The organism is Thalassospira sp. MCCC 1A01428, assembly GCF_002115825.1.
Taxonomy (GTDB): domain Bacteria; phylum Pseudomonadota; class Alphaproteobacteria; order Rhodospirillales; family Thalassospiraceae; genus Thalassospira.
In genome coordinates this window covers 1-55,178 of the sequence record NZ_JFJZ01000030.1, presented here as the reverse complement: position 1 = coordinate 55,178, position 55,178 = coordinate 1, and the positions used below count along the sequence as shown (strand labels likewise).

The 55,178-nt window shown below is 50.8% G+C and carries 53 protein-coding genes; 17 read left to right on the top strand and 36 right to left on the bottom strand.

Annotated elements, in window-relative coordinates; genetic code table 11:
* Positions 1 to 134 precede the first annotated feature (134 nt).
* The 3 genes from THS27_RS18985 (at position 135) to hemB (ending at position 3,219) form a co-directional block, all read left to right on the top strand.
* Positions 135 to 896 (top strand): DeoR/GlpR family DNA-binding transcription regulator, encoded by a 762-nt coding sequence (locus THS27_RS18985; RefSeq protein WP_085593635.1) that lies wholly within the window; start codon positions 135 to 137, stop codon positions 894 to 896.
* A 9-nt stretch (positions 897 to 905) separates the two neighbouring features.
* Complete coding sequence (locus tag THS27_RS18980; RefSeq protein ID WP_371455915.1) at positions 906 to 2,141, top strand: MFS transporter; 1,236 nt, start codon at positions 906 to 908, stop codon at positions 2,139 to 2,141.
* Between the two features lie 73 nt (positions 2,142 to 2,214).
* Positions 2,215 to 3,219, top strand: a complete 1,005-nt coding sequence (gene hemB, locus THS27_RS18975) for a porphobilinogen synthase (RefSeq protein ID WP_085593633.1) — start codon at positions 2,215 to 2,217, stop codon at positions 3,217 to 3,219.
* A 101-nt stretch (positions 3,220 to 3,320) separates the two neighbouring features.
* On the opposite strand, the gene THS27_RS18970 is transcribed toward hemB, so the two are convergent.
* Positions 3,321 to 4,262, bottom strand: coding sequence for an HAD-IIA family hydrolase (locus tag THS27_RS18970; RefSeq protein ID WP_085593632.1), 942 nt, complete (start codon positions 4,260 to 4,262; stop codon positions 3,321 to 3,323).
* A 574-nt stretch (positions 4,263 to 4,836) separates the two neighbouring features.
* Between THS27_RS18970 and THS27_RS18965 the strand changes: the two genes are divergently transcribed.
* A complete protein-coding gene (locus tag THS27_RS18965; RefSeq protein ID WP_085593631.1) occupies positions 4,837 to 4,995 on the top strand; it encodes a DUF1127 domain-containing protein in 159 nt (52 codons plus the stop codon).
* A 95-nt stretch (positions 4,996 to 5,090) separates the two neighbouring features.
* Here THS27_RS18965 and THS27_RS18960 read toward each other — a convergent pair whose 3' ends face one another.
* Positions 5,091 to 6,602, bottom strand: a complete 1,512-nt coding sequence (locus tag THS27_RS18960; protein ID WP_246833025.1) for a malonyl-CoA synthase — start codon at positions 6,600 to 6,602, stop codon at positions 5,091 to 5,093.
* Between the two features lie 151 nt (positions 6,603 to 6,753).
* Positions 6,754 to 7,920, bottom strand: coding sequence for a type III PLP-dependent enzyme (locus THS27_RS18955; protein ID WP_085593630.1), 1,167 nt, complete (start codon positions 7,918 to 7,920; stop codon positions 6,754 to 6,756).
* A 245-nt stretch (positions 7,921 to 8,165) separates the two neighbouring features.
* Between THS27_RS18955 and THS27_RS18950 the strand changes: the two genes are divergently transcribed.
* Entirely contained in the window at positions 8,166 to 9,641 is a 1,476-nt protein-coding gene (locus tag THS27_RS18950) for an aldehyde dehydrogenase family protein (RefSeq protein WP_371455919.1), read from the top strand.
* 360 nt (positions 9,642 to 10,001) lie between these two features.
* Positions 10,002 to 11,222: a threonine ammonia-lyase gene (locus THS27_RS18940; RefSeq protein ID WP_085593627.1), complete on the top strand. Its 1,221-nt coding sequence runs from the start codon at positions 10,002 to 10,004 to the stop codon at positions 11,220 to 11,222.
* Positions 11,223 to 11,309: 87 nt separating this feature from the next.
* Here THS27_RS18940 and THS27_RS18935 read toward each other — a convergent pair whose 3' ends face one another.
* Complete coding sequence (locus tag THS27_RS18935) at positions 11,310 to 11,795, bottom strand: flavin reductase family protein (RefSeq protein ID WP_085593640.1); 486 nt, start codon at positions 11,793 to 11,795, stop codon at positions 11,310 to 11,312.
* A 249-nt stretch (positions 11,796 to 12,044) separates the two neighbouring features.
* Between THS27_RS18935 and motA the strand changes: the two genes are divergently transcribed.
* The 4 genes from motA to THS27_RS18915 all read left to right on the top strand — a co-directional run bounded on the left by motA (position 12,045) and on the right by THS27_RS18915 (position 16,232).
* On the top strand, positions 12,045 to 12,899 hold the full coding sequence (gene motA / locus THS27_RS18930; RefSeq protein WP_085593626.1) for a flagellar motor stator protein MotA: 855 nt from the start codon (positions 12,045 to 12,047) through the stop codon (positions 12,897 to 12,899).
* A gap of 69 nt (positions 12,900 to 12,968) precedes the next feature.
* A complete protein-coding gene (locus THS27_RS18925) occupies positions 12,969 to 13,997 on the top strand; it encodes a flagellar motor protein MotB (RefSeq protein WP_085593625.1) in 1,029 nt (342 codons plus the stop codon).
* 175 nt (positions 13,998 to 14,172) lie between these two features.
* Positions 14,173 to 14,901: an arginyltransferase gene (locus tag THS27_RS18920; protein WP_085593624.1), complete on the top strand. Its 729-nt coding sequence runs from the start codon at positions 14,173 to 14,175 to the stop codon at positions 14,899 to 14,901.
* A gap of 236 nt (positions 14,902 to 15,137) precedes the next feature.
* The gene (locus THS27_RS18915; RefSeq protein ID WP_085593623.1) at positions 15,138 to 16,232 is read left to right on the top strand and encodes a TRAP transporter substrate-binding protein; all 1,095 of its coding nucleotides are present in this window, start codon (positions 15,138 to 15,140) and stop codon (positions 16,230 to 16,232) included.
* Positions 16,233 to 16,382: 150 nt separating this feature from the next.
* On the opposite strand, the gene THS27_RS18910 is transcribed toward THS27_RS18915, so the two are convergent.
* The 14 genes from THS27_RS18910 to folK all read right to left on the bottom strand — a co-directional run bounded on the left by THS27_RS18910 (position 16,383) and on the right by folK (position 29,924).
* Positions 16,383 to 17,759, bottom strand: a complete 1,377-nt coding sequence (locus THS27_RS18910) for a TRAP transporter large permease subunit (RefSeq protein ID WP_085593622.1) — start codon at positions 17,757 to 17,759, stop codon at positions 16,383 to 16,385.
* Positions 17,759 to 18,304 carry a TRAP transporter small permease subunit gene (locus THS27_RS18905; protein WP_085593621.1) on the bottom strand — a complete coding sequence of 182 codons (546 nt, stop codon included), beginning with the start codon at positions 18,302 to 18,304 and terminating at the stop codon, positions 17,759 to 17,761. The genes THS27_RS18910 and THS27_RS18905 overlap by 1 nt, the downstream gene beginning before the upstream one ends.
* Before the next feature lie 339 nt (positions 18,305 to 18,643).
* Positions 18,644 to 20,887: a DNA topoisomerase IV subunit A gene (gene parC / locus THS27_RS18900; RefSeq protein WP_085593620.1), complete on the bottom strand. Its 2,244-nt coding sequence runs from the start codon at positions 20,885 to 20,887 to the stop codon at positions 18,644 to 18,646.
* A gap of 195 nt (positions 20,888 to 21,082) precedes the next feature.
* Positions 21,083 to 21,832 carry a DNA repair protein RecO gene (gene recO, locus THS27_RS18895; protein WP_085593619.1) on the bottom strand — a complete coding sequence of 250 codons (750 nt, stop codon included), beginning with the start codon at positions 21,830 to 21,832 and terminating at the stop codon, positions 21,083 to 21,085.
* 187 nt (positions 21,833 to 22,019) lie between these two features.
* The gene (locus THS27_RS18890) at positions 22,020 to 22,250 is read right to left on the bottom strand and encodes a hypothetical protein (RefSeq protein WP_085593618.1); all 231 of its coding nucleotides are present in this window, start codon (positions 22,248 to 22,250) and stop codon (positions 22,020 to 22,022) included.
* A 30-nt stretch (positions 22,251 to 22,280) separates the two neighbouring features.
* Positions 22,281 to 23,216, bottom strand: a complete 936-nt coding sequence (gene era / locus THS27_RS18885) for a GTPase Era (protein WP_210402944.1) — start codon at positions 23,214 to 23,216, stop codon at positions 22,281 to 22,283.
* Positions 23,209 to 23,892, bottom strand: a complete 684-nt coding sequence (gene rnc, locus THS27_RS18880; protein ID WP_085593617.1) for a ribonuclease III — start codon at positions 23,890 to 23,892, stop codon at positions 23,209 to 23,211. Before rnc ends, era begins: the two co-directional genes overlap by 8 nt.
* Complete coding sequence (lepB, locus tag THS27_RS18875) at positions 23,892 to 24,638, bottom strand: signal peptidase I (protein ID WP_085593616.1); 747 nt, start codon at positions 24,636 to 24,638, stop codon at positions 23,892 to 23,894. Before lepB ends, rnc begins: the two co-directional genes overlap by 1 nt.
* Before the next feature lie 30 nt (positions 24,639 to 24,668).
* Positions 24,669 to 25,064, bottom strand: a complete 396-nt coding sequence (acpS, locus tag THS27_RS18870; RefSeq protein WP_085593615.1) for a holo-ACP synthase — start codon at positions 25,062 to 25,064, stop codon at positions 24,669 to 24,671.
* Complete coding sequence (locus THS27_RS18865; protein WP_085593614.1) at positions 25,061 to 25,810, bottom strand: pyridoxine 5'-phosphate synthase; 750 nt, start codon at positions 25,808 to 25,810, stop codon at positions 25,061 to 25,063. The genes acpS and THS27_RS18865 overlap by 4 nt, the downstream gene beginning before the upstream one ends.
* The gene (locus THS27_RS18860) at positions 25,807 to 26,508 is read right to left on the bottom strand and encodes a DUF2062 domain-containing protein (protein ID WP_085593613.1); all 702 of its coding nucleotides are present in this window, start codon (positions 26,506 to 26,508) and stop codon (positions 25,807 to 25,809) included. Before THS27_RS18860 ends, THS27_RS18865 begins: the two co-directional genes overlap by 4 nt.
* A 115-nt stretch (positions 26,509 to 26,623) precedes the next feature.
* Positions 26,624 to 28,765, bottom strand: coding sequence for a bifunctional (p)ppGpp synthetase/guanosine-3',5'-bis(diphosphate) 3'-pyrophosphohydrolase (locus tag THS27_RS18855; RefSeq protein ID WP_085593612.1), 2,142 nt, complete (start codon positions 28,763 to 28,765; stop codon positions 26,624 to 26,626).
* Between the two features lie 142 nt (positions 28,766 to 28,907).
* Complete coding sequence (gene rpoZ, locus THS27_RS18850) at positions 28,908 to 29,249, bottom strand: DNA-directed RNA polymerase subunit omega (protein ID WP_085593638.1); 342 nt, start codon at positions 29,247 to 29,249, stop codon at positions 28,908 to 28,910.
* Between the two features lie 126 nt (positions 29,250 to 29,375).
* Positions 29,376 to 29,924 (bottom strand): 2-amino-4-hydroxy-6-hydroxymethyldihydropteridine diphosphokinase, encoded by a 549-nt coding sequence (gene folK / locus THS27_RS18845; RefSeq protein WP_139835652.1) that lies wholly within the window; start codon positions 29,922 to 29,924, stop codon positions 29,376 to 29,378.
* A gap of 173 nt (positions 29,925 to 30,097) precedes the next feature.
* Here folK and THS27_RS18840 point away from each other — a divergent pair, with 173 nt between their 5' ends.
* The 3 genes from THS27_RS18840 to recQ all read left to right on the top strand — a co-directional run bounded on the left by THS27_RS18840 (position 30,098) and on the right by recQ (position 33,266).
* The gene (locus THS27_RS18840; protein ID WP_085593611.1) at positions 30,098 to 30,715 is read left to right on the top strand and encodes an NYN domain-containing protein; all 618 of its coding nucleotides are present in this window, start codon (positions 30,098 to 30,100) and stop codon (positions 30,713 to 30,715) included.
* 41 nt (positions 30,716 to 30,756) lie between these two features.
* The gene (locus tag THS27_RS18835) at positions 30,757 to 31,398 is read left to right on the top strand and encodes a uracil-DNA glycosylase (RefSeq protein WP_085593610.1); all 642 of its coding nucleotides are present in this window, start codon (positions 30,757 to 30,759) and stop codon (positions 31,396 to 31,398) included.
* Positions 31,399 to 31,460: 62 nt separating this feature from the next.
* Positions 31,461 to 33,266, top strand: a complete 1,806-nt coding sequence (recQ, locus tag THS27_RS18830) for a DNA helicase RecQ (RefSeq protein ID WP_139835654.1) — start codon at positions 31,461 to 31,463, stop codon at positions 33,264 to 33,266.
* 29 nt (positions 33,267 to 33,295) lie between these two features.
* On the opposite strand, the gene THS27_RS18825 is transcribed toward recQ, so the two are convergent.
* The 4 genes from THS27_RS18825 to dapA all read right to left on the bottom strand — a co-directional run bounded on the left by THS27_RS18825 (position 33,296) and on the right by dapA (position 36,089).
* The gene (locus THS27_RS18825) at positions 33,296 to 33,778 is read right to left on the bottom strand and encodes a glutathione peroxidase (protein WP_246833024.1); all 483 of its coding nucleotides are present in this window, start codon (positions 33,776 to 33,778) and stop codon (positions 33,296 to 33,298) included.
* 108 nt (positions 33,779 to 33,886) lie between these two features.
* Positions 33,887 to 34,546, bottom strand: a complete 660-nt coding sequence (locus tag THS27_RS18820; RefSeq protein WP_085593607.1) for a sulfite oxidase-like oxidoreductase — start codon at positions 34,544 to 34,546, stop codon at positions 33,887 to 33,889.
* Positions 34,547 to 34,705: 159 nt separating this feature from the next.
* On the bottom strand, positions 34,706 to 35,179 hold the full coding sequence (gene smpB / locus THS27_RS18815; RefSeq protein WP_085593606.1) for an SsrA-binding protein SmpB: 474 nt from the start codon (positions 35,177 to 35,179) through the stop codon (positions 34,706 to 34,708).
* Between the two features lie 31 nt (positions 35,180 to 35,210).
* A complete protein-coding gene (dapA, locus tag THS27_RS18810) occupies positions 35,211 to 36,089 on the bottom strand; it encodes a 4-hydroxy-tetrahydrodipicolinate synthase (protein WP_085593605.1) in 879 nt (292 codons plus the stop codon).
* A 177-nt stretch (positions 36,090 to 36,266) separates the two neighbouring features.
* On the opposite strand from dapA, the gene THS27_RS18805 reads away from it, so the two are divergent.
* Entirely contained in the window at positions 36,267 to 38,333 is a 2,067-nt protein-coding gene (locus THS27_RS18805; protein ID WP_085593604.1) for a lytic transglycosylase domain-containing protein, read from the top strand.
* A gap of 85 nt (positions 38,334 to 38,418) precedes the next feature.
* Positions 38,419 to 39,117: a haloacid dehalogenase type II gene (locus THS27_RS18800; RefSeq protein ID WP_085593603.1), complete on the top strand. Its 699-nt coding sequence runs from the start codon at positions 38,419 to 38,421 to the stop codon at positions 39,115 to 39,117.
* A 135-nt stretch (positions 39,118 to 39,252) separates the two neighbouring features.
* Here the strand turns inward: THS27_RS18800 and THS27_RS18795 are convergent, their stop codons facing one another.
* Positions 39,253 to 39,705: a polymer-forming cytoskeletal protein gene (locus THS27_RS18795; protein ID WP_085593602.1), complete on the bottom strand. Its 453-nt coding sequence runs from the start codon at positions 39,703 to 39,705 to the stop codon at positions 39,253 to 39,255.
* Complete coding sequence (locus THS27_RS18790) at positions 39,665 to 41,005, bottom strand: M23 family metallopeptidase (protein ID WP_085593601.1); 1,341 nt, start codon at positions 41,003 to 41,005, stop codon at positions 39,665 to 39,667. The genes THS27_RS18795 and THS27_RS18790 overlap by 41 nt, the downstream gene beginning before the upstream one ends.
* A 229-nt stretch (positions 41,006 to 41,234) precedes the next feature.
* Between THS27_RS18790 and THS27_RS18785 the strand changes: the two genes are divergently transcribed.
* Together THS27_RS18785 and THS27_RS18780 are read left to right on the top strand one after the other, a co-directional pair.
* On the top strand, positions 41,235 to 41,726 hold the full coding sequence (locus tag THS27_RS18785; RefSeq protein ID WP_085593600.1) for a phosphatidylglycerophosphatase A: 492 nt from the start codon (positions 41,235 to 41,237) through the stop codon (positions 41,724 to 41,726).
* A complete protein-coding gene (locus tag THS27_RS18780) occupies positions 41,723 to 42,226 on the top strand; it encodes a CinA family protein (protein WP_085593599.1) in 504 nt (167 codons plus the stop codon). The genes THS27_RS18785 and THS27_RS18780 overlap by 4 nt, the downstream gene beginning before the upstream one ends.
* A gap of 97 nt (positions 42,227 to 42,323) precedes the next feature.
* Here THS27_RS18780 and THS27_RS18775 read toward each other — a convergent pair whose 3' ends face one another.
* From THS27_RS18775 to THS27_RS27470, 12 genes are all read right to left on the bottom strand, one after another.
* On the bottom strand, positions 42,324 to 42,782 hold the full coding sequence (locus THS27_RS18775; RefSeq protein WP_085593598.1) for a type II toxin-antitoxin system RatA family toxin: 459 nt from the start codon (positions 42,780 to 42,782) through the stop codon (positions 42,324 to 42,326).
* Positions 42,783 to 42,831: 49 nt separating this feature from the next.
* Positions 42,832 to 43,806 carry a lipoyl synthase gene (gene lipA, locus THS27_RS18770; RefSeq protein WP_085593597.1) on the bottom strand — a complete coding sequence of 325 codons (975 nt, stop codon included), beginning with the start codon at positions 43,804 to 43,806 and terminating at the stop codon, positions 42,832 to 42,834.
* Between the two features lie 125 nt (positions 43,807 to 43,931).
* Entirely contained in the window at positions 43,932 to 45,329 is a 1,398-nt protein-coding gene (gene lpdA / locus THS27_RS18765) for a dihydrolipoyl dehydrogenase (protein ID WP_085593596.1), read from the bottom strand.
* A 91-nt stretch (positions 45,330 to 45,420) separates the two neighbouring features.
* On the bottom strand, positions 45,421 to 46,737 hold the full coding sequence (locus THS27_RS18760) for a pyruvate dehydrogenase complex dihydrolipoamide acetyltransferase (RefSeq protein WP_085593595.1): 1,317 nt from the start codon (positions 46,735 to 46,737) through the stop codon (positions 45,421 to 45,423).
* A gap of 65 nt (positions 46,738 to 46,802) precedes the next feature.
* On the bottom strand, positions 46,803 to 48,242 hold the full coding sequence (locus tag THS27_RS18755; RefSeq protein WP_085593594.1) for a pyruvate dehydrogenase complex E1 component subunit beta: 1,440 nt from the start codon (positions 48,240 to 48,242) through the stop codon (positions 46,803 to 46,805).
* A 57-nt stretch (positions 48,243 to 48,299) separates the two neighbouring features.
* Positions 48,300 to 49,310, bottom strand: a complete 1,011-nt coding sequence (pdhA, locus tag THS27_RS18750) for a pyruvate dehydrogenase (acetyl-transferring) E1 component subunit alpha (RefSeq protein WP_085593593.1) — start codon at positions 49,308 to 49,310, stop codon at positions 48,300 to 48,302.
* A gap of 390 nt (positions 49,311 to 49,700) precedes the next feature.
* Positions 49,701 to 49,961 (bottom strand): septum formation initiator family protein, encoded by a 261-nt coding sequence (locus THS27_RS18745; protein ID WP_085593592.1) that lies wholly within the window; start codon positions 49,959 to 49,961, stop codon positions 49,701 to 49,703.
* A gap of 357 nt (positions 49,962 to 50,318) precedes the next feature.
* Positions 50,319 to 51,593, bottom strand: a complete 1,275-nt coding sequence (gene eno, locus THS27_RS18740) for a phosphopyruvate hydratase (protein ID WP_085593591.1) — start codon at positions 51,591 to 51,593, stop codon at positions 50,319 to 50,321.
* A gap of 105 nt (positions 51,594 to 51,698) precedes the next feature.
* Positions 51,699 to 52,556 carry a 3-deoxy-8-phosphooctulonate synthase gene (gene kdsA, locus THS27_RS18735; protein WP_085593636.1) on the bottom strand — a complete coding sequence of 286 codons (858 nt, stop codon included), beginning with the start codon at positions 52,554 to 52,556 and terminating at the stop codon, positions 51,699 to 51,701.
* A 29-nt stretch (positions 52,557 to 52,585) separates the two neighbouring features.
* Positions 52,586 to 54,214, bottom strand: coding sequence for a CTP synthase (locus THS27_RS18730; protein ID WP_085593590.1), 1,629 nt, complete (start codon positions 54,212 to 54,214; stop codon positions 52,586 to 52,588).
* Between the two features lie 115 nt (positions 54,215 to 54,329).
* Positions 54,330 to 54,674 (bottom strand): preprotein translocase subunit SecG, encoded by a 345-nt coding sequence (gene secG, locus THS27_RS18725; RefSeq protein ID WP_085583255.1) that lies wholly within the window; start codon positions 54,672 to 54,674, stop codon positions 54,330 to 54,332.
* A 425-nt stretch (positions 54,675 to 55,099) separates the two neighbouring features.
* Positions 55,100 to 55,178 (bottom strand): triose-phosphate isomerase (locus tag THS27_RS27470; protein WP_139835653.1); only part of this gene is annotated, 79 nt, incomplete at its 5' end.

Here is a 55,178-nt window from a genome sequence, read left to right as displayed (position 1 = left end):
CCAATTGGGTTCAGACCCTAGCATTAAACACCGGCCACGCTTTGACGTGGCCGGTTTTTATTGACGCCCGTTTTCTAGCCGCTTAAAAATAAATCCGGCAAAATCGGCAAAATGTGCAAAACAGGCAAACACTCATGTCCAGCGTCAACGCCCGTCAATATGAAATAAGCAGGTTGCTAAAACGGTTTGGCACTGTTCATATCCATGACCTGACCGAAAGGCTGCATACCTCGGCAGATACCATCCGCCGCGATTTACGCCAGTTAGAAAAGCAGGGTAATTTGCGCCGCATTCACGGAGGCGCAATTTTACCGTCATCCGATGACGGAACTTATCAGGAACGTAGCGAAGAAGTTCGCCCTGAACGCACGGCTATCGCCCGCCATGTTGCCCAACACATGATTCCTGACGAGGCCGTTGTATTTTTTGACAGCGGCACAACGGTTCTGGAAGTCGTTAGGCAATTAAAGCAGAGCTTCCATGGAACAGCCATTGTCGTTAATCCGGCTGCAGCAGTGATTTTGGCAAACCATGCCAATGCCGATGTCATAATGCTTGGCGGAAAAATCTTAAAGGCTGACATGGTAGTGTCAGGCCCATCAACTGTTGAAGAAATTAACCGTTTTCATGCAGACATTTGTGTGTTGGGCACCTGCGCCATTCACCCCGATCTTGGAGTAAGCACGCGCCGGATCGAAGAACGTGCCAGCAAAGCCGCCATGATCGCCCGCTCAAGCGATGTAATTGCCATTGCGACTGCCGACAAGCTGGAAACCCGGATGCCCTTCAAGGTTTGCGATGCCGAAGCCATCAGCACACTTGTAACCGGACGCAAACTTTCAAAAAGCTATCTTGCCAATTACCAAACACATGGAATTGATGTTGTCCTGGTTTAACTCCGCCAAATGCACAAATCTCAACAGGTACGGTCGATGATTTCCCAACATGCCATTGCCCACAATCGGTGTAGGGGTATATTTTTTCTGCATGGTGCAGGTTTCGCCAGTTGGGTGCCCCACATCCCGCTGGTGCAGGAAAAACTTGGGTTAAATCATGAAAACCTGGGGCTGGCATTATTGGCTGCGGCCATCGGCGTTATTGCAGCCATGCCGTTTTCCGCGCGTTTTTCAGATCGCTTCGGGTCCAACATCGTTGTCAAATTTTCGGGACTCCTGTTTTTCCCTTCGCTTGTTGCTCCATTATTTATGACAACATTGCCAACATTGGCAGCCACCCTTTTTGTCATGGGTTTTTGCGCGGCACTTATGGATATCGCCATGAATGCAAATGGCGTTAGCCTTGAACGTATTCGAGGCAAAAGCATTTTATCCGGTCTGCACGGTTTCTGGAGCCTGGGCGGATTCTGTGGTGCCGGGTTTGCAACATTGTGGTTTGCCCTGCCCCTGTCAAAAACTGTGCACCTCCCTGTAAGTGTTATCATGCTGCTTGCAACCCACTGGTATTTGCAACGCGGTTTATTGTCAGATCGGGTTCATCCTGCCACATCAGGCCCCAATGTCTCCCAACCTGCCAGCCCGCCTTGCAAGCAGCCAAAAACTGGCACCGAACGCCCGATTTTCTGGCTTTTATTGCCCTTTGGCATCTGCGCATTCATCGGACAATTTGGCGAGGGTGTTATTACCGACTGGGTTACCGTTTTAATGATAAGGGCTCTCGATACCCCTGTCAGTGTTGCTGCTGCCGGTTTTGCCTTTTACTCGGCCGCAATGGCAATCACGCGCCTTTCCGGAGACTGGCTGGTAATGCAGTTGGGCCGTGCGCCGGTCCTGATCGCCAGTTGCGGCCTTGCAACAACGGGCTATCTGATCATTGCTCTTTCACCGCATTACCTGATTTCGTGGCTGGGGTGTTTTATTGCCGGAACCGGGCTTGCTGTCATATTGCCGCTTTTGATCTCCAGTGCTGCGGCCAGCACCGGAAAAAGTGGCGGTACAGTTGTGGCAACCATTGCGGCTATCGGTTACACCGCCCTAATGGCCGGACCGCCAGTAATTGGCGCAGTTGGCGAGCGCTATGGTTTGATAAACGCCTTTTTATTGGTGGCAGGCTTTTTAAGCCTGATCATTCCGGTATATCTGACCAGCATGCGTAAACGGTTAAAAACCGTCCGCAATAGTTGATCACGGCTTAAATCTGCCGCATAAAACTAATTCATACGCCACCACCGTCTAATTCGCGTGAAAGAGATTGATCATGGCCCATCCTGTCAGTTATGGCACGTTCCCCCGCACCCGCCTGCGTCGCCCCCGCATGACCGACTGGTCCAGGCGGATGGTGGCTGAAACACGCCTAAGTGTTGATGACCTTATTTTGCCTGTTTTCGTCATTTCCGGTCGCAATCAGCGTGTCGCCATTCCCTCAATGCCGGGCGTTGAACGCCAAAGCATTGACGTTTTGGTTGAAACTGCGCGCCACGCCGAAAAACTTGGCATCCCCGCACTGGCCCTGTTTCCGTATATTGACCCGGCCCTGAAAACCGAAGATGCACGCGAAGCCTACAATCCCAACAATGTTGTGTGCGAAGCAACCAAAGCCATCAAGGATGCCTGTCCCAACCTCGGCATCATTTCCGACGTTGCCCTGGATCCGTTTAATTCCAATGGGCAGGACGGCGTTGTTGTTAACGGCGAAATCTTGAATGACGAAACCACCGAAGCCCTGGTGCGTCAGGCATTGGTTCAGGCCCAGGCCGGGTGCGACGTTGTTGCCCCGTCTGACATGATGGATGGACGTATTGCTGCCATTCGCGATGTGTTGGAAACGGAAAACCTGAAAAAGGTTCAAATCATGGCCTATGCAGCCAAATATGCATCGGCCTTCTATGGTCCGTTCCGGGATGCTATCGGCTCGGCTGCGGCATTGGGCAAGGCGGATAAAAAAACCTATCAGCTTGATCCGTCCAACAGTGACGAATCCCTGCGTGAAGTGGCATATGACCTTGAAGAAGGCGCAGATTCCGTCATCGTTAAACCCGGCCTGCCTTACCTCGATATTGTTCGTCGGGTGCGTGAAAGTTTTGGTGTGCCGGTATTTGCCTATCAGGTATCGGGCGAATACGCGATGTTGCGCGCTGCGGCCGACAATGGCTGGCTGGATTACGCGGCTTGTGCTGTGGAAACACTAGCCTGTTTTAAACGCGCTGGCGCGTCCGGCATCCTGACCTATAGCGCAATCGACGTTGCCGAATATCTTGGATAATCAGTCAGGACTGACTATAGGGCACGCATTCTGCCAATAAACACAAAGGGTGTCAGAATGAATTTTCCGACACCCTTTGTTTTGCAATCCGAAGGCGACTTTTATTCCAGTCCGTTCCCGATTGCAGGGGCAATAAAATGCGGGTGAATACCTGACCGGTGATACAGCCCCGTCAGATCATTATAGCCATCAAGGAAACCACCCCGGGTTACCAGCAACGTTTGAATTCCAACAGCGAGGCCCCCAAGAACATCCGTATGCAAGGTGTCCCCCACCATCAGGATGCGACTGCGGTCAACGGTTGGGTGACGTTGTAAAATATCCTCAAATACTTCACTGTACGGTTTGCCAACACATTGGGGAATCACCCCACAGACATCGGCAGCACGATGCGCAAAATACCCGGCCTCAACCGACAAAAAATCGCCCATCGGGGCACAAATGTCGGGGTTACCCACCAATATTGGCCGCGGTTTTCTGGCAAGGCTGGTTTCCAGTAAATGCTGGCGTTTATCATTCCATTCATCTGAATCAATCAGAATAAACCCGTCAACTGTGTCATAAAAATTCTGATCATCGCCCAAAAAGCCCGCCTCGCCCGGCAAACTGGCAATCGGCCAATGCTGGGGCGCCATAACGCCCCAGCGTGTCACATGGGAATGGCGGCTCATCATTGGAACTATATATTTGGCACTGCTGACCAGTGAGTCGACGGTAAAATCAAACCCACGATTGCGATGACGGGCAATAATCGCTTCTGGTGAATTCGACGCATCATTGGTGACAACAGCCAATGCAATATCACGCTCTCGCAATGCCTTTACCGCCGATAAAGCACCAGCGATCGCATGCACGCCAGAATTAAGCACCCCAAATGCATCAAAAATAATGACATCAAACTGATCGGCGATTTCCAGGATATTATGAGCAACCTGCGTCTGCCCGGGCAAATCCTCTTTTGCAAGCTGTGGCATCCGGTCTGCATATTTTAAATAAGCCGCAATGGCGCTTTCCCGGTCAAGGGCAGGTCTGGCACCTGTCATTATATATATGCCTTTCGCGATTAAAAATTGGCGTCATTATTTTGTAGATCAGTGCGATTCTGTTGCGATTCGTAAAACCGGTATCGCAAAACATACCCCATCACACCCCGTCAGACACCATCAGTGCCTGTAAAAAGACATAAAATCAATACAGCGAAAAAAGAACAATTCTTCAGGATTCACACGTATGGGTGGGAACAACCAATACACTAAAAATTTGGGTAATTTTATTAGCCATGCACTGAGTGCATGGACAAAAAGAGATCAGTATTTCTTCTACATTGCATCAATTGGCTATATTTTGGGCATTTGATTAAATTCTGCGCTTTATCCGGCCCTGCTCTGCAAAAAATGCAATGGTTAAATCGTGCGGTCAAGCCTATCTTCTGCCTCAAGAGATAACGCGATCACGACTGACAAGTTACACACAAAGATAACTTTGTCGCCCTGGTTGCACATAGCAGACCGACACGTCGAGCCATTCAGCATGCCATCCGGGCATGACACGGATCACTTGCCGGTTCCCTGAATGTAGTTACCGGCGCTGTCCGGACGGTTTGAAATAGGTGATAAAATGATCCTTACCAAAATTTTTGCTTACTTGCGTGCCCTGCGGATCCAGTACCAGACCCAGAATGCACTGGCCCGCCTTGACCATCGCGAACTGGCTGATATCGGCCTGAACCGTGACCAGATCGACGATGTTGCACATCGCGTTGCCTTTGGTCACTAAGACCAGACGACCGATAGTTTCGACCAAATCAAAAAGCCCCGGGCGATGAAAATTCGCCGGGGCTTTTTTGTTATATGCATTAACAAATGCCCCGTTTAATTGCGGGCACCATACTCGTCCCGCAAAATGTTTTTTTGCACTTTTCCCATGGTATTTCGGGGAAGTTCGTCAACAAAAAACACTTTCTTTGGCACCTTAAAATTCGCCATTAACGATTTGATATGGTTCATAACATCGTCGGGTAAAAGCGTTTGGGTGCCGTCTGGTACCACAATTGCGACAACCGCCTCGCCAAAATCAGGATGCGGCACACCAATAACGGCACTTTCCAAGACGCCAGCCATTTTATCGATCTCGGTTTCAATTTCCTTGGGATAAATATTAAACCCACCGGAAATCACCAAATCCTTGGCCCGCCCAACAATATGTACATAGCCCTTCTTATCAATAAGGGCGATATCACCCGTAATGAAAAAACCATCATCGCGAAATTCTTCGCGGGTCTTTTCCGGCATTTTCCAGTAACCGGCAAAAACATTTGGTCCGCGCGCTTCAAGAACTCCCACCTCGCCCGCTGGCAAAACCTGTCCCTGATCGTCACATACCCGCACTTCAACATCGGGCAATGCCGGGCCAACCGTATGAATAATCCGTTCCCCCGTTAACGGATTTGATGTCGCCATGCCCATTTCCGTCATGCCATAGCGTTCCAGCAAATAGTGCCCGGTGCGGGCATGAAAAGCAGCAAAAGTTTCGGGCAATAACGGGGCCGACCCCGATATGAACAAACGCATGTTTGACACCAGATCTGCGTTAAAATCATCACTGGCCAACAAGCGAACATAAAAGGTTGGCACCCCCATCATAACGGTGGCACGCGGTAGCGCGGCAATCACTTGTTCGCGATCAAATTTGGGCAGAAAAATCATACCTGCCCCCGATATCATGGCGCAATGACACGCAATAAACAGGCCATGGGTGTGAAAAATCGGCAACGCATGCAGCAAGGTGTCGCTTGCCGTAAATCCCCATAGATCGACCAATGTGCGTCCGTTTGACCACAGGTTCATCTGGGTCATCATGGCGCCCTTGGGTTTGCCTGTTGTCCCGGATGTATACAGAATTGCCGCCAAATCGTCGTCAGCACAGGGGACCGGAGCAAAATCCACGGGTTGCTCCAGTGCTGCTTGCGTTATCGTTCCCTGACCGTCTTCATCCAGGGTAAAGACACCCGAAACTGATTTTTCCTTAACAATGCCCTCCATGTCGGCCTTTCCTTGTGGCTGACATACGATCACAACTGGTGCGGCATCTTCGACAAAATAGGAAAGCTCTTGCGTCTGATAGGCCGTATTTAAGGGCAAATAAACCAAACCGGCCCTGATACACCCCAGATACAAAAATAGGGCGGCTGGCGATTTATCTGTCTGAACAGCAACGCGGTCTCCCTTGCGGGCACCTAAACCATGCAATGCCGCCGCATAGCGCGACGACCATTCGTCTGCATCGCGATAGGTAAATCGCGATCCATCTGTGGTTTCAAGCAATGTTTTGTTTAAGTCCGCGGGAAAACAATCCCGAATGCGCATGAAAAGGCTGGTCGTCACGTTGGTTCCCCCGGCATAACAGTGTTGCGGACCGCACCAACAGTGCAGCCCGCTTTTACTGACCCTAATACAGGGGAAATTTATTTGCAATTCGGTACGGCTTTACCGCGTTTAATGTTTCACCTGAAAACCAGCCAAATGCATGACATGATCATCCAACCTGCGGAAACTCACCATCAATAAACGGAAATGTCTCGCCCACCGTCACCAGCAGTTCCGGGTAAAATCCGTTAAAATGGGTCGCCAGGGCGTTACTATACGCACCGATATGCCCAAACTCGATCCAGTCCCCTTCGCGAATGTCAGCGGGTAAATTTACTGTTGCTGGCAACACATCCATATTATCGCAGGTCGGGCCGTAAATGGTGAATTCCAGGGTTTCTTCCGGGTCGAAATCCCCATCAATACGCATGGGACGCACCGGAAAACGTAAATTTCCCGTCACCGCTTCGGACAAACTGCCATAAATACCGTCATTGATGAAAAGCTGGTCTTCCTTACGCAATTGAATTTGCGTAACCAACGAAACGCCGCTTGAAACCAGCGCGCGGCCAGGTTCACACATAAAGGTAATGTCGGGCATATCAAGCCAGCGAATGCAGTCCCTGATTTCATCCATAAAGACATCAAGGTTCGGTCCGCGCTGGTTCATATACTGGCCGGGAAAACCGCCCCCGACATCAATGGAATGAACTTTGACGCCTGAAAAATCAATCACCTGCCGAATAAGCTCTATAGCGATACGATACCCGTTGGGACTGGTGCATTGCGAACCCACATGGAAGCATAAACCCGCCTTGTAACCATAGCTGTCCACCTTTTTTATCAGTTCGGCTGCGGTCATTGGCCGGGCACCAAACTTGGCCGACAAATTATATGCCGCACCAGCCGGTGGCGTTGCCAGACGCACATGGATCACCAGGTCCGGGTCTTCATCTGTTTCAGCACGAATTTTATGCAGTTCGTCTTCGGTATCGATGACAAAATGACGAATACCAAACACCCGATGCGCACTGCGAATGGCATCGCGGCTTTTAACCGGATGCATAAAATAGGCATCCATCCCCGGGAACTGCCGCCGGACCAGCGCAATTTCTTCGGGGGATGCCGTATCAAAATGGCGCACACCACCTTCATGCAAGTAGCGCATAATTTCAGGGTGCGGATTACATTTGACCGCATAAAGGACTTTACCGGGAAAACTATCGACAAACCGCCGCGCGGCATCGCGCAAAATGTCAGGGCGCAAACAATAAACCGGATAAGACGGTTTAAGTTCCTTTACGACATCATAGGTCGTATCAAAATGGCGTGGCATTGCTGGCTCCGAACATTTCAGAAAGTGAATAACAAATAAACGCCCGTGCAGGCGACCTGTTCCGGCACGGGCCACCCTAACAAGCATGGTTCTAAAAGTCATGAACGATCATACGCAAATGGCTTGCATTAGAACGGGCGGCTCGCTAATTTGGTAAAACAATACCGAATAACCACTTAACCCGCCGCGCAGCAATAGGCGCGCACAAGACGGGTAAAATCAGGGAGGCTTCTGTGCCTGTTGAAATGGAACTTGATCCGTTCGTTCTGGCCAAATCATTGTCTGGCGTGCATTTGATCGATGGCGAATTTGTGGCCCCGATCAATGGTAAAACTTTTGACGTTTTAAACCCTGCTACCAACAAATCCATCGGTCACGCGGCCGAAGGCGATGCAGATGATGTTGAACGTGCTGTTGCCGTTGCCAAAGCAGCACAAAAAAACTGGGCCGAGCGCCCGGCCCGTGAACGCGGTAAACTGGTTGCTGAATGCGGACGCATCCTGAATCAGCATGTCGATGAACTGGGCAAACTTATTGCTCTGGAATCAGGCAAGGCGCTACGCACTGAAAGCCGGGTTGAAGCATCTGTTCTGGCAGACATGTTTGTGTTTTTCGGTGGCCTTGCCTCCGAACTAAAAGGCGAAACCGTTCCGTTTAATCCCAATATGATGACCATGACCACACGCGAACCTGTTGGTGTGGTTGGTGCTATCATTCCTTGGAACGTCCCGTTATTGCTCATGGCGATCAAGGTTGCACCGGCACTTGTTGCCGGGAATAGTGTTGTCGTCAAATCTGCCGAAGATACGCCGTTTACCGTTCTGCGTGTTTGCCAGATCATGCAACAAATTTTGCCCAAAGGTGTTTTAAACATTCTTTCGGGCTTTGGCCCCGGTTGCGGCGGGCCGCTGGTCGCGCATAATGATGTTAAAAAAGTATCCTTTACCGGGTCTGTTGAAACCGGCCGCATCGTTTATCGTGCCGCAGCTGAAAAACTGATCCCGGTCACACTGGAACTGGGCGGAAAATCCCCGATGATCGTGATGAACGATGCCGACATTAAAAAGGCTGTTGCCGGTGCCATTGGCGGTATGCGCTTTACCCGTCAGGGGCAGAGTTGTACTGCGTCGTCGCGAATTCTGGTTCACGAAGACCTGCATGATGATTTCGTTGCCCGCCTGAAAGACAAGGTCAATAGCCTTAAAATGGGCAACCCGCTGGACGAGGCGACCGACATTGGCACCATCATTAACGCCAAACAACGTAGCAAAGTATGCAATTACATTGAAATTGGCAGCAACGAAGGGGCGCAGAAACACGAATTAAGCGCCCTGCCCGATGACCCGGAACTGGCTGACGGACAGTTTGTGCGCCCGGTGATTTTTACCGATGTAAAACCCGACGCCCGGATCGCCCGCGAAGAAATTTTTGGCCCGGTCGCCTGTGTATTCAAGTTTAAAACATTCGACGAAGCCATTGAACTTGCAAACGATAGCGACTTTGGACTGGCTGCAACTGTCTGGACAACAGATCTAAAAACAGCCCTTGTTGCAACCAAACGCCTTGAAGCCGGGTTTGTACAGGTAAACCAGAACCTGGTGGTGCAACCCAACCTGTCCTATGGCGGAGTTAAACTTTCAGGGTTGGGGCGTGAAGCATCGCTTGAAAGCATGCTTGAACACTTCACCCACAAGAAAACCATCATCCTCAACATGGAATAAGGGAAAAACCGCCAGTTATTTTCCCACCGGGTTGCATTGCAAGATATGCAACCCGGCTTTTTCCCATGTTTGCTTGACCTCAACGGTTCGATCCGTAAAAGTGCCTGTATTATTGCTTAAAGTTTCTGAAAGTATCTGGCGCATGTCTGACGATGCCGACACCCTTTTGCCGCCCTGTCCCCAACCCTGTTTTGCAGGTGCGGCTGCCATGATGCTTATGATTATATGCCCCATTTCTGTGCGGCGAATGTGAACCCTGTCATCTGCGGATGACAGGTCTGGTTTATCCCCGATTATTTCCCCACATTCACATAAACGGTTCCTGCCTTGTTCAAAGGCAGAACGCACAGGAGTCTGGAAATGGCTATTTCCTATCACGATATCGTTCGCGCATCACGCCTGCTTGAAGGTATCGTCAACAAAACCCCGTTAGTAAAATCACAAACCTTATCAAAGATTTGCCAGGCTGATGTTTATCTAAAACTTGAAAACCTGCAATATACAGCATCGTTCAAGGAACGTGGCGCCTATGTTAAACTGGCCAGCTTAACGCCCGAAGAACGTGCTTGCGGTGTTATTGCGGTATCGGCAGGCAATCACGCACAAGGGGTCGCCTATAACGCCAAACGCCTTGGTATTCCCGCAACCATCGTTATGCCGGAAAACACCCCTTATACCAAAGTCCGACATACGCGGTCGCACGGTGCAGAGGTCGTTTTAAAAGGCACTGTCCTGGCTGAATCAATGCAGGCCGCCCAGGATTTGCAAAAAGAACGCGGACTGACTTTTGTTCACCCTTTTGACGATGATCACATAATTGCCGGCCAAGGGACGGTCGGGCTCGAAATATTAAATGAAGGGGCCGATTTTGACACAGTGATTGTGCCGATTGGCGGGGGTGGCCTGGCATCCGGTATTGCCACAGCGATCAAATCACGCCAGCCCGACATCGATGTCATTGGTGTTGAAACCAAACTGTACCCGTCAATGTATGAAGGTATCCACCAAAAGGAATTTTCCGGTGGTGGCGTTACAATTGCCGAAGGTATTGCTGTTAAACAGCCTGGCGGAAAGACCCTGGAAATCTGCAAGGAATTGCTTGACGATGTGGTGCTGGTCGAGGAATCGGCGATTGAACGCGCCATTCAGATGCTAATCGAAATCGAAAAGACCGTCGTCGAAGGTGCCGGTGCCGCACCGCTGGCAGCGCTGCTTGATCATCCGGACAAATTCATCGGCAAAAAGGTTTGCCTGATCATAAGTGGCGGCAACATCGACAGCCGTTTGCTGGCGCAGGTTTTAATGCGCGGTATGGCACGCGAAGGACGGCTGGTACGTATTCGTATCGAAATTCCAGATGTGCCAGGCGCTCTTGCACGAATCAGCACTCTGATCGGCAATGCTGAAGCCAATATTATCGAAGTCTACCATCAGCGCTATTTTTATGACATCCCGGCCAAGCAAACCGATGTTGATATGGTGCTCGAGGTTCGCGATACAGCACATGCACAGCAAGTCACCGAATATCTGAAAGAAAACGGTTACGGCGGGCGGTTGCTGGGCAATACGTCGCTGGATTAATGCCGCAAAAGCGATAGAGGCTGTCTGCAATAGTTCGCAACTATTGCAGACAGCCATCTGACCAGCTTAGCAATAAAATGCCAGAACCTAAACGCGGACCAACTGCGCATATGCACCGCCGTAATACAGCAACGGATCGCCCGTTTCACCCATATCAACATCACTGACCTGGCCAACAATGATACTGTGATCGCCGCCATCATGAACCGCGTGCCGCACACAGGAAAATGTCGAAATATTACCAATCAGCACCGGCATGCCATGACCGTTATCCTTAAACCCGGTCTCTTCCCACCGGTCTTCGATCGGCGATGCAAACCGTTCGGCAAGGTCTCGTTGCGAATTGCGCAGGACATTAATACAAAAATGCTCTACAGCGCCGGTAAACACATCATGGGTTGCGGCATTGCGGGCAACAGAAAAAAGAACCAGCGGTGGTTCAAGCGACACTGACGAAAATGAATTTATTGTAATCCCGACCTTCCGCCCGTCCGTATTACGAGAGGTAACAACGGCAACACCAGTCGCAAACTGGCCTAGGCAATCCCGGAAATGACGTGACGAGAAGGACATGTTCAAATTACAGCTTTCATTGTTCAGAATGATCGGCGAAACCCACTTAAAGCCACAGGAACATGGCGATAAATTCAAATACTGTCAAATCCTGACATAAAATGATTTGTAAACATGATGTTAATAACAATTTGAACTAATTGTATCATAGGGCGTGGGACTTTTGTAAAAAGGCACCACATGACACATGGGTGACAAGCACACCCATATTGACACGTTGGCGTATTTTGCCGGCACAAGGGGTAATAGATGTTTCTGATCATTGGGTATGTGGTTGTGATCGGTGCGGTCCTGGGGGGATACTTGCCGCATGGCAAATTTAGCGTCCTGATCCAGCCCTTTGAAATTGTCATCATTTTTGGTGCAGCTTTTGGTACGTTCCTGATTGCAAACCCGATCAGTGTCCTGAAACGCAGCATTTCATATACAATTCGCGCCATGAAAGGTGCGAAGAAAAAAGCCGCCTATCTGGAACTGCTGGTGTGCCTTTATGCTGTTTTCCGGCTTGCCAAGTCCAAAGGCGACCTTGCGCTTGAAAGCCATGTTGAAAACCCGGAAAGCTCCGCCCTGTTTAACAATTTCCCCGGTGTGACTGCCGACCATCATGCGCTGGAATTTTTATGCGACTATCTGCGCCTGCTTACCCTGGGCACAACCAACGCATATGAACTGGAAGCCGTGATTGACCAGGAACTTGATGCCCACCACGAAGAAGAGAATGCCGTTGCAGATGCCATTCAAACCGTTGGCGATGCCCTGCCCGGTCTTGGTATTGTCGCTGCCGTTCTTGGCATTATCAACACCATGGGATCGGTTACCGAACCACCGGAAATTCTTGGTGAAATGATCGGTGCTGCTCTTGTTGGTACGTTTTTGGGTATTCTGGCCTCATATGGGTTTGTCGGCCCGACCTCGGCCATTATTAAAAAGACCCTTGAACAGGATGCCAAATTCTATGTTTGCATGAAGGCGGCCCTGATTGGCCATATGCAAGGTTACGCACCGCAAGTTTCTGTCGAATTTGCCCGCAAAATCCTGCCTCCGGAATTACGTCCAAGCTTCAAGGAACTTGACGACGCCATCCAGAACGCCCCAACGGTTTAAAGAACAACAGTCTGGAACAGCCAGCTTCGTTTATGCGGCACGTCTTTTGCCAGGATATGACAGTCTGAAATGCCCGATATCATCATCAAAAAAGTAAAAAAAGGCGGACATGGCGGTCATCACGGCGGCTCGTGGAAAGTGGCCTATGCCGACTTTGTAACGGCCATGATGGCGTTTTTTCTGCTGTTATGGTTGCTAAGCAGCTCAACCGACGAGCAACTTCACGGCATTTCAAACTATTTCGCCCCGGAATCAATATCGCAAAGCGAATCCGGTGCAGGCGGCTTGCTGGCCGGAACAAAACTTGCCGATTCCGGTGCCATGCGTTCGGAAAACGGTGCCCCTGTCATTCAAATGGATATTCCGCCAACACCGGATGCGACGACTGTTGAAACGCAAAAAAGTGGCCCGACAGACGCCGAAAAAGCAGAACAGGCCGCCAAAGCCCAGGAAAAGAAAGAATTCGACGAAGCCGCAAAAGACCTGAAAGAAGCAATGGAAAAATCACCGGAGCTTCAGGAGCTGTCAAAGAACCTGCTCGTCGAACAAACTGACGAAGGTTTACGCATACAAATCATCGATAAAGACGGAACATCGATGTTCCCCAGCGGCAGTGCCGATTTACGTGACCACACTAAATTGCTGCTTAAACAGGTTGCCGAAGCCATCAAGGACATGCCGCAGGATATATCTATTGAGGGGCATACTGACGCCGTGCCTTATTCCCATTCCAACGGCACCTACACCAACTGGGAACTTTCGGCCGACCGCGCCCTCGCGACGCGCCGGGAATTACAACTTGATGCCCTGCCCGCCAACCGGTTCGGGAAGGTTTCAGGGGTTGCAGATACGGCCCCCTTTATCAAGGATAACCCCAAAGACGAACGTAATCGCCGCATCAGCATTACATTGCTGCGTGGTACCGGAAAACAGGCACCACCGTCACAAACCACCGATGAACCCGGGTATAATACAGCCCCTGAAACCAACCTGTACGCCCCGCAAAATCGTAATGACACCGCTCCTGGTACCAATCAGGCACCTGATCCTGATGCACCGATTGAACGTCCGACATTTTCGGTACCATCGCGTAACTAGGTCCGGTCTGCTGATACCTTATTACCCTGATCCCGGGTTTGAATTCACCGGGAATCCGAAATCTTGATGTGGCACCGAAACACAGGGAATAAGCGGCGGCCACTTTAAAGTTTGCGTCTTGCTACCTACACTAGTTAAATAGGGTAAATTATTCAGGCACGGATAACCACAGAACATGACGGTCAATCAACGTCGCCAGACACAGCATTATTTTCTGACTGCACCAATGCCCTGCCCCTATTTACCGGGCAGGTTCGAACGCAAACTGGTGACCGAATTACGTGGCCCTGAAGCCAATAATATCCACGACCTGCTATCGCGGGCAGGTTTTCGCCGCAGTCATTCAATTGCTTATCTACCGGCTTGCGGTGAATGTGATGCTTGTATCCCGGTTCGGGTCTGCACCCACGATTTTCAGGACAATCGATCATTTCGGCGAAATCGCGCAACCAATTCTGACCTGAAACGCCAGATTTTTGCTGCTTCAGCAACTCAGGAACAATTTCGCCTGTTTTCCGATTATCAGGATGCCCGGCACGGCGATGGCGACATGGCCCGTATGGATACACGTGACTATCGTGCCATGATGGAAGACACCACCGTTGAAACATCCATTTTTGAATACCGGACGGCAGAAGGCAAATTAATTGCCGTTGCTCTTGTCGATGCCCTGTCAGATGGGTTGTCTGCCGTTTACAGTTTTTTTGATCCGAAAGAAGACCGCCGTAGCCTTGGCACCTATATCATTCTTGACCTGGTTGCAGAGGCCGCCCGATTAAAGTTGCCCTTTGTCTATCTTGGCTACTGGGTGCGTGACTGTCGCAAAATGTCTTACAAAACACGCTTCAAACCAATCGAAGCTTTTCAGAATGGCAAATGGTCCCGTCATGATGGTGAAGACTGATATTGCTATCTGCTGATCGATCCATTCTGGTTCTGGCCTTGCCCATATCGCCAAATGGTCCGTATTTTTACCTGCGCAAAAATACTCACTCCCCCAAAAATTAGCCAAAAGTTTAACCCTGAGTGTTGATCGGCAGTTGCCTCCTATCCTCAACGACTATAATCTTTGATCACGAAGCCGAAACAAGGCTTTGTTGAAAAACAAATTATCGATTGTTTGCTGGGAGGCTACAAACAATGAAACGTCGTCAATTCCTGAGCGGCGCCGCCTTGGCTGGTGCCACGGCTGCTGTTGCATCCACATTTCCCAAACCTGCACTTGCCCAGGACGTGCGCGAATGGCGCATGGTTACAACCTGGCCCAAGAACTTTCCTGGTCTTGGCACCGGTGCGAACTTGCTGGCTGAATACATCAACAAGGCATCCGATGGCCGCATGAAGGTGTCGGTTTATGGTGCGGGTGAAATTGTTCCTGCATTTGAAGCCATCGACGCTGTAGGCAACGGTACGGTCGAAATGGGCCATGGGGCGCCCTATTACTGGAAAGGCAAGGTTGCCGCGACCCAGTATCTGGCTGCAATGCCGTTTGGGCTGACCGCACAGGAACAGAACGCGTGGTTCCAGTATGGCGGTGGCCAGGAAATTGCCGACAAGATTTATGCGAAACTGAATTGCAAGTTTTTCCCGTCGGGCAACACTGGCACCCAGATGGGCGGTTGGTTCAACAAGGAAATGAACACCATTGACGACTTTAAAGGTCTGAAAATGCGTATTCCCGGCCTTGGTGGCGAAGTCATTCAGGCGGCTGGCGGCAACGTTGTTAACTTGCCTGGTGGTGAAATTCCGCCTGCCCTTCAGTCTGGTGCTATTGACGCAACCGAATGGGTTGGCCCGTATAATGATTTGGCATTCGGCCTCTATAAATCGGCAAAATATTACTACTATCCAGGTTGGCATGAACCGGCAACCACACTGGAAAACTTTATCAACCTCGATGCATGGAATAATCTTCCCGACGATTTGAAGGCCATTGTCGAACAGGCAAACCGTGCCACCAACCAAATGGTTCTGTCGGAATTTGTTGCTCGGAACAATCAGGCGCTGAAAACCCTGCGTGAAAAGCACAATGTTGATGTGCGTCCGTTCTCCGATGAGATTTTGACCAACCTTGGTAGCCTTGCTGGCAAGGTTCTGCGTGATCTTGTTGCGGCAGATCCGCTGTCACAAGAAGTCTTTGACAGCCTGGTCGCCTTCCGTGAGCAGTCCATCACCTGGGCAAAATATTCGGAAAGTGCTTTCATGCAAGCCCGCGTCCTGCCTTTCAAATACTGATCGGCATTAACGGGTTACTGAAATAGATCCCTTACAAGGGCTGGCATGTGTGCCAGCCCTTTTTCATGACTTCAAGCCCGCGCAACCAGCACAAAAAAAGGGCCGGCAAAACCGACCCTTTTCTATCGATATCCTGAACAATGCAGATTGTTAATTCAGCAAAACCGATGGCAACCAGGTTACCAATTCCGGAAATGCCGCTAGCAAAATCAACGCCAGAACCTGAATTAAAACAAACGGGACGATACCACGATAAATATCCCATGTTTTCATCGAGGGCGGAGCCACCCCGCGCAGATAAAACAGCGCAAAGCCAAAGGGCGGTGTCAGAAAACTCGTTTGCAGGTTGATTGCAATCATGATGCCCAGCCACACCGGGCTGATATCCATTTTCAGCAGGATCGGCCCGACAATAGGCACGACGACAAAGACAATCTCGATAAAATCAAGAAAGAAGCCCATGACGAACATCAATGCCATAACCACAAACATGGCGCCAAACAAGCCGCCAGGCATGTTATGCAGCAATTCCTCGACCAAGTGATCGCCGCCAAGGCCACGGAACACCAGCGAGAAAATGGATGCACCAAGCAAAATGATAAACACCATCGAGCTGATCTGCACCGTTTGACCTGTAACGTGGCGCAAAACCGCCAGATCAAGCCGACGATAACAAGCCGCCAGAATGGTGGCCCCCACGCTGCCAAATGCTGCCGATTCCGTCGGCGTGGCGATACCGGTTAGAATAGACCCCAAAACAGCAACAATCAGCAATGCAGGTGGAACAAGTGCACGCAACACTTCCCCAAACAGACCTTCAGGACGCTTGTCTTCCACCAGCGCCGGGGCTGATTTTGGATCAATGAAGGATTGAATGATCACCCAGCCGATATAAAGGGCAACCAGCATCATACCGGGAATAAATGCCCCGACAAACAGGTCGATAACCGATACGGGTTCCGGTGCCCAGTTACCCAGCGAACGCTGTGCTTCGGCATAGGCCCCCTGAAGGATGTCGCCCAACAACACCAGTACAATTGACGGCGGAATAATTTGCCCCAACGTCCCCGAGGCACAAATAACCCCGGCTGAAAGCCGTGGGCTATAGCCTGCTTTTTGCATTGCCGGCAAACTAAGCAAGCCCATGGTAACCACTGTGGCGCCAACAATGCCCGTCGACGCCGCCAGCAACATACCAACGATCACCACGGAAATGCCCAAACCGGCACGGCGTTTGCCAAACAGCATGCCCATGGTCAGCAGCAGTTTTTCAGCAATGCGTGCGCGCTCCAGCATCACGCCCATAAAAACGAATAATGGAATGGCAACGTAAAGTTCGTTGCTCATCACACCAAAATAGCGCGACGGTAACGAACCCAGCAAAGGCATGTCGAACACACCCATTGCATGCCCCAAAAGGGCAAAGGCCAACCCTGTGCCACCCAGTGAAAAGGCAACCGGAAACCCAAAAAGCAGCACCACACAGGCCACTGCAAACATGAGTAGACTTAATACTTCCCCCGACATCAGACGCCCTCGTGCTCTTCTTCGTTGATTTCGAATTCACGATGGCCTGTCAGTACCAGAATACTGCGTGCCGCCAGCGCAAGCCCCTGTAACCCCATCAGAATACAGAACACCAGGATCACAGATTTAAACAGGAAAAGCCCCGGCAACCCACCGGTTTCCTGCGACCCTTCAAGGCGCTTCCAGCTGGTCATGACATAGGGATAGCTGTAAATAAAAACCAGCGTCAGAACAGGCAGCAACAAAAACAGTGTGCCGATCAGGTCAACCCATGCCTTGTAGCGTGCCGACGCCGGACGATAAAAAACGTCAACCCGGACATGGCCACCGTGAAGCAGCGTATAGCCAGCCCCAACCATGAAGATAATGCCGTAAAGCCACATATAGCTTTCCTGCATTGATACCCAGCCGACCGAAAACCCGTATCGCAATGTTGCCACCAAAAAAGTGATCAACACCAACGGAATGGTCAGCCACGCCACGCCACGGCCAATTGCGTCATTAAGACTGTCAATCAGCCGCACAAAACGTGCCAAAAAAAGCATTTTTCCTCCCACACTCGGAATCTCTTTTAGCCAGCTTCCGGTCTCCTCCGGTTGCCAGCGGAGCAAAGTTACAAATATATGATCCAAAACACCATGTTTTTCGCGCTTTTGCAGACCGCTATCTTTTTAACGGCAGCCAAAAATATCCCTTAAAAAACCAAAACGGCCACATCTGCACCAAAGCATGGTAAATTCCGCCAACTTCCATTTAACAATTTCGCTTCAATTAATTAAGCAAGACATTGTTATTAATTTAAAAAATTAAGGACACCCAATAAAAAACCTGAAGCACCGTAAATTGGCGCTTCAGGCTTCAAATTTGGAATAATAGTGGTCACATCATTCAAAACGGTTGGAACGCGGGAAGCCATTAGGCGGCAACCGCCCTGATCCAGCGCGCTTGCCAATCCATTCATCAAGTTCCGTGACAGTACGCTTGCGACCTTCGCTTCCGCCCATGGTCCAGGTCAGGCCATCTTCAATATTAAACAAAGTTAAGTCGGCAAGCCCGCCCTGTTTATATTTTTGCAAGATAACGCCGCGCCCACGCGTCATTTCCGGCACTTCCTCAACCGGATAAATCAGCAACTTCCGGTTATCTCCTAAAACAGCAACGTGATTTTTATCAACCTGTTCAAAAATCAACGCGGTTTCACCGGTTCCCAAATTCAGAATTTGCTTGCCGTTTTTGGTCTGGGCCACCACATCGTTTTCGGCAACCTGGAACCCGCGCCCGGCCGACGATGCCACCAGCAACCGCCCGTTTGGACGATGAATGGTCATTGAAACGATATCGTGTTCCTGGGGCAAATCAATAGACAGGCGAATAGGTTCGCCGTGGCCGCGGCCACCGGGTAACCTGTCGCAACCCATTGTATAACACCGGCCAGCTGAGCTCATGATCAGTAATTTATCGGTGGTAAAGGCCTTGATCGCAAAGCGGCTTTCATCACCATCCTTAAATTTCAGGTCGGCGATTTCGGTGGTATGGCCCTTAAGCGCCCGGATCCACCCCATGCGCGAACAAATGACCATGATCGGCTCCCGCTCGATCAATGCTTCAAGCGGAACTTCAATTTCCTGTGGCGCATCACCAATTTCGGTGCGCCGCTTGCCAAGTTCAGTTTTTTTGCCAAACTTCTCGCGCGTTTGCTCAACTTCTTCACGAATACGGGTCCAACGCATATCTTCGCTGGCCAGCAAGGCCTCCAGCCCTGCTTTTTCTTCGCTAAGTTTTGAATGCTCGTTCTTGATTTCCATTTCTTCAAGTTTGCGTAAAGACCGCAAACGCATATTCAAAATGGCATCGGCCTGAACTTCGGTCAGATCAAAAACACGCATCATCTCTTTGCGCGGTTCATCTTCAAACCGGATGATGCGGATGACTTCATCAAGGTTCAGATAGGCTATCAGATAGCCTTCCAGCACTTCCAGCCGATGGTTGATTTTTTCCAGCCGGTGCTGTGACCGACGAACCAGAACATCCTGTCGATGTGCCAGAAATGCCCGCAGAACTTCGCGCAAATTCATGACACGCGGGGTATTGTCGCCATCCAGAACGTTCATGTTCAAACCAAACCGGGTTTCCAGCTCGGTATTCTTGAACAACATTTCCATCAGATGTTCAGGTTCAACCGCACGCGAACGTGGCTCGAACACCAAACGAATTTCGTCAGTTGATTCATCTCGAACATCAGCAAGAAGCGGTAACTTCTTGGCAAACATCAAATCTGCAATACGTTCAACCAGTTTTGCTTTCTGCACCTGATAGGGAATTTCGGTGATCACGATCTGATACAGACCGTGGGTCATCTTTTCGACTTCCCATTTTGCCCGCAGACGGAACGACCCGCGACCGGTCGCATAGGATTCCAGAATATTCTCGCGCGGTTCGACCAATACCCCACCGGTCGGAAAATCCGGCCCCGGTACGCACCGCACCAGTTCGGCTATCGATGTTTCAGGATTATCGATCAGCTTGATCAGGCCTGTGCAAAGTTCATCGGCGTTATGCGGCGGAATATTCGTTGCCATGCCCACGGCAATACCGGCGGCACCATTTGCCAGCAAATTGGGAAAAGCGGCCGGCATCACGATTGGTTCGTGATCCTCACCGTCATAGGTCGGACGAAAATCAATCGCGTCTTCGTCCAGTCCTTCCATCAGCGAAGCGCCAACGGCAGTCATGCGGGCTTCGGTATACCGCATGGCAGCAGCATTATCGCCGTCGATATTGCCAAAGTTCCCCTGCCCGTCGACAAGCGGATATCGCACCGCAAAATCCTGCGCCAGTCGTACCAGCGCATCATAAACCGACTGGTCACCATGCGGGTGATATTTACCAATCACGTCACCGACAACACGGGCGCACTTTTTAAAACCCTGTTCAGGATTTAGTTTCAATTGCCGCATCGCATAAAGCAACCGGCGATGAACCGGTTTAAGGCCGTCACGAACATCTGGTAACGACCGCGACATAATGGTCGACATCGCATAGGCCAGATAACGTTCGCTCAGCGCGTCAGCAAGGCGGGTTTCCCTGATCTGCCCGGCAGTACCCGGGTCGGAGGATTTCGTGCTCATGAACTGTTTTTCTTAATCCGGAACAGGTTGAATTAATAATGTCGACGATCGCCAGTTCCCTGACATCACGCCGTGGCGCACCATACTACTTTCAGGGCGGGTGTGGTCAACAGATGACAACAGCAAAAATGTGCATTTAATTTTTAAATTATCCCTGCGCCGCCAAATCGCCCCGTCTGTCATGCCCAAATTGCCTCAATCCGTACGGCCATCCTGCCATATCATGGACGCAAGCCTGTCACGTGCAGCAACCGGGCGAATACCCTTGGCAACGAAAAGATCACGATGAATAAAAAAGCCCGCCAGCTTAACAGCCTGATTATACTGGTCGTTAATCGGAGTTTCACGTGCCGCCTCCGATGCGGCTGCACCGCTTAAAAAAGCGGGCAATGGCAACAAACGATCACGATAGGGAGAACCTTCCGCCAAAGAAACAGCGCGGCCACTTTTGGGCGAAACAAAATGCAAATCTTGCGATTTACCGGTTACAGCACAGCAAGATAAATCAAGACCATAACCCAGCTCTTCCAGCAAACCGATTTCCCACCGCAAATAGGCGGGTTTCCAGAATTCGCCTTTCAAGGCATCTATCAGGCCAAGCGTGCCGGTATAAAGCGTTTTTTGCGGCACTCGTTCCGGCAGGGAGACTTCAAGTAGCGAACAGGCCGAACTTAATGCCAGTAACGGCCCCGGCAGCAATAACAGATCAACCACATGCGAGCGCAACAATTCGCATTTAAACTGACCCAAATGTTCGGATAGGCGTGCCGACCAGCTTGCCCTAACCAAATTGCCGCATTCAAGCGTCCCGCGCAGGGCTTTGCCTGATGCCCCACGAACCATGCCCGCATAACGACCATAATCACGCGTTAAAACCGTCAACCGGGCTGAACTTTCACCCAGTTTGCGCGAGGACAGCACAATCGCATCATCACGCCAATCCATGCATGCCCCTGATTGTCAGTAGCCAGAAGCCGAAAGAAGACGGATAACATGAACCGCCAGACCAAAAACCATTGATCCCAAAACAATAATTGCTACCGTTAATAGCAAATATCGCCGCCATCCTGTCAGGTCAGAAAGACTTTTTAGCGGTTCATCCTTGTTGGTATCGTGGTTGTATTGCGTCATATCAGAAAGGCCGTGTTGCCGGGTTGCGCCATAACAACCCGAGGATAAAAATCACAACGGCAATCACCAGCATCAACATGTTAAGCGGTTTACCCAAAAACCGATCTTCACGTTTCAAATCACTGCCATCATGGCGATAACGAAATGGTCGGCGGGAAATCATGGCGACGATCAACGCTGTAGCCGCGCCAACGACGATCAGGACCATCCCCCAGAATTGTCTGGTTTCCATTTCGCGTTCCTATCAGGCCGAATTCACAAGTCAGGCGTTATGGTCCAATCCCCAGATAGCCAGGCGATTTGGGTCATCGCCCCAGTTTTCGCGCACCTTCACGAACAGATACAAATGCACGCGGCGTTCAAAAATGGCTTCAAGGTCTTTTCTGGCATCCGTCCCCAAGGTTTTGATCCGCTTGCCACTTTTGCCAAGAATAATTGCTTTCTGCCCTTCACGCTCGACAAAAATCGTTTGTTCCAGCTTAACCGAACCGTCTTTGCGCTCTTCCCACAATTCGGTTTCGACCGTCGCAGAATAAGGCAATTCCTGTTGAAGCTGATAATACAGTTTTTCGCGCGTAATTTCGGCGGCAAGCAAACGCAACGGCATGTCCGAAACATCATCTTCCGGAAACATCCACGGGCCATTGGGCATTTTGGCCGCCAGGAAATTGATAAAATCCTGGGTACCAGCGCCTTTTCGGGCCGAAATCATAAAGACATCGGTAAAAATGTCCTCGCCAAACAATTCGCCGGAAAGATGCAGCAACTTTTCCTTATCACGCACTTTGTCGATCTTGTTTAATAACAGGATCGCCTTGCGTTGCTGTTTCTTCAGGTTCGCAACAATCATGCGAACATCATCTGTAATACCCTGTACCGCGTCAATCACCAGCACAATCAAATCGGCATCATCGGCACCACCCCAGGCCGCCTTGACCATGGCCCGGTCCAAACGCCTTTTGGGCTGAAAGATGCCCGGGGTGTCAATAAAGACGATCTGCGCGTCCTCGGCCATGACAATGCCGCGAACACGCGCCCGCGTTGTTTGCACCTTCGGCGAGACGATCGACACCTTGGTTCCGACCAACTGGTTAAGCAGCGTCGATTTCCCGGCATTAGGGGCACCGACAAGGGCGACAAAGCCACAGCGTTGCGGATCGTCGTTCTTTTCGGGCATTGCGGCAGGAACCTCATTCATGGTTCAACTCATCCAACATTCGTTTTGCGGCTATTTGTTCTGCTTCGCGTTTGGATTTGCCTTCCGCGCGCACACAATGACCGTCGCTGGTTGTCAGCTCAATTGTAAAAACAGGTGCATGGGCGGGGCCTTCACGGCCAACCATCTCATAGACAGGTAATGGTTTACCCTGCCCTTGCAAGGCTTCCTGCAACTGTGTTTTTGCATCCTGTGGCGGCTTGGGCGCTTCATCAAGCAAGGGCCGCCACAATCTTTCGATAAAAATACGTGCCGGTTCCAACCCGCCATCCAGATAGAGTGCGGCAATCACCGCCTCCATGCAATCGGATAAAATGGCGGGGTTTGTATCTGCACCAGCCGCCCGTTCGCCCTTGGCCATCGCAATATGATTACCGAGATCGATATCAACGGCAATTCGGGCGAGAGTTTCGCGGCGGACCAGGGCAACAAATCGTTTGGCCATCGCGCCTTCGCGTTCGCGGCCAAAACGGGTATAGAGCATTTCTGCGATGACCAGCCCCAAAACCCGGTCACCCAGAAATTCCAGCCGTTCATTGCCGCCGCTCAATGCATCCTTGCCTTTGGCGGCACTACGGTGCGTCAAAGCAACCCGCAACAAATCCGGCTTGGAAAATTCATGATCGATATGTCGCAACAATGGCGCCATGTCGGTCATTAGTTCACTCCCTTAAACAGTCTGTCAAAACGAATGCTGCCCAAATCATAGATCGGCTGGCTGCTGTCTTTTGAATAGAACAGGAATTCAGCCCGACCAACCAGGTTTTCAAACGGAACGAACCGGAAACGCGCAGGGAAAGCCCGACTATCAGCCGAATTATCACGGTTATCGCCCATCATGAAATAGTGGCCTTCAGGCACCGTAAATGGATCGGTATTATCGGCCGGTCCCTGATCACCAAAGATTTCCAGAATGCGGTGAACCTTTCCGCCCGGCAATGTTTCCAGGTATTGCGGCACTGCAATCGCCTGGCCTGTGCCATCTGTCAGGATATAATCCTCGATCCGTTCGCGTTCGACCATCTGGTTATTAATATAAAGACGGCCCTGTTTAACCTGAACGGTATCGCCAGGCAAACCGATGACGCGTTTGATGTAATCCTGCGTGGTATCGGCTGGTAACTTGAAAACAATAACGTCACCACGTTTTGGTTCACTCGACAGAATACGTCCCGGGATTAAAGGCAGGCTAAACGGCAGGCTATGCTTGGAATAACCATAGGAATATTTCGATACAAACAGGTAATCACCAACCAGCAAGGTCGGAATCATGGACCCGGACGGAATATTAAAAGGCTCATACGCAAAGGTTCGCACCAAAAGGGCGATAACAATCGCCCAGAAAACGGTTTTAAGGGTATCAAAAAGGCCACCCGGTTTCTTTTTTTGCACTAACTTTTCCATCCAGGGATCAACCCTTTTTCAAATCAAAATTTAATCGGCAGAAATAACGACAACAGCATTTGCCATTGGATATTCATCTGTCAGGGTAACATGCACCGATGCATTTTTCCCTGCAGGTGTCAGTTCATCAAGGCGGCGTTTTGCCCCCTCTATCAAGATCATATCCGGCTTACCACTTGGCTGATGGGCAACCGCCATCGTCCGATGATGCACGCCACGCCTGAACCCCGTCCCCAATGCCTTGGAACAGGCTTCCTTCGCGGCGAAAGCCATTGCCAGTGATGATGCCATCCTTTCTGGCCGCCGAACCGCCCGCGCAATTTCCACATCGCTAAAAACGCGACGCAAAAAACGCTCCCCGAAACGGTCCAGGGTTTTCTCAATACGCCGGATATCGCACAAATCGGTTCCGATGCCAATAATCATTGGCTGGCCCCTGTCATTCCTCGTGCCAAATTCATCAGTCGCCGCATTTCACGAATACTGGCTTCCAGGCCGATAAAAATGGCTTCGCCAATTAAAAAATGGCCAATATTAAGTTCGCGAATTTCAGGTAATTGTGCAATCGGTGTCACAGTATCAAACGCCAACCCGTGACCGGCATGAACTTCAAGCCCAAGGTCCGCACCGTATTTCACGGCTTCGGCAATGCGGGCAAGCTCGTTTGCACGCTGATCACCCGTGGCGTCACAATAGGCACCGGTGTGAATTTCAACAACCGGTGCGCCCAGCGATGCGGCTGCATCAAGCTGGGTTTTTGACGCCTCGATAAACAGGGAAACACGAACGCCGGCATTGCCCAGCTCGGAAACAAACCGTTTTAAATGGTTATGTCCCCCTGCGGCATCCAGCCCCCCTTCGGTTGTTCTCTCTTCGCGCTTTTCCGGGACAATGCAGGCAGCATGGGGTTTGGCATTAATTGCGATAGCCAGCATCTCGTCGGTCGCTGCCATTTCAAAATTCAGCGGCAGATCAATCTCGGCGCGTAATCGGGCGATATCCCGATCCGAAATATGGCGGCGGTCTTCACGCAGGTGGGCAGTAATGCCATCAGCCCCGGCCGCCGCGGCAATCCGGGCAGCACGCAACGGGTCAGGATGCGCCCCGCCCCGCGCGTTACGGATCGTGGCAACATGGTCAATATTCACACCCAAACGCAAATCAACGCTCATTTCAAATTATCCTGCTGCTGTACATTATCGCGGTGCAAAGTACGTTTTGCCGTTTCCAAAACCGGCTTTAACGCCCGTTTTTCATGAACTTTCATACGACGTAGAATACGTTTATGACGATACATAACAACCGCACGATAGACAGGAAAGTAAAACAGCAGCCAAATTGTAATGATGGTTGGAACGCATCCCACGATCATGGGCCAGATAATATCAACAATACTGGCCCACAGCCGCGACAGATCAGCTTGTTCAGCCCCGTTCCAAATCCCGAAAATTAAACCGCGGCCAATATAGCTGACACCTTCAACGGTAAAATCCCACAGCACAGCCATATTAAAATGGACACCTTGAACCGAGGGGTCATTGCCCAAAATCCAGAGGCCACTGTGATAAAGCCACAGCCAAATAAACGGAAATGTCCAGGGATTGCCAACAATTGTGCCCAATAGCGATGCCACCAGATTGGCCCGCATAATAAAACTTAACAAGGCAGAAAGGACAAAATGAAAGCCGATAAACGGCGTGAACGATACAGCAGCCCCGATCGCAAAACCCGACGCGATGCTATAGGGCGTACCAGGCAGCCGGGCGACTCGATGGGCAAAATAGCGCGATGAACGACGCCATCCGGCCCGCGGCCACAGAAAGCTGCGAAGACGTTCGAAAGAACTTGGTTTTATGCGACGCTGGAACATACGGTGTCAGACAAACGACATGATAGGAGGGAACGGGAGAAATCCCGCGCCGCTATGGGTAAGTGCTGAAAGCGACCTTGGCAAGAAAATAGCGCATCCCTCCCTGCTTTTCCCATTATCCACGTGCCCGTTCGACCGTATTGACCACGGGTGTGGCCCGCAAGGCAGCAATGATATTGGTCAGGTGTTTAACATCGACAACATCAATATCGATCAGCATTTCAAAGAAATCCTGAGTCCGGCTAACAAACCGAAGATTGGTAATATTGCCATGATTTTTAGCAATAACACTGGTTATGGCCGACAACGCACCCGATTCATGGGCCACAGTTAAACCCAGACGGCCAATAAAATGTTCCGGTTCGCCGTCATTGTCCCAGCCCACATCGAGCCAGCGTTCCGGCTGGTCAGCAAAGGTTTCAAGGGTGTCACAGTCAATGGTATGAATGGTCACACCCTTACCGGTTGTAACAATGCCCACAATACGATCCCCCGGCAACGGGTGACAGCACCCGGCATAATGCACGGCCATCCCCGGAATAAGCCCCTTAAGCGGAATGGCATGGTCGCGTTTGCGATTATTTTTACCTTCTGTCGGTACAAATTTGCGGGTGGTTTGGTCGTCCTTGGTGCCAGGGAAAACGGCATTGATCACTTCGCGCCCGGTAATGTGCCCGGCGCCGACCGCCGTTACCAAACCAACAACCGATGGCTGCTTGAAGATTTTTAAAACACCTTCCAGGCCTTTTTCCGAATATTCGTATCCGGCCTGGCGGAAAGCCTTTTGCACGATCGCCTTGCCAAGATCGCGATACTGGTCTTCCTGCTGCTGACGGATAAAACGGCGAATGCGCGCACGTGCCTTTCCGGTAACAACAAACCTTTCCCATGTCGGGTTTGGCGTTTGCGCCTTCGAGGTAACAATCTCAACCTGATCGCCATTGTTAAGCTGGGTACGCAACGGCACCATTGCCCCGTTGACCTTGGCGCCAACACAGGTGTCACCAATATGCGTATGAATCATATAGGCAAAATCAACCGGCGTCCCGCCCGCGGGCAAAGCGATAACATCGCCTTTGGGTGAAAAACAAAACACCTGATCCTGGAACATGGCCAGTTTGGTATGTTCCAGAAATTCCTCGGGCTCGGTCGCATGTTCCATAATGTCCAGAAGGTCACGCAGCCAGCGATACTGCGTTCCTTCTTTTTCACGCCCGCCGCCGCCCTGTTTATAGGCCCAGTGTGCAGCAACGCCGTTTTCATTGACCTCGTGCATTTCGTGAGTTCGTATTTGCACTTCAATACGGTGATTTTCAGGGCCAATAATAGTGGTATGGATCGAACGATATCCGTTGGGTTTCGGCGTCGAAATGTAGTCCTTGAACCGGCCCGGCACCACTTTGTAGGCCGCATGCAGATAACCCAGCACCTCGTAACATTGCGGCATGGTATCAACCATTGCACGAAATGCCATGATATCTGACAGCTCGCCAAAGGTGATATTTTTACGCTGCATCTTCTGCCAGATCGAATAAGGCCGCTTTTCGCGACCATATATCTGAACGGCAGGACCTTCGGTGCTAATAACGGTTTCAAGTTCCTTCACAATACGTTCGACAACATTATCATCTTTTTTGCGCAGGAACTCGAGCCGGGCTGTGATGGAATTACGCGCATCCGCATTCAAATGCTGAAATGCAAGATCCTGCAATTCTTCCTTGATGTCATGCATACCGATACGTTCGGCCAAAGGTGCATATATTTCAAGGGTTTCCGCCGCGATCCTTACGCGTTTTTCCGGTTTTGAAATGTAATGCAAGGTGCGCATATTGTGAAGGCGGTCGGCCAGCTTAACCAGCAAAACACGAATATCTTCCGACATTGCCAACAGCAATTTCCGGAAATTTTCAGCTTGTTTTGAATCTGCCGATTTAAGCTCGATCTGGGTCAGTTTGGTAACGCCGTCAACCAGCTTTAAAATCTTGGGGCCAAACAGCTTGTTGATTTCTTCGGGAGTAGCATCAGTATCTTCGATCGTATCATGCAGCAATGCGGTAATGATCGTATCGCAATCGAGCTTGTAGTTCGTAAGAATACCGGCAACTTCAATTGGATGCGAAAAATACGGGTCACCATTGGCCCGTTTTTGTGAACCATGTTTCTGGGTCGCATACACATAGGCCTTGTTGAGCAACGCCTCGCGGGCATCTGCATCATAAGCCTTAACCCGTTCCACAAGTTCATATTGACGCATCATTCAGGAGCGGCTCCCATTCCTGTTCGCAAATGTAAAAAAGCACATACATAGAAGATAGTACAAATGGCACAAAAAAAAGCCACGGAATAAAAATCCGCAGCTCTTTTTTATTAATTCATTTTTTTCAATGCACTAGCGAAGATTATTCATCATCTTCCGCAGGCGCACTGGCCGCTGCAATCGGCGCAAACTCTTCGATTGCTTCCGCCATCAGCTTCGGACCAAATTCGTCTTCGATGTCCTCGGGTTCTTCAATTTCAACATGGCGTTGAAGCCCCTGAATCATGCCATTACGAAGGTCATCAAAATTAACGCTTACTTCGGCAATTTCACGCAAGGCAACGACGGGATTTTTGTCATTGTCACGATCAATGGTCAGTTCTGCCCCTGCCGAAATGTTGCGTGCACGCTGAGCTGCCAGCATCACGAGCTCGAAGCGATTTGGAATCTTGTCAACGCAATCTTCGACGGTAACGCGCGCCATAAATTTCTCCAGCAAAAGAAGTAAGTATCCAGACCGCTCTTTATAAAGCTGCAAACGAAGCGTTGCAACACCTAACAGCATAGAAACATACCTGCCCACAACGAATTGCAAGGCACGTCTCGGCGCTCAGGGCTGCATCTGGCGAATTTCCTGATCATCTGGCAAGGCATCAACCAGTTGTGCCACGGTTTTCAACAAAACCGGATGCATCCAGTTTGCCGCAACATCCTGTAAAGGCAACAAGACAAATGCCCGTTCATGCAGCCGGGGATGGGGCACGATCAGACCACCATCATCCTGAATTTTGTGCCGCCCGTATGCAACCAGATCAAGATCAAGAACCCGTGCCTCGTTCCGTGCCAGCCTGACCCGGCCAAAATCGGCTTCGATCTTGTGCAAATGCTTCATCAGGTCGACGGGCGAAAGCACTGTCTCAACCCGAATAATCGCATTCACGTACCAGGGCTGGTCAGAAACCGGGACAGGTGCCGTTTCATAGAACCGTGACACTTCCTGGAGTGTAATGCCGTCAGACGCCGCGAGAACATCAATCGCAGCACGCACGGCATCTGCAGGCGCGCCGAACCGTTCGGTTGGTAAATTCGCGCCAAGGGCGATCAGAACCGCAGCATCTGATGCAGCGCCATCATTTTTCGACGGGGACTGGAAAGTCACAGGAGGCAACCCTTATATGCAAAACGCAAAAGTAACGGGCGCAATATTTAGGGAAGGACGTTCAACCTGTCCATGACAATTTGGTTCTTTCTTTGCCGGGGCTTGCGATGTAAAACAACGAACATCATTTTGCAAAATACCAATTTTTAAACGCTATTTAAGGACATTTAAGGATGATTTTTTACCCGCAAGAACGGATCGGGTTGTTTATTGATGGTTCAAATCTGTACGCTGCGGCACGCGCCCTTGGCTTTGATATAGATTACAAACGGTTACTGGATCTTTTTGCACAAAAAGGTCAATTGATCAGGGCTTTCTACTATACCGCTCTGATTGAAGATCAGGAATACTCTCCCATACGCCCGCTTGTCGATTGGCTTGACTATAACGGCTATACCATGGTCACCAAACCGACCAAGGAATTTACCGATGCCGCAGGCCGCCGCAAGATCAAAGGCAACATGGATATCGAACTTGCAATCGATGTCATGGAAATGGCCCAGCACCTTGATCATGTCGTAATTTTCTCGGGCGATGGCGATTTTCGTCGTCTGGTCGATGCCGTTCAACGCAAGGGGGTGCGCGTTACTGTTGTATCGACAGTCAAATCAAACCCGCCAATGGTTGCCGATGAATTGCGCCGTCAGGCCGACAATTTCATTGAACTGACCGATCTTGAAGGCACCATAGCCCGCCGTGTTGCACAACGCCGCGATGATGATCACCCCGATTTAGGCGATATTGACGATCATCCGGTTCACCCCAATCTCGACGACATCGATTTCGATTAAGCCCCGTTTCGGCCCAATCTTGATCCAACGTCAGGCCTGTTATGACTGAACTGATTGAACCGGCAACAGATTGCCCGCTATGCCCCCGCCTTGTGGAATTTCGCCATGCAAACCAGGCGAAGTTCCCTGAATTTTACAATGGCCCCGTACGTCCTTTTGGCCCGCTGTCAGCGCAACTTCTTATTGTCGGGCTGGCACCGGGACTTAAGGGTGCGAATGCCACCGGCCGCCCTTTTACAGGCGATTATGCCGGTGATTTGCTTTATGCAACGCTGAAAAAATTTGGCTTTGCAACCGGCACATATGACAAACGCCCCGATGACGGGCTGGAACTGGTTAATTGCCGCATTACAAATGCAGTGAAATGTGTTCCGCCGGAAAATAAGCCAACCGGGCCCGAAGCCAATACCTGTCGCCCTTTTCTGATCAGTGAAATTGCCGCAATGAAAAACCTGGCGGGAATTTTGTGCCTTGGTCAAATCGCACATCAGGCCATGCTGAAAACCTTTGGCTTGAAACTTTCAGCTTACAAGTTCGCGCATGGCGCCCGCCATCAACTGGAAAACGGGCTAACGCTATTTAATAGCTATCACTGTTCGCGCTACAACACCCAGACCTACCGCCTGACCCCAGAGATGTTTGAAGACGTCTTTGCTGATATCCGCACATATCTGGAACACTGAAATTGTCTGATCCTTCATTCTTTGCCGATAGCGATTTTGAAACATCCCCAACGCCGCCTCCCGTGCGCGCGCCGCTGGAGGTATTAAAAGACGTTTTTGGCTATGACAGTTTCAGGGGGCCTCAGGCCGAAATTATCGACCACGTGATCGCCGGGAATGACGCCCTGGTATTAATGCCAACGGGCGGCGGCAAGTCGTTATGCTATCAGGTTCCGGCATTATGTCGGCCGGGGACGGCTGTTGTTGTCTCGCCGCTGATCGCGCTTATGAAAGACCAGGTTGATGCCCTGACACAACTTGGCATCAAGGCGGCTTTCATTAATTCGACCCTTGCCCCCGACCATGCGCGCGAAATTGAAATGCGCGCAATTGAGGGCGATATAGACCTGCTTTATGTCGCGCCGGAACGCTTTGCGACAGACCGCTTTTTAAACCTGCTTGATCGCATTCGCATTTCACTGTTCGCCATTGATGAGGCCCATTGCGTATCGCAATGGGGCCATGATTTCCGGCCTGAATATCGCCGCCTTGACCTGTTGCCAACACGCTTTCCCCATGTTCCGCGCATTGCCCTGACGGCAACCGCCGACGCGCCAACGCGCAAGGACATCGCCGAAAACCTGCACCTGACCGATGCCCGGTGTTTTTTAACCGGGTTTGACCGCCCCAACATCACCTATCGCATCGAAACCAAAGGCAATGGCAAACAACGCCTGTTATCGTTTTTGAACCGGGAACATGCCGAAGATGCCGGCATTGTTTATTGCCTGTCACGACGCAAAACCGAAGATATCGCCCAATGGCTAACTGATAATGGCCGCCCGGCCCTGCCCTATCATGCTGGTTTGTCGCAAGAAACGCGGCAACTTCATCAGGACCGTTTTTTACGGGAAGACGGCCTGATTATTTGCGCGACTGTGGCGTTTGGTATGGGAATCGACAAACCGAACGTGCGGTTTGTGGCCCATTTGAACCTGCCCAAAAGCATGGAAGCCTATTATCAGGAAACCGGGCGCGCAGGGCGCGATGGGCTGCCTGCCAATGCCTGGATGAATTATGATTTATCCGACATCGTATCCATTCGCGGCATGTTGATATCATCCGATGCCCCCGATGCCCAAAAACGCATAGAGCAACGCAAACTTGATGCCTTGATCGGCCTTGCTGAAACCACCAAATGCCGTCGACAGGTCATTTTGTCGTATTTTGGCGAAGCAGATGCCAAGCCATGCGGCAATTGTGATACCTGCCTTGAACCCGTCGATACATGGGATGCGACCGATGCATCACGCAAGGCTCTTTCTGCGGTATATCGCACAGGGCAACGATTTGGCCCGGCACATGTCATAGAAGTTTTAATGGGCCGGAATACTGAAAAAATCAGACAAACGGGTCACGACAAAACCACCGTTTACGGTTTGGGCAAAGACATTGCCCAACCGCAATGGCGGTCTGTATTTCGCCAGTTATTGGCAATGGGATATTTGCAGGTCGACGAAGAAGGCCATGGTGGTGTTTATTTAACCGAAGCATCGCGCCCGGTTTTACGTGGGGAAAAAGTCGTTGAAATGCGACTGGATACCAGTGAACGCAAACGTGCAACCACCCAGCGCCTGCGCGACTTTGATACATTTTTTGAAGATGAAGACGACCGCAAAATGTGGGAGGCATTACGTGCCTTGCGCCGTGAATTGGCCACCAGCCAGAACGTCCCACCTTATGTTATATTCAATGACCGGACATTATCAGAAATGGTGCGTTTCAAACCGCGCAATTTAAATGATATGGCCGCAATCAACGGTGTTGGTGCCAAAAAACTGGACCAGTACGGGTTGGCGTTTCTCGACATCACAGATGGCCGCGCCTGAACACGGCCCCGGCAGCCCCCTTGCCAGGTTTAACGCGCCAGTGCTGCCGTGATTGCCTTTTGCAGTTTTTCATCATCAGGTTTTACAGCACTTGGGAAACTTGCCAGAAGTTCTCCATGCGGGCCTACCAGGTATTTATGAAAGTTCCATTTCGGTGCCTGGTCCGGGCCAAGTTCGTCGCGTGCCCATTTATAAAACGGATGGGCCTTTTCACCGCGAACCGATTGTCGTGCGGTTAGTGGAAAATCAATATTGAAACTTGTTGTGCAAAAATCACGAATTTCGTCATTTTCCCCATATTCGTGATCACCAAAATCCCCCGATGGGACTCCAAGCACGACCAGGCCTTCTTCACGGCGCTGCTGCCACAATGCTTCCAGTCCCTCATATTGCGGGGTAAAGCCGCAAAACGACGCTGTGTTCACAATCAGAACGGCTTTCCCATTAAACGACTGCAATGGCAAAACACCGCCTTCTATCGTTTTAAACTCGAAATCATGTGCGATTGTCATTTCGCCTCCTGCCGCAGGAAAAAGGCCCAATAGGGTTACCCCTGCTGAAATGATCATTAATTTTATCGATGACCACATTTTCATTGCTCCGGTTCGCAGCAAGCAAAGTTAATCATACCTCTGCTCTGTCCACGGGTCTGCATTATTGTGATAGCCACGCATCTCCCAAAAACCGGGCTTGTCGATTTTGGAGAACTTGATTTCGCGAACCCACTTGGCACTTTTCCAAAAATACAATTTTGGGATAACTACACGCACGGGGCCACCATGTTCATCGCTAATTGGCTGATCTTGCCAGTGATGGGCTAACAAAACATCGTTATCAAGAAACTGTTCTATCCTGACATTGGTGGTGTACCCGTCATGCGCAGTGAACAACACATATCTGGCAGTTCTCATCGGCTTTACCAGGTGTGCCAGTTCAAGTGCCGACACCCCCTGCCAGTCGTTTTCGTAGCGAGACCACGACGTAACACAGTGAATGTCACTACGGTCACAAAATGCGGGTAATTCAAGCAACTGCCCCATGGATAACGAAACCGGGTTTTCAACTTCACCCGTGATGGTCAATTGCCAGTCACTTTCTGCAATGTGGGGCGTTATACCAAGGTCAAGTACAGGCCAGTCCTTCACCTCGCGCTGGCCGGGCGGCAGGCGATTTTCGTGTTTTTCATCATGAATGCCGGTTAACAGGCGACCTTTTTCAGCCCATTGCTGTTTGGCCGCAATCAGTTTTTCACGAATGCTGCCGGTAAATGCACTGGTCACTCCCGCCTCCTTGTCCACACCTTATGATACGAAAAATGGCACAGACACGTTCACCATGTCTGCACCATTTTTTTAACAATCCGATGCGTTTTTAACACACCATCAGTACAGTCAACCGTCATCAGCAACCACACAGGCGCAACAGGGCCTGTCAGAAGCTTAATGTTCGCGCAAAATACGGGCCTTGTCGCGCTGCCAGTCACGTTCCTTGATAGCATCACGCTTATCGGATTTCCGCTTGCCCTCGCCAATTGCCAGTTCAAGTTTGGCGATGCCGCGATCATTAAAATAGACCTTAACAGGCACCAGTGTTGTGCCTTTTTTGTTTACGGCGTCCGACATTTTGGCGATTTCACGCTTGTGCAACAACAGTTTGCGCGGTCGACGTTCTTCATGCCCAAAGGGCATCTTGCTTTGATATTCGGGAATATAGGCGTTGATCAGCCATATTTCCCCGTTCTTCGGTTCAGCATAGGATTCCTGAATGTTTCCCTTGCCTTCACGAAGCGATTTCACCTCGGTGCCGCGCAAAGCCAGCCCCGCCTCGAAGGTTTCCGTCAGGAAATAATCGAAACGGGCCCGGCGATTTTGCGCCACCAACTTGCTATTGCTGTGTTCTTTTTTTGCAGCCATCTCAAAAACTTGTTAGCCGGTTCCTGGATAATCAGGAAAGAAGACCGGCGGATTTCAGCGCTGCTTCAACGCGCTGTTTGGAGTCGTCGGCAATTTCGACCATCGGCAGGCGCATATGCGCCGTGCACAGGCCAAGAAGCGATGCCGCATATTTGACGGGGCCAGGATTTGCTTCGCAGAACATGGCCTTATGAACCGGCATCAGACGATAGTTTAACTCCTGAACCTTGGCGATGTTCCCGTCGCGCCATGCCGTTTGCAAATCTGCGCACAGGCGCGGGGCAATATTGGCCGTAACCGAAATACACCCGTGACCACCCTGTGCCAGGAACGGAACAATGGTACCATCCTCACCTGAAAGCTGGCAAAAATCGGGCCCGGCGGCAATACGCATCAATGCCGGACGCTCGAGGTCGCTTGTCGCGTCTTTCACGCCGACGATACGTGGCAGTTTTGCCAGTTCGGCCATTGTGGCAACCGACATGTCAATTACGGAACGACCGGGAATATTGTAAATAACAATTGGAATATCGGTCGAATCGTGAATGGCCTTATAATGGGCAAGCAAACCTGCCTGTGTCGGTTTATTGTAATAGGGTGTCACCACCAAGGCAGCATCTGCCCCGGCATTTTGAGCATGACGTGTCAGTGACACGGCCTCGACGGTGGAATTGGAACCGGTTCCGGCAATAACAGGTACGCGCCCCTTGGCCACTTCAAGGGCCAGTTCAACCACACGATGATGTTCGGCATGGCTCAGGGTGGGCGACTCACCGGTGGTTCCGACCGGCACCACACCGGTCGTGCCCTGTTTTATTTGCCAATCCACAAAAGACTGGAACGCTTTTTCGTCGATCACCCCTTCAGTGGTGAACGGCGTAATCAAAGCGGTAATCGAACCCTTAAACATCGATATCTCCAAATCATAATGCGGATTAAAAAGCGTCGCGAAAATAGCCGCAGTTCACGCCTACCGCAAGCACCAGAACGAATTGTTTCGGGACTGATTGGCTTTTGTTGCTTTCACTGCCATAATAGCAGCTGTCTTTAGTGCAATTTTCGCCCTGAGGCATGAGGGGTTTTTTCGATGGCGCACGTTAATTTCCGCCGGTTTTCTATATATGCCGCGACCATGGGTACGGCATGTTTTATTGCAACGACCTGCTATTCAAATTCATCGGATGCGGCAACGCCTGATCCGTCACCGCTTGTTATTGCGCCTCCCTCTCCGGCATTTTCGGCCATCAGCCGGGCGCGCCTGAACGTTTTTCTAGATGCGCTGGAAAAAGGCGATACCCAAAATGTATCGCAATTGCTGCCGGCTTTCGATGATCCGCTGTTGCAAAAAGCGGTTGAGTGGATGTGGCTGATCAGCCCCAATTCCAAACGATCCTTTGCGGAAATCACCGGGTTCATTGATGCCAATCCGAACTGGCCCAGTCAGGCATTGCTGCGTCAGCGTGCAGAAGAAGCCATGACCGATGCTGTACCGGATTTTGAAATTCTGGCCTGGTTTAAACGCTCGGCGCCGGTTACTGCCGATGGCGCAACCCGTCAAATTTCCGCCCTTTTGTCTGTGGGCGAAAAAGACGCTGCGGTCGCATTGATCCGAAACAGCTGGATCAATGAAAATTTTGGAACCGGCCAAGCCAAACGATTTATTGATCGTTATGGCAAGTATATAGACGAAACCACCCATGAAGCCCGGCTGGACCGGCTGTTATGGGAAGGCCGTACACACCCTGCAAACCGCATGATGAAGCATGTCAGTGCTGACTATCAAAAACTGGCTGAAGCCCGCCTTGCACTGCGGGAACGCAAGGGAAATGTGGATGCCGCAATCAGAAACGTACCTGCGAAATACCAGAAAAATCCGGGCTTAATGTATGAGCGCGTCCGCTGGCGTCGTATCAATGACCAGGACAAGGATGCGCGCGACCTTTTGCTGCATCAGGCAAATGATCTGGCTTATATATCGATTCGACCCGAATACTGGTGGACCGAAAAAGCCATCCTGGCGCGTCGTGCCCTGCAGGAGGGATACATCACCGACGCCTACCGTCTTGTTGCCAATCATGGACAAACCGAACCTGCCGATATCGCCGGTGCGGAATGGCTGGCAGGCTGGATTGCGCTGGAGTTTTTAGGCGACTCGCAAATCGCCCTTCAACATTTCCAGAATCTGTATGATGTCGTCCAATATCCGATTAGCCAATCCCGCGGGGCTTATTGGGCGGGGCGCGCCTGCAAGGCGATGGGCGACAAGGTTCGCGCAAAAAAATGGTTCCTTCTTGCCGCAGATCATGCCCACACATTTTATGGTCAACTTGCCAACGATGAACTTGGCGGCACCGTTCATTACCAGGTCGAACAGGCACACCCGACCCCGGAACAACGCAAGAAATTTGAAAACAATGAACTTACCAAAGTATCACGTGAATTAGGTGATATGGGACTGGGCAATATCATACGCCCGTTCATCATGGCGCTGGTTGATCAGTCCGACAGCCCGGAAATGCTGGCAATGGCAACCGGACTCGCTGCTGAATATGGCCGTACCGACCTTGCCGTGATTGCGGCCAAACGCGGAATCAGGTCTGGCGGCGGGTATCTCGATGCGGCCTACCCTGTCTATGATCTGGTGCCAAGCGGGCAAAACCCCGACCCGGGGCTTGTCCACGCTATCATGCGCCAGGAAAGCCTGTTTAACCCGGCAGCGGTTTCCTATGCCGGTGCACGTGGCCTGATGCAACTCATGCCCGCTACTGCCGAACGCATGGCCCATCATCTTGATTTGCCCTTCAGTGTGGAACGCCTAACCGAGGATCCGGGTTTCAATATTCAGTTGGGGCGGCAATATCTGTCCAAACTGCTAAATCGCTGGAACGGCGCCGAAATTTTGACCATTGCGTCCTACAATGCCGGGCCTTCGCGGGTAAAGGAATGGATTTCGGAATATGGCGACCCTCGCGAACCCGATGTTGATCCCATCGACTGGATCGAAATGATCCCCTACAAGGAAACCCGCAATTATGTTCAGCGGGTGATGGAAGGGACATATGTTTATCGGCGACGCTTTGCCCGTGATGAAATTGCGATGAGCCAGGAAAACCCGGATACAGCCAAACCGGCACAAGTCAAGATCAAGAAATAACCTGCAAAAACCTGCTGCTTGCAGGATTATGCACCCATCGGCACCAGCGCCGTATTGTCGGTGATAAAAAACGAGGCCAAACCCAATGACTGAAACAGCTATCTCTTCCTGTCGTGCATTTGTCTTTGACGCTTACGGAACGTTATTTGACGTTGGATCGGCGATAAAGCGCTGCCAGGAAAGTTTGGGCGATGAAGCTGACAAGCTGTCTGAGCTTTGGCGGAGAAAGCAGCTGGAATATAGCTGGTTGCGCAGCCTGATGGGGGATTTTGCCGATTTCTGGACCGTTACCGGTGATGCCCTTGATTATTCACTGGCAGCCATTGGCAAGAATGACCCTATCCTGAGGTCGCGGCTGATGGAAACCTATTTATCGCTGGATACTTTTCCCGAGGTTGTCAAAACCCTGCAAACCCTTAAGGCGAACGGCCATAAACTGGCTATTCTGTCAAATGGTGCACGACACATGCTGATTTCAGCGGCGAAGTCTTCGGGAATTTTGTCGCTGTTTGACGAAATCCTGTGTGTTGATGAATTGCGGACTTACAAACCCCATCCCAGCGTTTATCAGTTAGCGGTCAATAAACTTGAGCTGGATGCCGGTGAAATTTCCTTTCAGTCGTCCAATGGCTGGGACATTGCTGGTGCCGGACATTTCGGTTTTAAAACCGCATGGATAAACCGTGCTTCCCTGCCCGTTGAACGCCTGTCACATCAGGCTGACGTTATTTTGGGGGGACTGGATGAAATCCTGCCACTGGCCGGCCATCCCAAAACCGCCTGAGTATGAGACAAACACGGTGCCATAAAAACAAACAGCCAGGTTGATCAACAACCTGGCTGTTTTAATTCTGCATTTTTAACATGTAATTTCCGTCTTGCGCTGACCCAAAGACCGGAATCGCGCTAAAGAAAAACCTTACTGTTCTTTCTTCACATTCGAAGCAACGATTTTGCCCGCCTGAATAACAGTCAGACCACCTTCTTCGATGCTTTCAATGCGGCGGCAATGCCCTTCCAGATGTGCGCCCGGCTCTATTGCCAGGGTTTCGTGCAAAATATCACCAATCATTTTAGCGGTATCTGCCAGCGAAACATCCTTGGACCGGATCTGCCCTGTAACCTTGCCGCAAACACGAACCCGGTCCGCCACAATTTCCCCGCGCACTTCACCATGCTGACCGATGGTCAAATTACGCGTGCGAATGTCCCCGTCGACAAAACCGTCAACCTGAACATCTGATTCAGAAACCAGATCGCCCGAAATACGAAGGTCTGAATTGATAACCGAGAGTCCGCCAACCTTGCTGGAAGACGAAGTAGTATGGGTATTATTTGTGCTCGTCTGTGTTTTGTTTGACTTTGAAAACATAATGTCCCGCCTTTATGAACTTGATGGGATCTACCTGTTTGCCGTTTACCAGGACTTCATAATGAACATGGCTTCCTGTACTGCGGCCCGTGCTCCCCATCAGTGCAACCATATCTTGATATTTCACCTTTTGGCCCTTCTTGACGAGGACCTTCATCAGATGGCCATAGCGGGTTTTAAGACCGTTTCCATGATCAATCTCGACCATTTTGCCGTACCCGCCTGTCCATCCTGCATGCGACACCACACCAGGTGCAGTGGCATAGATTGGCGTTTTCATCGGGGCTGCCAGGTCGGCGCCAGAATGAAAAGACCATTTTCCGTTAAAAGGGTCCTTACGTTTGCCAAACTTGCTGGAAACGTAATAATTCTCCGTCGGTTCGCCCAACGGCATACGGTTAATCACTTTTTGCAGGTTCGCCAGCTGGTCCATTCGGTTACCAACAGTCAATGCCGCATTCATAAACAGTTCGTCTTCCGGCGTTTCGGGATCAAACTGCACAAAAGGCCCGCCAACACCAGCATCAAGAACCCGTTTAACGTCGCTGGTTGTCGCTTCGTCCGTCAGTTCCTTGATCGGTACGCCCGTCATTTTCAGCACCGACTTAAGGTCGGCGATCGATGATCCTGCATGTTCAGCGACGCGTTCAAGCGCCTGTTTTTGAACGGTATGCAAATCGGAAATTCGCTGATTTGCCATTGCCAGTTCGCCTTGCAACGATTTGGCCCGTGAAATCGCCTGATCACGTTCCCGCATCACGCGCGTCATCACCGTTTCAACGGTTTCAAGTTCATCACGTAACGCAATATTGCGATTGGTAATACCGTCTATCTGCTGCCCTAGCGCATTCATCTGGTTATCCATTGATGAACGGAGCGCTGATATCCGGTACTTTTCTTTTTCACTATCGGCCAGTTTCAGACTAAAGTCCTGAACCCTCGCCTGCAATTTCAGGTTCTTTTCGGCCATACTCAACAAATTATGATGGGTATCTTCCATCTGCGAGGTAATCTCGCTAAACTTTTTCTGGCTTTCTGTAACCCTGTTTATCAGTTCGCTATAGGCCATCTCACTTCGAAAAAGCTGATCTTCACGCAAGTCAAGCCGATGACTGAAATAGTAGCCAACCCCTGTTGATCCAACAGTCCAGACAATCAGGAAAACAGCAACCACACCAACAATTAACTGCCGTCGACGCCCCAGATGAACCTGTGTGACGGAATCATTGGAGCGAACAAGAACTTCCCGATCCGGAAACCACTTTTCAATTATATGCTTTATGCGCCCCACCAAAGACATCTGTCCGGCTATGCCCTTTTTTATCCATGTTCAATTTTTAGCACCCAAGCCGGAACCCCCCGATTGATGCCAACGTTTATCTCAATACTGTTTTCATTTTCACGCTACCCGCAAGAGAGCAGCGTGGCAAGCGCGTTAACACTCCATTAACCCCAAAAAACCTCACGCCACAGCCAATTGGCTATGATAAGTCAGGTAACCATACCCATTAGACATATGCGAAAGTGTTATGCGCCTCAGCCAAATCATCATTACCGCATCCGCCACCTGGTTTTACAGTGGCAAAGTTCCCAAAGCGCCAGGAACCGCAGGTTCATTTGCTGCCTTGCCGCTGGGATGGCTTTTGATCATGGCAGGGGGTAACACAACTCTGCTGATCGCAACCACCCTTGTCTTTATTTATGGGGTTTTTATTTCCGATTCCTATAGCAAAATGATCGGGATCCACGATCCTGGTGAAATTGTGATCGACGAAGTGGCCGGTCAATGGCTTTGCCTGCTGCCCTTGCCCCTGGCTGCAACATGGATGGACGTCGCATGGGTCTTGCTGGCATTTGTGGTTTTCAGATTTTTTGACATTCTAAAACCCTGGCCTATTCGATGGGTTGACCGCCGGGTGGGTGGTGGTTTTGGCATCATGCTCGATGATATTTTTGCCGGAGCGTTCGGTATGGCCCTCCTGACCCTGTTTTCCCATCTTGCCGGAGGTTTCCTTCCATGATCGCTGATCCTGAATTACTGACTGCAGCAGGCAGCATCATTGAACTTTGCCGCCAACACGGTGAAATGCTTGCCACTGCCGAAAGCTGTACCGGCGGACTGATTGGTGGTTGCCTGACCGCAGTTGATGGCAGCTCCAGAGTGGTTGATGGTGGCTTCATCACCTATTCAAACGAAGCCAAAATGGCAATGCTGGGTGTTTCCGGGGATTTGCTTGCACAACATGGTGCCGTGTCCGAACAGGTTGCCCGTGCCATGGCCGAAGGCGCATTACGCCATAGTCCGCTGGCAACCATCACTGTTGCCGTAACGGGCATCGCAGGCCCTGGTGGTGGCAGTGCGGAAAAACCCGTTGGGCTGGTGCATTTCGGCTGTGCCGGAGGGCATCGCCCTACCCTGCACCAATCGCAGGTTTTTAAAGGCGATAGGCACCAGGTTCGACGTCAAACCATCCTGACAGCATTTTCCATGATCCAGGACATGATCGCGACTTCGCGGTAAACACTGCACCAAGTGGTCGGTATGACCAAAAATGAAAAAGCCGAAACCTTACCTGTGTAACGTTTCGGCTTTTTATTATTTAGTGCACACAAACGGCCTATAACGCCGAGGATGCAATCCCGTTATCGCCATAAACCTGTCGGGCACGATTTTCAAAGGATCCGACCATCAATTTAACGGCCTCGTTAAAAACCATACCAATCATTTTTTGCAAGATTGCCGATTTAAATTCAAAATCAACATAGAAATCCAGAAATGTCCCGCCATCGTCGGCAGGCTGAAATTCCCAATGGTTATTCAGATATTTGAACGGTCCTTGCAAATATTCAACATCAATTCTGGTCGGACGGTCCAGCGTAACTTTTGACGTATATTTTTCACGAAACATCTTAAAACCAATCACCAGATCGGCATGAAGTTCGTTACCGTCACGCTTCCGCACCCGTGATGCAGCACACCAGGGCAAAAATTCCGAATAGGCATCGATATCTGCAACGAGATCGAATAACTGTTCCGGCGTATAGGGTAGCTTTCTGCGCTCCGCATGCGTCGGCAAAGGGATCTCCTACTGGTCTTTTTAAAAATGCCGGGTAAAGAATTGCCGTTTATTCTGCCGCGCTCGCCTTGGCAGTTGCGGCAAGTTTTTTCTCGCGGGCTTCACGCATTTCGGCAAAATCACGATCTGCATGATAGCTTGAACGTGTCAGCGGCGTTGATGCAATCATCAAAAAGCCCTTGGCACGCGCCATCGACGCATATTCCTTAAATTCATCAGGCGTCACAAACCGTTCAACTGGCGCATGTTTCAGCGTCGGCTGCAAATACTGGCCAATGGTCAGAAAATCGACATCGGCCACACGCAAATCATCCATCACCTGGCTCAGTTCGTGGCGCTGCTCCCCAAAACCAACCATAAGGCCTGATTTGGTGAAAATCGTCGGATCAATTTGTTTAACCCGATCAAGAATACGCAACGACTGGTAAAAACGGGCACCAGGGCGAATGGACGGATACAGACGCGGAACTGTTTCCAGATTATGGTTAAACACATCTGGACGGGCCTTGGCGACGATTTCAACAGCACCGGGCTTATCGCGAAAGTCGGGCGTCAGAATTTCAATGGTTGTTGCCGGCGATTTATGGCGAATAGCTTCAATCACGCGGGCAAAATGCATCGCACCACCATCGGCAAGATCATCACGGTCAACCGAGGTGATGACAACATGCTTGAGATCCATGTCGGCAACCGCCATTGCCAGGTTTTCCGGCTCAAACGGGTCAAGCGCGTTTGGCATCCCGGTTTTAACATTACAAAACGCACATGCACGGGTGCAGGTATCGCCCATGATCATGAACGATGCATGTTTTTTTTGCCAGCATTCACCAATATTCGGGCATGCGGCTTCTTCGCAAACCGTATGCAATTTCAGACCACGCGCCAGATCGCGCGTTTCCTGATAGCCCTTCGAAGTCGGTGCCTTAACGCGAATCCACTCTGGCTTGCGACCAGAAGGACGATCCGGGTTCTTTTGCTTTTCCGGGTGACGAAGGGCCCGTACTTCGTTGCGCGTCGTGGACATTTAAACCTCCGAAGGATGGAACGGGCGGCAATGTGCCGTCCTTATGCCAAATTGTCAAACTGACATTCGACATGGCCGATACGACAGATCCACAAGGGAACCTGCCGTATCCACCATATAATGATTTAGAAGTGGATCGCACGCCCATAAGCGTCAAGAACCGATTCATGCATCATTTCAGACAGGGTTGGATGCGGGAAAACCGTATGCATCAGGTCTTCCTCGGTAGTTTCCAGCCCCATTGCAATCACAAAACCCTGGATCAGTTCGGTAACTTCGGTACCCACCATATGTGCGCCCAGCAATTCGCCGGTTTTGGCATCAAATACAGTTTTAACCAAACCTTCCGCTTCACCCAAGGCAACAGCTTTGCCATTCCCGATAAAAGGAAATTTGCCAACCTTGACATCATACCCGGCATCTTTGGCCTTGGCTTCGGTCAGGCCAACACTGGCAACCTGCGGATGGCAATAGGTGCATCCCGGAATTTTGCGTGGATCAAGCGGATGAACATTTTTTTCACCAGCAATTTTCTCGACACAAATAACACCTTCATGCTCGGCCTTATGTGCCAGCATCGGCGGTCCCGCGACATCACCGATGGCATAAATGCCCGGCTCGGCGGTGCAAGAAAATTCGTCAGTGCCAATAACGTTACGATCAACCTTTACCTTGGTGGTTTCCAAACCAAGATTTTCGGTATTGCCAATAACGCCAACAGCGGAAATCACACGGTCAACCGTCAATTCCTGCTTTTTACCGTCTTTGGTTTCAATGGTGACAACAACATTATCTGCATTGCGCTTCAGATTGGCGACCTTGGCTTCAGTCAGGATTTTCATCCCGTCCTTGGTCATCATCTTTTGCGCAAGGGCCGCAACTTCCTTGTCTTCCACCGGCATAATTTGCGGCATGATCTCAACCACGGTCACTTCGGTGCCCATGGTGTGATAGAAGCTGGCAAATTCAATACCGATAGCACCCGACCCGACAACAACAAGGCTTTTGGGCATTTTATCAGGCGTCATCGCCTTTTTGTAATCCCATACAACCTTGCCATCGGCCTCAAGCCCTGGCAGTGAACGCGCCCTTGCACCCGTTGCAATGATGTAATGCTTCGCCGTATAGGTGCCCTTGTCCTTGCCTTCAACGGTAATCTTTTTGGGTCCGTCGAACTTGGCTTCTCCGTTAATCACGGTAACCTTGTTCTTCTTAAGCAAATGACCAACACCACCCGTCAGTTGCTTTGAAACACCACGCGAGCGCTGAATAACAGCGTCAAAGTCGAAGGACGGGTTATCACAAGACAGGCCATAATTTTTGGCATGTTTCATGTTGCGATAAACTTCGGCTGATCGCAGCAAGGCCTTAGTCGGGATACACCCCCAGTTAAGGCAGATACCGCCCAGATGTTCACGTTCGACGACAGCCGTTTTCAGGCCCAGCTGGGCGGCACGAATGGCGGTAACATAACCACCAGGACCGGCACCAATTACGATAACGTCGAAATTGTTTTCCGCCATTTTGCATCTCCTTCACCTGCCTGATTTTCACATACAGGTATATCATTCAAAAGCTTGCGGGGACTTGTTAAAGCCCCCGCATAACCAGACCTTAAAGCAGCATGCTTATCGGATCTTCGATCAGCTTCTTGAATTCAGCCATGAACGCGGCACCAACAGCACCGTCAACCACCCGGTGATCAACAGACAGTGTGCAGCTCATGACAGTTGCAATTGCCAGTGCGCCATCCTTGACCACCGGGCGCTGTTCACCAGCACCGACAGCGAGGATACAACCCTGCGGCGGATTGATAATGGCAGCAAAGTCCTTAATGCCAAACATGCCAAGATTGGAAACCGAGAAGGTTCCACCCTGGAATTCCTGCGGCTGCAATTTGCCATCACGCGCCTTGGCAGCCAATGCTTTCATCTCGGTCGAGATTTCGGCAAGGCCCTTGCCACCCGCATTGCGAATAACCGGTGTAATCAGGCCACCATCAATGGCAACGGCAACAGAAATATCCTGCTGTTTGCATTGCAAGATGGCCGCATCCGTCCAGATCGCATTGGCGGCCGGGACACGCTTAAGCGCAATCGAGGATGCCCGGATAACCATGTCGTTAACCGATACCTTCACACCATCAGCCGCTTTTTCGTTCAGCTGCTTGCGAACCGACAAAAGATTATCAATCTGGCAATCGATGGTCAGGTAGAAATGCGGAACCTGCTGTTTGGATTCCGTCAGACGGCGCGCAATCACCTTACGCATCGTTGTATTCGGAATTTCTTCATATTCAGGCAGACCAGTCAGATCCGGGTTCCAGCCCGATGCAACAGGTGCCTTGGCAGCCGGTGCCGGAGCATCGGACTTGCCTGTGGCAGCAGGTGCATCAGATTTGGTGGCCGGTTTGTTGCTAAGGGCGGCTTCAACATCGCGCTTAACAATACGACCGCGCGGCCCGGAACCATCAACCCCGGATAACTCAACCCCTTCTTGCGACGCAATACGGCGTGCAAGCGGGCTTGCTTTAATCCGGTCGCCATCCTTGCTAACCGACGCGCCGGATGTTGCTGGTGCGACATCTTTGCTTTCGGATTTTTCTTCTTCCTTCGGTGCCGAAGATGCCGCGTCTCCACCAACATCAGGCCCTGAAGTATCCGCCCCTTCCAGAGCAGATTCATCTTCGTCTTCTTCGAGAAGCAGCGCAATTACGGCGTTAACAGCAACACCCTCGGTGCCCGCTTCAACAAGAATTTTACCAATTTTACCTTCATCGACAGCTTCGACTTCCATCGTTGCCTTGTCGGTCTCAATTTCAGCAAGGACATCGCCAGATTCAACGGTGTCCCCTTCCTTGACAAGCCATTTCGCCAAGGTGCCTTCTGTCATGGTCGGCGAAAGCGCCGGCATCAGAATCTTAACTGGCATGGATGCAATCTCCCGGTAACGGGGTGGCAGCACCGACGGTGCGCCAGCCCCCTGTCCGTTTTTGTTTAACGATAGCAAACGGCCTTGGCCGCATCGACGATGTGCTGATCCTGCGGCAATGCCAGAACTTCCAGATTGGCCGCATATGGCATTGGAACATCTTCGCCGGTAACACGGGCAACCGGTGCATCAAGATAGTCAAACGCATGTTCCATGATAACCGACGCTATTTCTGCGCCGATACCAGCAAAGTGCCAGCCTTCTTCACATGTTACCAAACGATTGGTTTTCATTACCGAACGTACAATGGTGTTCACATCGAGCGGACGAATGGTACGAAGGTTGATGACTTCGGCTGAAATGCCTTCTTCCGCCAGCTTTTCGGCTGCCTTCAGGGCTTTGCCAACCATGATCGAGAATGCAACGATGGTAACATCAGTGCCTTCACGTTCAATTTTGGCCTGGCCAATCGGCAGAACGAAATCTTCATCGTCAGGAACTTCAAAGCTCTGACCATACAGAATTTCGTTTTCCAGAAACACAATCGGGTTCGGATCACGAATAGCAGCCTTCAAAAGGCCTTTGGCGTCGGCTGCCGAATAAGGTGCAACCACCTTAAGGCCCGGGCAATGTGCATACCACGAGGCATAACACTGTGAATGCTGGGCCCCTACACGGGCTGCCGCACCATTTGGTCCACGGAACACAATCGGGCAACCAAGCTGACCACCAGACATATAAAGCGTCTTTGAGGCCGAGTTAATGATATGGTCAATCGCCTGCATGGCAAAGTTGAATGTCATGAATTCAACAATCGGGCGCAACCCCATAAAGGCGGCCCCGGTACCAAGACCGGTAAAACCATATTCAGTAATCGGCGTATCAACAACGCGGCGGTCGCCAAATTCATCAAGCAGGCCCTGGGTGACCTTATAAGCCCCCTGATACTGCGCAACTTCTTCACCCATGACGAAAACATTTTCGTCCGTCCGCATTTCTTCGGCCATTGCATCACGCAGGGCTTCACGAACAGTCTGGGTTTTGAATTTGGTGTAGGATTTTTCGTCGCGCGTTTCGTTCATCACGCTCATTGCGCGCGGCTCGTTATCAGTGCGTTCAATTGCCCCTGATGCCTTGACCGGCGCAGCAGCTGTTGCCGGTGCCGACGGTGCGCTATCAGAAGACGAATCTTTCTCGTCGCTGGGCGCCGGGGCAGCCTTGGCTTCACCCGGGTTTACATTATCCAGCGCAGATGCGTCTTCGTCGTCTTCAAGAATATAGGCAATAACAGCATTGACGGCGACATTTTCAGTTCCGGCGTCAACAACAATCTTGCCAATCTTACCTTCATCAACAGCTTCGACTTCCATCGTCGCCTTGTCGGTTTCAATTTCAGCAAGGACATCACCGGACTGAACCGTGTCGCCTTCTTTCACATTCCATTTGGCAAGAGTGCCTTCGGTCATTGTCGGCGACAATGCAGGCATCAAAACTTCAATCGGCATGGTTCCCCCTCTTTGCGGGAAAATTTCTGGTCAAAAGCGGATTTTGCAAAATCTGGATCAGACTTCGATCAAAATGTCGGTAAACAGTTCAGAAGGATTGGGTTCCGGGCTGTTCTGTGCAAATTCCGCAGATTTGGCGACCTCTGCCTTCACTTCCTTGTCGATCTCCTTGAGACCGTCTTCATCAAGGATGCTTGCATCGATCAACAATTTTTTGACCATGTCGATCGGGTCATGTTCCTTGCGCATCTTGTCCAGCTCGTCTTTGGTCCGGTATTTCGCCGGATCAGACATCGAGTGGCCACGATAGCGATAGGTTTTAAGTTCAAGAATGTAGGGCCCATTGCCTTCACGGCAATGCTTGACCGCACGTTCACCGGCTTCTTTCACCGCGAGCACGTCCATGCCATCAACCTGTTCACCAGGGATGCCATAGGCTTCCCCACGTTGATAAAGGTCGGGGCTGGCCGAGTGACGCTGTGTTGACGTACCCATCGCGTACTGATTGTTTTCAATGCAATAAACGACCGGCAGCTTCCAAAGCGCAGCCATGTTGAAAGATTCATAAACCTGCCCCTGGTTGACAGCACCGTCACCAAGATAGGTCAGACAAACCTTGTCTTCGCCGCGATATTTGTAATTAAAGGCAATACCGGTACCCAACGGAACCTGTCCGCCGACAATACCGTGACCGCCGTAAAAGTTCTTTTCCTTCGAGAACATATGCATCGAACCGCCCTTACCGTGAGAGTAACCACCCTCACGCCCAGTCAGTTCGGCCATGACACCAGCGGAATCCATCCCGCATGCCAGCATATGCCCATGATCACGATAGCTGGTTACCACACCGTCATCGCCGGATGTAGCTGCCTGCATACCAACAACGACTGCTTCCTGGCCGATATAAAGGTGGCAGAAACCACCGATCAGGCCCATGCCATAAAGCTGGCCAGCCTTTTCTTCGAAACGGCGGATCAGAAGCATATCGCGGTAATATTTGAGGAGATCGTCACTGCTCGCCTGATTGTCGGCGCGCGTCGTGGCGCGTTTGCGTTTTGTGGTCGCCATGGTTCCTCCCGGTGGATGGCTCGCTTAAGCTTCTTTGAAAAGCAGCTTAATTCGGTATTGGACCACCGAAATATCTACCCAAAACAACGGACATAAGCAAGCTATCTTGGGGGCGTTAAAGCCTTGTTTTGCAATGCACAATCACAAATAAACCGTTTATTGGTTAATTGTAGTTTTAACGGTTCAAATGATATTTTGTGAATTATCAGACGTTTGAGGAAGCTCAATTCAGATGGTTCATTCCACAGCGTCACAAATGCTATGCTTTTATGAAAACAATTTTGACAAAGGAAAATTCATCTTCGCAGTTGCCGTATAAACAGCAAAAACCTGCGCGCAAGCTAGTGTGCGCCGCACCTAATGCCATTGTAACCGTGCTGAAAGAAAATATCAGGGCTGATCATACCCATTATGATGGAAGATGATGACATCGTCCCGGTTTGCCATATCAAGCATGGTACGGGCACGTTCATCAAGCAAATCGGGATCAAGGCTACCTGGACGCAGCGCCTTTACGCGTTGCTCCAACAGTTCGCGACGTGCTTTTATATCGTCACGCAATTTTGAAATCTCGGTAACACGATCCTGCATCGACCAGTAAGCCAACAGCCCCCTATCCCCCTCCACACTATGGAAGATAAAATAGACCATTACTGTAAAAGCAAAAACAGGTGCTATGGCCTGTCGAAATCGACGGATTACCGGTGCAGATGACGACATGTGATCGAAGGCCCCAAAGCAGAAAACGGATTGGAAAGCATAACGTTAACAAACCAAAACGAGAAAACAACAATAGTTATTTTCACGCAATATCAAATGATTAGTAATTTTAGTATTCGCAATGCCATATCCTGAAGCGTGATTTAATCACAACAAGGTAAAAAGAGTTTTAAAAACAGACATCTTTTTTTAGCCGCCTTATGATTAATTAACAAATCGTAAACAAAAAAAGCCGCCCCGATTCAGGGCGGCTTTTCGTCATCTCGCTTCCGAAATAAAAGCGGCGGATTATTTCTTCAGGATCGCACGACCCGGATACCGGGCGCTCAAACCAAGTTGTTCTTCGATGCGGATCAGCTGGTTATATTTTGCCAACCGGTCAGAACGTGACAACGACCCGGTTTTAATCTGCCCGCAATTCGTGGCAACAGCCAGATCAGCAATCGTTGAATCTTCAGTTTCGCCCGAACGATGCGACATAACAGCCGTATAACCCGCACGATGGGCCATTTCGACAGCTTCCAGTGTTTCGCTGAGCGTTCCAATCTGGTTTACTTTGACCAGGATCGAGTTTGCAACACCTTTGGAAATACCATCGGCCAAACGCAGCGGATTAGTCACAAACAGATCATCGCCAACCAGCTGAATTTTATCGCCAATTTCGCGCGTCAGCGCAGCCCAACCGTCCCAGTCATCTTCCGACATGCCGTCTTCGATTGAGAAAATCGGATATTTGCTCGCAAGCTCGGCCCAATATTTAACCATGCCCTCGGAATCGAGCGTTTTGCCCTCACCCGCCAGCACATATTTGCCGTCTTTGTAAAATTCGGTCGATGCAGCATCAAGTGCAAGCATAATGTCTTCGCCCGGACGATACCCGGCAGCTTCGATCGATTTCATCACATAGCTGATTGCGTCTTCGGTCGATGCGATATTCGGGGCAAAGCCACCTTCGTCGCCCACCGACGTGCTAAGACCATCAGCCGCCAAGGATTTTTTCAAATGATGGAAAATTTCGGCGCCCATGCGGATCGCATCCGTACCGGAGTCAGCCGACACCGGCACAATCATGAATTCCTGCACATCAATGGCATTATCGGCATGTTCGCCACCATTGATAATGTTCATCATCGGCACCGGCAATGTGCGCGCATATGAACCACCGATATAGCGATACAGCGGCAAACCGGCTTCCTGTGCGGCGGCCTTGGCCACAGCCAAAGAAACACCTAAAATGGCATTTGCGCCCAAACGGCTTTTGTTCGCAGTACCATCAAGATCAATCATAGCCTGATCGATTTCGATCTGCTCTTCAGCATCCACTCCGGCCAAAGCTTCAAAGATTTCACCATTTACAGCAGAAACAGCTTTGGTAACGCCCTTACCCAGATAACGGTCTTCCTTGTCACGCAGTTCGACGGCTTCGTGTGCGCCAGTCGATGCACCAGAGGGAACGGCAGCCCGACCAAAGGCGCCACTTTCCAAAGTCACATCAACCTCAACCGTCGGGTTACCCCGACTGTCCAGAATTTCGCGCCCGCGGATATCAATGATAGCGGTCATGACGAAACAACTCTCCTTACTGACATATTGAACGACCCAAATGTCGGGCCGCGTCGGTTACAGCATAAAAGAAATGCCGCCACAAAATATGGCGGCACCTTTAAATCAAGCGTCGAACATATCCAGACGAACCGGATTGGCCTTCGCTACAGCATCAAACTCCTTTAGGACCGAAAGGACTTCCGGGAGTTTGCCAAGAGGGATTTGATTGGGTCCGTCGCTGATGGCTGCATCAGGATTGTCGTGGGTTTCGATAAACAATGCCGCAACACCAACAGAAACAGCTGCACGGGCCAAAACAGGCGCAAATTCACGCTGCCCGCCCGTCGTGCCACCCTGCCCGCCCGGTTGCTGGACGGAATGGGTGGCATCAAACACAATCGGATAGCCCTGACGGGCCATGGTGGGAAGTCCACGGAAATCGGTAACCAGTGTGTTATAACCAAAACTGGTTCCGCGATCACAAAGCATAATATTTTCGTTGCCGGCCTCGGCAATTTTGTCGGCAACGTTGGCCATGTCCCAAGGGGCAAGGAACTGACCTTTTTTCACATTGATAGCCTTACCGGTGGCGGCCGCTGCCATCAACAAATCGGTCTGGCGGCACAGAAACGCCGGAATTTGCAAAATATCCGCAACCCTGGCAACCTCGGCACATTGGTCAGGCAAATGAACATCGGTAACGATTGGCAACCCGGTGACATCCTTGACTTCGCCCAGAATATCAATTCCTTCGTGCAAACCTACGCCCCGCTTCGATTTATTGCTGGTGCGATTGGCTTTATCGAACGAACTTTTATAAACCAGCCCAATGCCCATTGCACTGGCCAGTTCTTTCAGGGCCGTTGCCATTTCCAATGCGTGCTGGCGGCTTTCGATGGCGCAAGGGCCAGCCAGCAACGCAAAGGGTTTGTCATTGGCAAATTCGATATTGCCGACTTTAACGGTTTTAATCGCGTTCATTTCAACATCCTTGCACGTTCCAGGCAGCATTAAACCAGACGGCTACGTTCTTTGGCAGCCTTGATATAAGACACAAACAACGGATGCGGGTCCAGCGGACGCGAGCGCAATTCCGGATGGAACTGCACGCCAACAAACCAGGGATGATCCGGATATTCGACAATTTCCGGCAAACGCCCGTCTGGCGACAGACCTGAAAATTTCAGGCCTTTTTGCTCAAGCTGATCAAGGAAGTTGATATTAACTTCATAACGATGACGGTGACGTTCAAGAACCGTTTCAGTCCCGTAAATTTCACGGGCACGCGTCCCGGCCACCAGTTTGCATTCATAATTACCCAAACGCATGGTGCCGCCAAGGTCATCTTCGCCACTACGACGTTCAACACGTCCGCCGTCCTTGGACCATTCAGTCATCAGGCCAACCAGCGGCACGTCGGTCGGACCAAATTCGGACGACGATGCATTGGTAATGCCCGCGAGGTTACGTGCAGCTTCCAGAACAGCCATTTGCATGCCAAAACAAATGCCAAAATAAGGCACCTTGTTTTCACGGGCATACCGTGCCGCGGCAATTTTGCCTTCAGCACCCCGTTCGCCAAATCCACCTGGCACCATAATCGCATCAAGTTTGCTCAGGCGTTCGCTGACATTCTCGGTTTTTTCAAGATCGTCAGATGCGATCCATTCAATCTTCACCCGAACCTTGTTGCTGATACCGCCATGCACCAGTGCCTCGGTCAGCGATTTATAGGCATCAGGTAACTGAATGTATTTACCGACAATCCCAATAGTGACTTCACCTTCCGGGTTGCGAACAGTGTCGCAGATGTCTTCCCAAGGGCCCATATCGGGGTCTTGGGCCTGCAAGCCAAAGTGATGCAGAACTTCGTTATCCAGGCCATATTTATGGTAGCTGATCGGCACCTGATAAATATTGTCGACATCATACGCCGGAATGACCGACGCTTCGCGCACGTTACAGAACCGCGCAATTTTGCGACGTTCATTAACCGGAATTTCGCGATCACAGCGGCACAGCAAAATGTCGGGCTGAATACCAAGCGACTGCAATTCCTTGACAGAATGCTGGGTCGGTTTGGTTTTCAGCTCCCCCGCTGACGGAATATAAGGAACCAGGGTAAGATGCAGGAACATTGTCCGCCCGTCTCCCAGTTCGTTGCCCATCTGACGAATGGCCTCAAGGAATGGCAGGCTTTCGATATCACCAACCGTACCGCCAATTTCGACCAGGACAAAATCCTCGGTCGCATCACTTTGGACGAATTCCTTGATGGCATCGGTGATGTGCGGAATGACCTGGACAGTCCCGCCCAGATAATCACCACGGCGTTCGCGGGCAATAACTGACGAATAGATACGTCCAGTAGTGACGTTATCAGAACGGCGTGACGACACACCGGTGAAACGTTCATAATGGCCAAGGTCAAGGTCCGTTTCGGCACCGTCTTCGGTAACGTAAACTTCGCCATGCTGATAGGGGCTCATAGTGCCCGGGTCAACGTTGATATAAGGATCAAGTTTACGCAAACGGACGGTAAAACCACGCGCCTGAAGCGAGGCACCCAATGCAGCAGACGCCAGGCCTTTGCCCAGCGAAGAAACAACGCCACCGGTAATGAAAATATAACGGGTCATGTCTATGCCTCATCTCAAAGCACAAAGCCACGGTTACGCAGATTGCGAACCGGGGGAGCAAACAATTCAAAAATTGAGGCGGCAATTTTGCCGCCTCTGATAATCGGTATATGTGTTAGCGGGTCGGCGCCGCCGGACCGCTATCCTGTGCCGGGGCCGTTTTTTCCATATCGGAAGTCGCAGCCGGTGCAGGCACCTGATCAAGGATCGATGTTGGTGCGGTACGGGTATTGGTCAACAGGGCCAGACCAAGGCTTGTAATCATGAAGGCCGCAGCAAGAATTGCAGTCGTTCGGGTCAGAAGGTTCGCCGCACTGCGCGAACTCATGACACCAAAATTACCGCCGCCGCTATTGCCGCCGCCAATACCAAGCCCGCCGCCTTCACTGCGCTGAACCAGAATTACGGCAATCAAGCCGATCGCAAGAAGCAGGTGGATAACCAGAATGACAGTCTGCATGGCCTCAAAACTCTTGACTTGTAAATCCGGCGGCAACGATTTTGTTGCCGTACCGGGCAAAATTTGATGCGTGTTTAACGTGTTTTGAAACGGTTGGCTAGTCCGTATTTCGTACGTTTATAACCATAAATTCACAACCGCATGCAATAACGTCGTCCCTGCGACCGGCAGGAAAACACCATCTTTAATTTGTACGGGAAAATTCCCGGCGTCGAGCAAGAACGAACATCTTGCGCCGGGAACCCATTTTCACCGATCCCGCGTCAAATTGCAACATCCCCGCCTGCCTTTCGTGGCAAACAGGCAAATAAATTTGCCAAACGTCCACTCTCACAGGAAAACAGCTTACTTGTCACAAGTAATGCCAGTGCAATACACCAGCATAACCTGCGCCCCTCGGGATCAGAAAAAACAACTGACAGTGTTCAGTCGCAGCTATCGATAATCCCCCAGAAATCCTCGACCTTGAGGCTCGCCCCGCCCACAAGAGCCCCGTCAACATGA

Coding starts and splice junctions, on each gene's coding strand:
- lepB (WP_085593616.1), bottom strand. CDS start 24,638: ATGGAAAAGTTAGTGCAAAAAAAGAAACCGGGTGGCCTTTTTGATACC.
- THS27_RS18970 (WP_085593632.1), bottom strand. CDS start 4,262: ATGACAGGTGCCAGACCTGCCCTTGACCGGGAAAGCGCCATTGCGGCT.
- lpdA (WP_085593596.1), bottom strand. CDS start 45,329: ATGGCGGAAAACAATTTCGACGTTATCGTAATTGGTGCCGGTCCTGGT.
- motA (WP_085593626.1), top strand. CDS start 12,045: ATGTTTCTGATCATTGGGTATGTGGTTGTGATCGGTGCGGTCCTGGGG.
- dapA (WP_085593605.1), bottom strand. CDS start 36,089: ATGTTTAAGGGTTCGATTACCGCTTTGATTACGCCGTTCACCACTGAA.
- THS27_RS18910 (WP_085593622.1), bottom strand. CDS start 17,759: ATGTCGGGGGAAGTATTAAGTCTACTCATGTTTGCAGTGGCCTGTGTG.
- THS27_RS18855 (WP_085593612.1), bottom strand. CDS start 28,765: ATGATGCGTCAATATGAACTTGTGGAACGGGTTAAGGCTTATGATGCA.
- pdhA (WP_085593593.1), bottom strand. CDS start 49,310: ATGGCGACCACAAAACGCAAACGCGCCACGACGCGCGCCGACAATCAG.
- THS27_RS18745 (WP_085593592.1), bottom strand. CDS start 49,961: ATGGTCTATTTTATCTTCCATAGTGTGGAGGGGGATAGGGGGCTGTTG.
- THS27_RS18860 (WP_085593613.1), bottom strand. CDS start 26,508: ATGTTCCAGCGTCGCATAAAACCAAGTTCTTTCGAACGTCTTCGCAGC.
- THS27_RS18865 (WP_085593614.1), bottom strand. CDS start 25,810: ATGAGCGTTGATTTGCGTTTGGGTGTGAATATTGACCATGTTGCCACG.
- era (WP_210402944.1), bottom strand. CDS start 23,216: ATGAATGAGGTTCCTGCCGCAATGCCCGAAAAGAACGACGATCCGCAA.
- secG (WP_085583255.1), bottom strand. CDS start 54,674: ATGCAGACTGTCATTCTGGTTATCCACCTGCTTCTTGCGATCGGCTTG.
- THS27_RS18800 (WP_085593603.1), top strand. CDS start 38,419: ATGACTGAAACAGCTATCTCTTCCTGTCGTGCATTTGTCTTTGACGCT.
- THS27_RS18925 (WP_085593625.1), top strand. CDS start 12,969: ATGCCCGATATCATCATCAAAAAAGTAAAAAAAGGCGGACATGGCGGT.
- THS27_RS18795 (WP_085593602.1), bottom strand. CDS start 39,705: ATGTTTTCAAAGTCAAACAAAACACAGACGAGCACAAATAATACCCAT.
- THS27_RS18825 (WP_246833024.1), bottom strand. CDS start 33,778: ATGACAATCGCACATGATTTCGAGTTTAAAACGATAGAAGGCGGTGTT.
- THS27_RS18940 (WP_085593627.1), top strand. CDS start 10,002: ATGGCTATTTCCTATCACGATATCGTTCGCGCATCACGCCTGCTTGAA.
- recO (WP_085593619.1), bottom strand. CDS start 21,832: ATGGATTGGCGTGATGATGCGATTGTGCTGTCCTCGCGCAAACTGGGT.
- smpB (WP_085593606.1), bottom strand. CDS start 35,179: ATGGCTGCAAAAAAAGAACACAGCAATAGCAAGTTGGTGGCGCAAAAT.
- THS27_RS18840 (WP_085593611.1), top strand. CDS start 30,098: ATGATTTTTTACCCGCAAGAACGGATCGGGTTGTTTATTGATGGTTCA.
- THS27_RS18760 (WP_085593595.1), bottom strand. CDS start 46,737: ATGCCAGTTAAGATTCTGATGCCGGCGCTTTCGCCGACCATGACAGAA.
- THS27_RS18780 (WP_085593599.1), top strand. CDS start 41,723: ATGATCGCTGATCCTGAATTACTGACTGCAGCAGGCAGCATCATTGAA.
- eno (WP_085593591.1), bottom strand. CDS start 51,593: ATGACCGCTATCATTGATATCCGCGGGCGCGAAATTCTGGACAGTCGG.
- THS27_RS18790 (WP_085593601.1), bottom strand. CDS start 41,005: ATGTCTTTGGTGGGGCGCATAAAGCATATAATTGAAAAGTGGTTTCCG.
- THS27_RS18905 (WP_085593621.1), bottom strand. CDS start 18,304: ATGCTTTTTTTGGCACGTTTTGTGCGGCTGATTGACAGTCTTAATGAC.
- hemB (WP_085593633.1), top strand. CDS start 2,215: ATGGCCCATCCTGTCAGTTATGGCACGTTCCCCCGCACCCGCCTGCGT.
- THS27_RS18730 (WP_085593590.1), bottom strand. CDS start 54,214: ATGACCCGTTATATTTTCATTACCGGTGGCGTTGTTTCTTCGCTGGGC.
- THS27_RS18950 (WP_371455919.1), top strand. CDS start 8,166: ATGGAACTTGATCCGTTCGTTCTGGCCAAATCATTGTCTGGCGTGCAT.
- THS27_RS18955 (WP_085593630.1), bottom strand. CDS start 7,920: ATGCCACGCCATTTTGATACGACCTATGATGTCGTAAAGGAACTTAAA.
- THS27_RS18985 (WP_085593635.1), top strand. CDS start 135: ATGTCCAGCGTCAACGCCCGTCAATATGAAATAAGCAGGTTGCTAAAA.
- kdsA (WP_085593636.1), bottom strand. CDS start 52,556: ATGAACGCGATTAAAACCGTTAAAGTCGGCAATATCGAATTTGCCAAT.
- rnc (WP_085593617.1), bottom strand. CDS start 23,892: ATGACCGACATGGCGCCATTGTTGCGACATATCGATCATGAATTTTCC.
- THS27_RS18805 (WP_085593604.1), top strand. CDS start 36,267: ATGGCGCACGTTAATTTCCGCCGGTTTTCTATATATGCCGCGACCATG.
- THS27_RS18980 (WP_371455915.1), top strand. CDS start 906: ATGCACAAATCTCAACAGGTACGGTCGATGATTTCCCAACATGCCATT.
- THS27_RS18935 (WP_085593640.1), bottom strand. CDS start 11,795: ATGTCCTTCTCGTCACGTCATTTCCGGGATTGCCTAGGCCAGTTTGCG.
- THS27_RS18835 (WP_085593610.1), top strand. CDS start 30,757: ATGACTGAACTGATTGAACCGGCAACAGATTGCCCGCTATGCCCCCGC.
- THS27_RS18785 (WP_085593600.1), top strand. CDS start 41,235: ATGCGCCTCAGCCAAATCATCATTACCGCATCCGCCACCTGGTTTTAC.
- lipA (WP_085593597.1), bottom strand. CDS start 43,806: ATGTCCACGACGCGCAACGAAGTACGGGCCCTTCGTCACCCGGAAAAG.
- THS27_RS18915 (WP_085593623.1), top strand. CDS start 15,138: ATGAAACGTCGTCAATTCCTGAGCGGCGCCGCCTTGGCTGGTGCCACG.
- rpoZ (WP_085593638.1), bottom strand. CDS start 29,249: ATGGCGCGCGTTACCGTCGAAGATTGCGTTGACAAGATTCCAAATCGC.
- THS27_RS18920 (WP_085593624.1), top strand. CDS start 14,173: ATGACGGTCAATCAACGTCGCCAGACACAGCATTATTTTCTGACTGCA.
- acpS (WP_085593615.1), bottom strand. CDS start 25,064: ATGATTATTGGCATCGGAACCGATTTGTGCGATATCCGGCGTATTGAG.
- THS27_RS18965 (WP_085593631.1), top strand. CDS start 4,837: ATGATCCTTACCAAAATTTTTGCTTACTTGCGTGCCCTGCGGATCCAG.
- parC (WP_085593620.1), bottom strand. CDS start 20,887: ATGAGCACGAAATCCTCCGACCCGGGTACTGCCGGGCAGATCAGGGAA.
- THS27_RS18890 (WP_085593618.1), bottom strand. CDS start 22,250: ATGGAAACCAGACAATTCTGGGGGATGGTCCTGATCGTCGTTGGCGCG.
- THS27_RS18755 (WP_085593594.1), bottom strand. CDS start 48,242: ATGCCGATTGAAGTTTTGATGCCTGCATTGTCGCCGACAATGACCGAA.